Origin of the sequence: Streptomyces sp. NRRL F-6492 (genome assembly GCF_001280125.1) — a bacterium.
GTDB lineage: Bacteria > Actinomycetota > Actinomycetes > Streptomycetales > Streptomycetaceae > Streptomyces.
On sequence record NZ_LGEG01000247.1, the window covers coordinates 1 to 42,363 of the forward strand.

36 protein-coding genes are annotated in these 42,363 nt (G+C 74.2%); 9 read left to right on the top strand and 27 right to left on the bottom strand.

Features of this window, described 5'->3' with window-relative positions:
• Positions 1-50 precede the first annotated feature (50 nt).
• From ADL08_RS27125 to ADL08_RS27135, 3 genes are all read left to right on the top strand, one after another.
• Entirely contained in the window at positions 51-824 is a 774-nt protein-coding gene (locus ADL08_RS27125; RefSeq protein ID WP_053647499.1) for an SDR family NAD(P)-dependent oxidoreductase, read from the top strand.
• A 36-nt stretch (positions 825-860) separates the two neighbouring features.
• Positions 861-1,901 carry an NAD(P)-dependent alcohol dehydrogenase gene (locus tag ADL08_RS27130; RefSeq protein WP_053647501.1) on the top strand — a complete coding sequence of 347 codons (1,041 nt, stop codon included), beginning with the start codon at positions 861-863 and terminating at the stop codon, positions 1,899-1,901.
• 294 nt (positions 1,902-2,195) lie between these two features.
• On the top strand, positions 2,196-2,570 hold the full coding sequence (locus ADL08_RS27135; RefSeq protein WP_053647546.1) for a VOC family protein: 375 nt from the start codon (positions 2,196-2,198) through the stop codon (positions 2,568-2,570).
• A 19-nt stretch (positions 2,571-2,589) separates the two neighbouring features.
• On the opposite strand, the gene ADL08_RS27140 is transcribed toward ADL08_RS27135, so the two are convergent.
• Together ADL08_RS27140 and ADL08_RS27145 are read right to left on the bottom strand one after the other, a co-directional pair.
• Positions 2,590-3,966: an amidohydrolase gene (locus tag ADL08_RS27140; RefSeq protein ID WP_053647503.1), complete on the bottom strand. Its 1,377-nt coding sequence runs from the start codon at positions 3,964-3,966 to the stop codon at positions 2,590-2,592.
• A 158-nt stretch (positions 3,967-4,124) separates the two neighbouring features.
• Positions 4,125-4,796 carry a GntR family transcriptional regulator gene (locus ADL08_RS27145; RefSeq protein WP_053647504.1) on the bottom strand — a complete coding sequence of 224 codons (672 nt, stop codon included), beginning with the start codon at positions 4,794-4,796 and terminating at the stop codon, positions 4,125-4,127.
• Positions 4,797-4,936: 140 nt separating this feature from the next.
• On the opposite strand from ADL08_RS27145, the gene ADL08_RS27150 reads away from it, so the two are divergent.
• Both ADL08_RS27150 and ADL08_RS27155 read left to right on the top strand, forming a co-directional pair.
• Positions 4,937-5,959 (top strand): phosphotransferase, encoded by a 1,023-nt coding sequence (locus ADL08_RS27150; RefSeq protein WP_234352276.1) that lies wholly within the window; start codon positions 4,937-4,939, stop codon positions 5,957-5,959.
• A gap of 202 nt (positions 5,960-6,161) precedes the next feature.
• Positions 6,162-7,823 carry a BCCT family transporter gene (locus tag ADL08_RS27155; RefSeq protein WP_234352277.1) on the top strand — a complete coding sequence of 554 codons (1,662 nt, stop codon included), beginning with the start codon at positions 6,162-6,164 and terminating at the stop codon, positions 7,821-7,823.
• A 108-nt stretch (positions 7,824-7,931) separates the two neighbouring features.
• On the opposite strand, the gene ADL08_RS27160 is transcribed toward ADL08_RS27155, so the two are convergent.
• The 16 genes from ADL08_RS27160 to ADL08_RS27235 form a co-directional block, all read right to left on the bottom strand.
• Positions 7,932-9,221: a sugar ABC transporter permease gene (locus ADL08_RS27160; protein WP_053647506.1), complete on the bottom strand. Its 1,290-nt coding sequence runs from the start codon at positions 9,219-9,221 to the stop codon at positions 7,932-7,934.
• Entirely contained in the window at positions 9,218-9,994 is a 777-nt protein-coding gene (locus tag ADL08_RS27165; protein ID WP_078968469.1) for an ATP-binding cassette domain-containing protein, read from the bottom strand. Before ADL08_RS27165 ends, ADL08_RS27160 begins: the two co-directional genes overlap by 4 nt.
• Positions 9,995-10,051: 57 nt before the next feature.
• On the bottom strand, positions 10,052-11,134 hold the full coding sequence (locus ADL08_RS27170; protein WP_053647510.1) for a substrate-binding domain-containing protein: 1,083 nt from the start codon (positions 11,132-11,134) through the stop codon (positions 10,052-10,054).
• Positions 11,135-11,299: 165 nt separating this feature from the next.
• Positions 11,300-12,094 (bottom strand): hypothetical protein, encoded by a 795-nt coding sequence (locus ADL08_RS27175; RefSeq protein WP_053647552.1) that lies wholly within the window; start codon positions 12,092-12,094, stop codon positions 11,300-11,302.
• Between the two features lie 169 nt (positions 12,095-12,263).
• Entirely contained in the window at positions 12,264-13,508 is a 1,245-nt protein-coding gene (locus tag ADL08_RS27180) for a cytochrome P450 family protein (protein ID WP_053647512.1), read from the bottom strand.
• The gene (locus tag ADL08_RS27185) at positions 13,505-14,746 is read right to left on the bottom strand and encodes a cytochrome P450 (protein ID WP_053647513.1); all 1,242 of its coding nucleotides are present in this window, start codon (positions 14,744-14,746) and stop codon (positions 13,505-13,507) included. The genes ADL08_RS27180 and ADL08_RS27185 overlap by 4 nt, the downstream gene beginning before the upstream one ends.
• Positions 14,743-15,366, bottom strand: coding sequence for a GTP-binding protein (locus ADL08_RS27190; protein WP_053647516.1), 624 nt, complete (start codon positions 15,364-15,366; stop codon positions 14,743-14,745). Before ADL08_RS27190 ends, ADL08_RS27185 begins: the two co-directional genes overlap by 4 nt.
• The gene (locus ADL08_RS27195; RefSeq protein ID WP_053647518.1) at positions 15,347-15,700 is read right to left on the bottom strand and encodes a DUF742 domain-containing protein; all 354 of its coding nucleotides are present in this window, start codon (positions 15,698-15,700) and stop codon (positions 15,347-15,349) included. Before ADL08_RS27195 ends, ADL08_RS27190 begins: the two co-directional genes overlap by 20 nt.
• Entirely contained in the window at positions 15,697-16,098 is a 402-nt protein-coding gene (locus tag ADL08_RS27200; protein WP_030690508.1) for a roadblock/LC7 domain-containing protein, read from the bottom strand. The genes ADL08_RS27195 and ADL08_RS27200 overlap by 4 nt, the downstream gene beginning before the upstream one ends.
• A complete protein-coding gene (locus ADL08_RS27205) occupies positions 16,099-17,748 on the bottom strand; it encodes a sensor histidine kinase (RefSeq protein WP_063885363.1) in 1,650 nt (549 codons plus the stop codon).
• Between the two features lie 230 nt (positions 17,749-17,978).
• Positions 17,979-18,644 (bottom strand): hypothetical protein, encoded by a 666-nt coding sequence (locus tag ADL08_RS27210; protein ID WP_053647521.1) that lies wholly within the window; start codon positions 18,642-18,644, stop codon positions 17,979-17,981.
• A 147-nt stretch (positions 18,645-18,791) separates the two neighbouring features.
• A complete protein-coding gene (locus tag ADL08_RS27215; RefSeq protein WP_234352278.1) occupies positions 18,792-19,988 on the bottom strand; it encodes a nitric oxide synthase oxygenase in 1,197 nt (398 codons plus the stop codon).
• Between the two features lie 106 nt (positions 19,989-20,094).
• Entirely contained in the window at positions 20,095-21,906 is a 1,812-nt protein-coding gene (locus ADL08_RS27220; protein WP_053647523.1) for an ATP-binding SpoIIE family protein phosphatase, read from the bottom strand.
• 200 nt (positions 21,907-22,106) lie between these two features.
• The gene (locus ADL08_RS27225) at positions 22,107-23,669 is read right to left on the bottom strand and encodes a DUF4139 domain-containing protein (RefSeq protein ID WP_053647525.1); all 1,563 of its coding nucleotides are present in this window, start codon (positions 23,667-23,669) and stop codon (positions 22,107-22,109) included.
• 8 nt (positions 23,670-23,677) lie between these two features.
• A complete protein-coding gene (locus ADL08_RS27230; protein WP_053647527.1) occupies positions 23,678-25,786 on the bottom strand; it encodes a DUF4139 domain-containing protein in 2,109 nt (702 codons plus the stop codon).
• An 80-nt stretch (positions 25,787-25,866) separates the two neighbouring features.
• Positions 25,867-28,080 (bottom strand): alpha-N-acetylglucosaminidase, encoded by a 2,214-nt coding sequence (locus ADL08_RS27235; protein WP_234352279.1) that lies wholly within the window; start codon positions 28,078-28,080, stop codon positions 25,867-25,869.
• A 357-nt stretch (positions 28,081-28,437) separates the two neighbouring features.
• Between ADL08_RS27235 and ADL08_RS27240 the strand changes: the two genes are divergently transcribed.
• The gene (locus ADL08_RS27240; RefSeq protein WP_053647531.1) at positions 28,438-29,541 is read left to right on the top strand and encodes a chitinase; all 1,104 of its coding nucleotides are present in this window, start codon (positions 28,438-28,440) and stop codon (positions 29,539-29,541) included.
• A gap of 39 nt (positions 29,542-29,580) precedes the next feature.
• On the opposite strand, the gene crcB is transcribed toward ADL08_RS27240, so the two are convergent.
• The 6 genes from crcB to ADL08_RS27270 form a co-directional block, all read right to left on the bottom strand.
• Positions 29,581-29,958, bottom strand: a complete 378-nt coding sequence (crcB, locus tag ADL08_RS27245; RefSeq protein ID WP_053647554.1) for a fluoride efflux transporter CrcB — start codon at positions 29,956-29,958, stop codon at positions 29,581-29,583.
• 64 nt (positions 29,959-30,022) lie between these two features.
• On the bottom strand, positions 30,023-30,613 hold the full coding sequence (locus tag ADL08_RS27250; RefSeq protein ID WP_420709664.1) for a CrcB family protein: 591 nt from the start codon (positions 30,611-30,613) through the stop codon (positions 30,023-30,025).
• Between the two features lie 257 nt (positions 30,614-30,870).
• The gene (locus ADL08_RS27255; RefSeq protein ID WP_053647532.1) at positions 30,871-32,025 is read right to left on the bottom strand and encodes a S1 family peptidase; all 1,155 of its coding nucleotides are present in this window, start codon (positions 32,023-32,025) and stop codon (positions 30,871-30,873) included.
• A gap of 240 nt (positions 32,026-32,265) precedes the next feature.
• Positions 32,266-33,012, bottom strand: a complete 747-nt coding sequence (locus tag ADL08_RS27260) for an SDR family oxidoreductase (protein ID WP_053647534.1) — start codon at positions 33,010-33,012, stop codon at positions 32,266-32,268.
• Positions 33,013-33,115: 103 nt separating this feature from the next.
• Positions 33,116-34,066, bottom strand: a complete 951-nt coding sequence (locus ADL08_RS27265; RefSeq protein ID WP_234352280.1) for an RNA polymerase sigma-70 factor — start codon at positions 34,064-34,066, stop codon at positions 33,116-33,118.
• Positions 34,067-34,109: 43 nt separating this feature from the next.
• The gene (locus tag ADL08_RS27270) at positions 34,110-34,319 is read right to left on the bottom strand and encodes a CBS domain-containing protein (protein ID WP_324610462.1); all 210 of its coding nucleotides are present in this window, start codon (positions 34,317-34,319) and stop codon (positions 34,110-34,112) included.
• A 74-nt stretch (positions 34,320-34,393) separates the two neighbouring features.
• Here ADL08_RS27270 and ADL08_RS27275 point away from each other — a divergent pair, with 74 nt between their 5' ends.
• The 3 genes from ADL08_RS27275 to ADL08_RS27285 all read left to right on the top strand — a co-directional run bounded on the left by ADL08_RS27275 (position 34,394) and on the right by ADL08_RS27285 (position 38,215).
• Positions 34,394-35,500 carry a DUF4034 domain-containing protein gene (locus ADL08_RS27275; RefSeq protein WP_053647536.1) on the top strand — a complete coding sequence of 369 codons (1,107 nt, stop codon included), beginning with the start codon at positions 34,394-34,396 and terminating at the stop codon, positions 35,498-35,500.
• A gap of 502 nt (positions 35,501-36,002) precedes the next feature.
• Positions 36,003-36,716 carry a polyprenyl diphosphate synthase gene (uppS, locus tag ADL08_RS27280; protein WP_267889590.1) on the top strand — a complete coding sequence of 238 codons (714 nt, stop codon included), beginning with the start codon at positions 36,003-36,005 and terminating at the stop codon, positions 36,714-36,716.
• Between the two features lie 89 nt (positions 36,717-36,805).
• The gene (locus ADL08_RS27285; protein WP_053647558.1) at positions 36,806-38,215 is read left to right on the top strand and encodes an oxygenase MpaB family protein; all 1,410 of its coding nucleotides are present in this window, start codon (positions 36,806-36,808) and stop codon (positions 38,213-38,215) included.
• A gap of 319 nt (positions 38,216-38,534) precedes the next feature.
• On the opposite strand, the gene ADL08_RS27290 is transcribed toward ADL08_RS27285, so the two are convergent.
• From ADL08_RS27290 to ADL08_RS27300, 3 genes are read right to left on the bottom strand one after another with little or no spacing between them, the layout of a single operon-like run.
• Complete coding sequence (locus ADL08_RS27290) at positions 38,535-40,469, bottom strand: TOMM precursor leader peptide-binding protein (protein WP_053647541.1); 1,935 nt, start codon at positions 40,467-40,469, stop codon at positions 38,535-38,537.
• The gene (locus ADL08_RS27295) at positions 40,466-41,221 is read right to left on the bottom strand and encodes an ABC transporter permease (protein WP_053647542.1); all 756 of its coding nucleotides are present in this window, start codon (positions 41,219-41,221) and stop codon (positions 40,466-40,468) included. The genes ADL08_RS27290 and ADL08_RS27295 overlap by 4 nt, the downstream gene beginning before the upstream one ends.
• A complete protein-coding gene (locus ADL08_RS27300; RefSeq protein WP_053647544.1) occupies positions 41,218-42,183 on the bottom strand; it encodes an ABC transporter ATP-binding protein in 966 nt (321 codons plus the stop codon). Before ADL08_RS27300 ends, ADL08_RS27295 begins: the two co-directional genes overlap by 4 nt.
• Between the last annotated feature and the right edge of the window lie 180 nt (positions 42,184-42,363).

Below are 42,363 nucleotides of genomic sequence, written 5' to 3' on the forward strand. Positions count from 1 at the left end.
GTCGAAGGCCGACCCCGACCGGACCACGCACACCCCAGAGGACCCCCCCCATGACCCACCCCTTCACCCCCGACCCCCGGGAGTTCGCCGACCGGACCGCTCTCGTCACCGGCGGCGCCTCCGGCATCGGCCTCGCCGTCGCCCACCGCCTCGCCCGCGGCGGCGCCGCCGTGGCCGTCGCCGACTTCGACGCCGAGAAGGCGGCCGCCGCGGTCGCCGAGCTGACCGGACAGGGCGCCCGCGCCCTCGCCGTACGCATGGACGTCACCGACGACGCCTCCGTCCGCGAGGGCGTCGAGGCCACCGTCGCCGCCTTCGGCGGCCTGCACCTCGCGGTCAACAACGCGGGCGTCGCCGGCGCCCGCGTCCCGATCGGCGAGACCCCCGCCGAGGAGTGGCGGCGCGTCGTCTCCACCAACCTCGACGGCGTCTTCCACTCCCTGCGCCACGAGCTCCCGGCCGTCGTCGCCTCCGGCGGCGGCGCCGTCGTGAACATGTCCTCCATCCTCGGCACCAACGGTTCCGCCGGCAGCGCCGCCTACGTCGCGGCCAAGCACGGCGTCGTCGGCCTCACCAAGACGGCGGCACTCGAATACGCCTCCCGGGGGGTACGTATCAACGCCGTCGGCCCCGGCTACATCGACACACCCCTCCTCGCCGGAATCGGCCGGGAGGCGTACGACGCCCTCGTCGCCCTGCACCCCGCGGGCCGTCTGGGCCGTGCGGAGGAGGTCGCCGAGCTCGTCGCGTTCCTCCTCTCGGAGCGGGCGTCGTTCGTGCACGGCAGCTACCACCTCGTCGACGGCGCCTACGCCGCCCGCTGAGCCACCGGAAAGAGCGAGAGCAGAGGACACACCGTCATGAAGGCACTCCAGTACCGCGCGGTGGGCGCCCCGCCCGAGGTCGTCACCGTCCCCGACCCGGAGCCCGGCCCCGGCCAGGTGCTCCTCAGGGTCACCGCCGCCGGCGTCTGCCACTCCGACATCGCCGTCATGAGCCGGCCCGCCGACCAGTTGCCCTTCCCGCTGCCCCTTACCCTCGGGCACGAGGGCGTCGGCACCGTCGAGGCGCTGGGCGCGGGCGCCGAGGGGTTCGCCGTCGGCGACCAGGTCGCCGTCTACGGCCCCTGGGGCTGCGGCGCCTGCTTCATGTGCGCGCAGGGCAAGGAGAACTACTGCCCGCGGGCCGCGGAGCTGGGTATCAGGCCGCCCGGCCTCGGCGCCCCCGGCGCCATCGCCGAGTACATGGTCGTCGACAGCCCCCGTCACCTCGTCCCGCTCGGCGGCCTCGACCCCGTGCGGGCCGCGCCGCTCACGGACGCGGGCCTCACCCCGTACCACGCCGTCAAGCGGTCCCTGCCGAAGCTCGTGCCCGGCAGCACCGCCGTCGTCATCGGCACGGGCGGGCTCGGCCACGTCGCCATCCAGCTGCTGCGCGCCATGACCGCGGCCCGGGTCGTCGCCCTGGACGTCACCGAGGAGAAGCTGGCCCTCGCCCGCGCCGTCGGCGCGCACGAGGCCGTGCTCTCCGACGCGTCGGCGGCCGCCGCGGTCCGCGAACTGACCGGCGGCCGGGGCGCCGAGGTCGTCCTCGACTTCGTGGGGGCGCAGCCCACGGTGACCTCGGCCGGCGCGATGGCCGCGGTCGAGGGCGACGTCACGATCGTCGGCATCGGCGGCGGCGCCCTGCCCGTCGGCTTCGGCTCCCCGGCGTACGAGGTCTCCGTGGCCTCCCCGTACTGGGGCACCCGGGCCGAGCTCATCGAGGTGCTCGACCTGGCCCGCGCCGGCGCCGTCGACGTCCACGTGGAGACCTACGCCCTGGACGACGCGCCGAAGGCCTACGAGCGGCTGCACGAGGGACGCGTCGACGGACGCGCGGTCATCCTGCCGAACGGCTGACCGCCCCGCCCGCCGGGTTCGGTCCGGACGGCGGAGGACGGGCGCGCGTGCCCAACTCCCCTGAGTGCGCGCCCGATCCCCTCGAACGGCCTTGCCCCGGCCCGTGCCGATCACGTAACGTCCTGCGACGTGAACACCGGACCGGCTATACGCCACACACGGACGGGCGACCCGGTGGACGACTGACGGCTCGGCGGATGCGGACGACGCATCCCCTCCGTTCGACACGAGGACCCCCCGGTGCGCGAGCACCGCGTGTCCCTTCCCCTGTCGAACAAGAGCGAGGTCATCCACATGTCAGTCACGTTCAACCACACCATCGTCGCGGCCAAGGACCGGCACGAGTCGGCGCGTTTCTTCCGGGAGCTCCTCGAACTGCCCGAAGCGCCCTCCTGGGGCCCGTTCGTCAACGTCCAGCTCCCCGACGGCGTACTGATCCAGTTCGCCGAGCCCCCGGTGGAGATCCAGATGCAGCACTACGCGTTCCTCGTCGACGACGAGCTGTTCGAGCGGGCGTACGGGCGCCTGTGCGCGCAGGGCGTCGAGCACTGGGCCGACCCGCAGATGCGGCGGCCGGGCGAGACGAACACCGAACACGGCGGCCGCGGGGTCTACTTCAAGGACCCCGCCGGCCACGCGATGGAACTGATCACCCGCCCGTACCTGTAGGAACCGCGCGCCGCCGGGCTCAGTCGAGGAACTCCCCGTCGCGCGCCACGACCACCCCGCCGTGGACGACCACGTCCCGGCGGGGCATGTCGACGACCACCTGCGGCAGGCACTCGCCCCGCACGAGGACGAAGTCGGCCGGCGCGCCCGGTGCGAGGTCGGCGTGCGCGAGTCCCATGACGTCCGCGCCGCCGTGGGTCGCGACCCGGTAGCACTCCGCCAGTTCGTCGTCGAGCCGCACGTCCGTCACCCAGCCGAGGATGTGCGCGCGGTGCAGCATGTCGGCGTCGCCGAACGGGCTCCAGGAGTCGCGCACGCCGTCCGAGCCGAGGCCGACCCGCACCCCGTGCTCGCGCAGCCGGGCGATCGGCAGCACCAGGGAGTCGGACGGCGCGACCGTGGTGAGGGCGATGTCCTGCTCGCCCAGGTCCGCCGCGACGGAGCCCAGTTCGCGGTCCGACAGGCCGGGCAGGCAGAAGACGTGGCTGACGGTGACCTTGCCGGCGAGGGAGAGGGCGCGGGTGCGGTCGATGATGCCGCGCATGGCCTTCAGGCCCGTCTCCCCGCGGTCGTGGAGGTGGATGTCCACGCCCACGCCGTGCCGGTCCGCGATGCCGAAGACGAGGTCGAGCTGCTCGTCGAGGGCGCGGTCGAAACCGATCGGGTCGATGCCGCCGATCATGTCCACGAGGCCCTCGCGCGCCGCGCGCTCCAGGAGCGCCGCCGTGCCCGGTGTGCGGACGACGCCGTGCTGCGGGAAGGCCACGATCTGGACGTCGAGGGCGTGGCGCAGCCGCTCGCGCGCCTCCGCGACGCCCTCCGCGCCCGCCAGACCGTAGGCCGGGGCCACGTCGGCGTGGGCCCGCATCGCCCGGGTGCCCCGGGCGACGGCGTGGCTCATCAGCCCGTACGCGCGTTCCGCGACGGGACGGCGCTGGGCACGGAACAGCTCCACGTCCTGGGCCACGTAGTCCGCGATGCCGTCCGCCGGCTTGCGCGACACCCAGGAGCCGCCCCAGGTCGTCTTGTCGGGGTGGATGTGCGCGTCCACGAGGGACGGCAGGGCGATGCGGCCGCCGCCCTCGACGACCTTCGCGCCGCGCGGCGCCGGGCCGGCCGAGATCCGGCCGTCGACGACCACCAGGTCCGTGGACCTCGCCGCGCCGAACGGGCGCACGTCGCGGAAGACCACGGCCTTCGCGCGGCGTCCCGCGGTGTGGGGAGCGGCGGCTTCGGCGGCCCCGGCCGCGCCCCCGGCGGCGGTGGTGCCGGCGGTGGCGGCCCGGGCCGGAACGGCCGTCGCGGCCGCCGAGGCCGTGGCCCCGGCCAGAGCGGCGGCCCCGGCCAGCATCGTGCGGCGGGAGAGCGCGCCGGGGGAAGACGGGGACGGCTGCATGGGGGCTCCTTCGGCGGTGGGGCGTCAGCTCCCTTTTTTGTATACCAAGCCGCCGGGAGTGAACAAGGAGGGTGATCGAGAGATCCCGAAAAGCCGGGTTGCAGAAGTGCTGACGCGCAAGAGGTAGGCGCTTCCGGTGGGGCTGGTATACAAATGCTTCAGGCGCCGAAGAGTGAGCGCAGCGCGACGGACCTGCTGTCGCGCACGTGCAGCAGCGTGCTCGCGGCCGCCGCCTCCGGGTCGCCGGCGGCGATGTGCCGGTACATCTCGGCGTGCTGCGCCCGCATGTGCGCGGGCTCCTCGCGCAGCCCGAACAGCAGCCGCAGCTGCCAGCTCAACTGCTCCATCGTGCGGACGAGCAGCGGATTGCCCGACAGCGCCACGACCTCCTCGTGGAACGCCGTGTGCGCCGCCACCTCACGGGCCCCCTCGTCCGCCGCCGCGGCCGACTCGGCCCGGCGCAGGGCCGCCTCCAGAACGGCCAGCCCCCCGACGCCGTCCGCCGCCACGGTCCGCGCCGCGAGCCGCGACGCCTGGACCGCGAGCGGTTCCCACACCTCGTACAGGTGCTCCACGTCGGCGCGCTCCAGCCGGCGCACGCGGACGCCGCTGTGCGGGAGCAGCTCCAGGAGCCCTTCGGCGACCAGGGCGCGCAGCGCCTCGCGCACCGGCACGCGGGACATGCCGAGCTCCTCGGCGACCTCCCGCTCCACCAGACGGGCGCCCTGCTCGTACCGCCGGTCGACGATCCGCCGGAGGACGGCCTCCCGCGCTCGTGCGCTGAGGGAGGCCGCACCGGCCCTGCCCGGGTCCGCCGCCTTGTCCGCCACCCCGTCCGCCCCTTCCGTCCCCGCGGCCCCCCGTCGGGCGCGTCCGGGGCGAGGATACGCCGGACCCCGGACGACCTGGATATTCACGTGCGCGCGGCCCGCCCCGGTGATGGGATCGGCCGATGCGACAGGAGACACCCGTGACGTCCGCGAAGCCGATGACCGTCGACCGGGGGCGGTTCGCGGACGCCGTCACCCCCTGGGAGGAAGAGGACTGGCGCGCGGCCGCCCTCGCGTGGGCGGAGCGGGCGCTCCACCGGCACGGTCTGCGCGAGACCGGGACCCGTGAGGTCAGGGTCCGCCCCTGGTCGATCCTCGTGCGCCTTCGCACCGGGCCCGGCGAGCGCGACGCGGTCTGGTTCAAGGCGGGCGCGCCGGACAACGCCTTCGAGGCCCCCCTCGGCGACGCCCTCGCGCGGTGGGTGCCCGGCCACGTCGTGACCCCGCTGGCGGTCGACGCCGAACGGGCCTGGTCGCTGCTCCCCGACGGCGGGCCCCTCTTCCGGCACGTCCTGGACGCGGGCGACGCGGGACCGGACTCCTGGGCGCGGGCCCTCGCCCAGTACGCGCGCATGCAGCGGGCGCTGACCCCGCACGCGGACCGCATGACCGCGCTCGGCGTGCCTGACGCCCGCACCGCCCGGCTGCCCGCCCTCTTCGACGGCCTCGTCGCGGACAACCCCACCCTGGACCCGGCCGCCCGCCGCGACCTGGCGGCCGGGCGCCCCCGTCTGCTCGACTGGTGCGCGGAGCTCGACGAGTACGGCGTTCCGGACTCGCTCGACCACTGCGACCTGCACGACGGCCAGGTCCTCGCCCCCGCCCCCGGCCGCTTCACCTTCTTCGACTGGGGCGACGCCGCCGTCGGCCATCCCTTCGGCAGCCTCCTCGTCCCCGCCCGCGCCGTCCTCGAACGGTACGGCCCCGGGCCCGTGGCGCGTCTGCGCGACGCCTATCTGGAGCCCTGGACCGACCTGGGGCCGTCCCTCCCGGAGCTGCGCCGGGCCGCAGCGCTCGCCACCCGCCTCGCCGCCCTCGGCCGGGCCGCGTCGTGGTTCCGCCTCTTCCCCAGCACCCCGACCACCGGCTGCGCCGAGGCGAGCGCCCACTGGCTGGGGGAACTCTTCAGCGCGACCACGGTGTTCGAGGACGCGGCGGCCTGAGGGCGCCGACCCGGGAAGGAGGGGGCCCGAGGGCCTGTTGTGTTGGTCCACCGGGTCGAGCCGCGCCTGTGGTACTGCCTTACGGAGACATCGTGATGTTTGTCCCGTAATGCCGTGAAAGGTGCCGCCCGTGTCGCAGGAAGAAGAGAGGCCGGAAGGCCGCCGGAAAGGCGCCGCACGGGCGAGGAGCCGGGGGCTGCCGGTGCTGCCCACCCTCCTCATCCGCTCCGACCGCCGCCACCACGCCCGTACCGACCGGATCGTGTTCGGGGTCACCGCCGTCCTCACCGTGGCCTTCGTCGTCTGGGGAGCCACGGCCACCGAGAGCCTGGAGGACGTCTCCAACTCCCTCCTCGACGGGCTGATCCGCGACGGCGGCTGGGCGTTCATGCTCGCCGCCTCCGGGTTCGTCGTCTTCGCGCTGTGGCTCGCCATCAGCCGCTACGGCCGGATCACCCTCGGCAGGGAGGAGGAGGGCCCCGAGTTCCGGACCGTGTCATGGATCGCCATGATGTTCAGCGCCGGCATGGGCATCGGCCTGATGTTCTACGGCGTGAGCGAACCGCTCGCCCACTACGGCACCCCGCCGCCCGGCACCCACCCCGTCGACTCGGCCGAGCGGATGCAGACCGCCATGGCCACCACGCTCTTCCACTGGACGCTCCACCCGTGGGCGATCTACGCCGTCGTCGGCCTCGCCATCGCCTACTCCAGCTTCCGGCGCGGCCGCCGCCAGACCATCAGCGCCGTCTTCGTCCCGCTGATGGGCGAGAAGCGGGCGTACGGCGGTCCCGGCCGGGTCATCGACATCCTGGCCATCTTCGCCACCCTCTTCGGCTCCGCCGCCTCCCTCGGCCTCGGCGCGCTCCAGATCGGCAGCGGCTTCGAGGAGCTGAACTGGATGGAGAAGACCGGCACCGGGCTGCTCGTCGCCATCATCGCGGTCCTCACCGTGGCCTTCGTCCTCTCCGCCGTCTCCGGCGTGGAGAAGGGCATCCAGTGGCTCTCCAACATCAACATGGTGCTCGCGGCGATCCTCGCCGTCTTCGTCTTCGTGGCGGGCCCCACCATCATCGTGCTCGACCTGCTGCCCACCTCGATCGCCGCCTACATCGGCGACCTGCCGCAGCTGGCCGGCCGCACCGAGGCGACCAGCGGTGACGACATCCACGCGTGGCTCGGCAGCTGGACCGTCTTCTACTGGGCGTGGTGGATCTCCTGGACGCCCTTCGTCGGCATGTTCATCGCCCGCATCAGCCGGGGCCGGACCGTCCGGCAGTTCGTCGGCGGAGTCATCCTGGTCCCCAGCACCGTCAGCCTGATCTGGTTCGCCGTCTTCGGCGGAACGGCGATGAAGCTCAGCGAGCAGGGCGAACTGGCCGCCGAGAGCACTCCCGAGGGACAGCTCTTCGGCGTCCTCCAGGAGTTCCCGATCGCCGGAGCCATGAGCCTCCTCGTGATGGTCCTCGTCGGGATCTTCTTCGTGTCCGGCGCGGACGCCGCCTCCATCGTCATGGGGACGCTCTCGCAGCGCGGCTCCTTCGAGCCCACCCGGCCCGTGGTGGTCTTCTGGGGCGTGGTGACCGGCGCGGTCGCCGCGATCATGCTCCTCATCGGCGATGGTCAGGGCGACGCGCTCGCGGGCCTGCAGAACCTCACCATCCTGGTGGCCGCGCCGTTCGTGCTCGTCATGATCGGGATGTGCGTGGCGCTCATGCGGGACCTGCGCAAGGACCCGCTCATCGTCCGCGGCGAGATGGGGGAGGAGGCCGTCGAACTCGCCGTGATCGCCGGACACGAGAAGTACTCCGGGGACTTCGAGCTGCGGATCGGGCCCGGCGAGCCGGAGCAGGACGGCCGCTGACGGAGGGCGGTCGCCGCCGGAGGACGGGGGGCCGGGAGTCGGGGGCCGGTAGACAGGAGCCGGAAGCCGGAAGCCGGAAGCCGGAAGCCGGAAGCCGGGAGCCGGAGGTCAGGCGCGGCCCGCGGCCTTCTGGCTCCTGCGCGACAGCGAGTCGACGACCACGGCGGCCAGCAGCACCGACCCCGTGATCATGAACTGGACGGCGTTGCTGACTCCCATGATGTTCATGCCCGACTGGATCGACCCGATCACCAGGGCGCCGAGCAGCGCCGACCAGACCGAACCGCGCCCGCCGAACAGGCTCGTGCCGCCGATGACGGCCGCGGCGATCACGTTCATCAGCAGGTTGCCGCCGCCGGAGGTCTGGCTCGCGGACTGGATCTGCCCGGCGAGGAAGAGACCGCCGATCGCCGCCATGGTCCCGGCGATCGAGAACACCGTCATCCGGACGAACGCCACGCCGATGCCCGCCCGGCGCGCGCCCTCGACGTTGCCGCCCACCGCGAAGACCCGCCGGCCGTACGTGGTGCGCCGCAGCACGAAGTCCAGGACCACCAGCAGGACCAGGAAGACCAGGAGCGCCAGCGGCAGCCCCTGGTACCGGTTGAGGACGTACGCGGCGGCGAACGCGAGCGCCGCGAGGAGGAGCGCGCGCAGCGCGATCTCGGCTACCGGCCGGGACGGCACCCCGGCCGTCCGCCGCCGCCGGGCGTCCAGCAGCGAGGCCGCCAGGAAGAGCCCGACCCCGACGGCCGCGGTCGCGTAGGCGGCGACCGGGCTGTGGAAGACGGTCGAGTACAGCTCGGCGACGACGCTCTCGGCCGGGATGTTGACCGTGCCGCTCGTGCCCAGGATCTGGAGCATCAGCCCGTTCCAGGCGAGGTTGCCCGCCAGGGTGACGACGAAGGCCGGCACGCCCACCTTCGCGAAGAAGAACCCGTGGATCAGCCCGACGGCCGCGCCGCCCGCCACGGCGACCAGGAGCGCCAGCCACTCGTTCATGCCGTTCAGGACGTTGAGCACGGCGAAGACCGCGGCGCACAGACCGCTCACCGAGCCGACCGAGAGGTCGATCTCGCCGAGCAGCAGGACGAAGACGATCCCGACCGCGATCATGCCGGTGCCGACGATCTGCTGGCTGAGGTCGGAGAGGTTCTGGGCGGAGAGGAACGTGCTGTCCAGGCTGCCGAACACCGTCCAGATGATGATCACGGCGAGGACGACGGGCAGGGACCCCAGCTCCCCGCCGCGCAGCTTGCGCCGGAACTCCCCGAGGTACCCCCTGACGCCCTCTTCGCGGACCAGGAGGCGGGTGTCCACGGCGGGCACGGCGCCGGAGGCCGGTTCCTGGGAGGCCCTGTCGACGTCTTCGGAGGGGCGGTCCCGGTCCCGTTTCACGACTCCTCCCGCTTGCGGTCCCGGCGCCGGGTGACGGCGCTGTCGGTGGCGCCCGTGATGGCGGAGACGATCTCCTCGGTGGTCGTCGAGCGCCGGTCGAAGAAGCCGTTGTTCCGGCCGAGGCGCATCACGGCGATCCGGTCGGCGACCGCCATCACGTCCACCATGTTGTGGCTGATCAGGATCGTCCCCAGGCCCCGGTCGCGGAGCCGCTCCACCAGGTCGAGGACCTCGGCGGTCTGCTCCACCCCCAGGGCGGCGGTGGGCTCGTCCAGGATCACGACCTTGGGGTCGCCGATCAGCGAACGGGCGATCGCCACCGTCTGGCGTTGCCCGCCGGAGAGGGACGCCACGGGGATGCGGACGCTCGGGATGCGGATCGACAGCGTGTCGAGCAGCTCGCGCGCCCGCCGGTCCATGCGGACCTCGTCCAGGACCCCGAACCTGCGCAGCTCGCGGCCGAGGAACAGGTTGGCGACCACGTCCAGGTTGTCGCACAGGGCGAGGTCCTGGTAGACGGTCGCGATCCCGAGGTCCTGGGCGTCGTGGGGCCGGGTGAGGGAGACCGGCCGCCCCTCCCACGCGATGACGCCCTCGTCGGGCGGGTTCACCCCGGCGATCGCCTTGACGGCGGTGGACTTGCCGGCGCCGTTGTCGCCGACGAGCGCGACGACCTCGCCCGGACGGACCTCCAGGTCGAAGTCCTTCAGGGCCTGGACCGCGCCGAACCGCTTGGAGACCCCCCGCAGGGTGAGCACGGCTGGCTCCGGCAAGGGAACCGCCTCCTCCGTCCGTCCGCCCGCCCGTGTGGGGAGCGGAACGACTCGCGACTACTGGAGACCGGCCTCCTTGCAGGCGGCCGCGTAGGTCGGGGTGCAGATCTCCCGCACCGTGTAGAGGCCGTCCTTGACGACGGTGTCCTTGATGTTGGACTTGTCGACCACGACCGGCGTCAGCAGCGAGGCGGGGACCTTCTGGCCACTGCCGCTGGTGACGGTGGTGGGGGTCAGGTCGGACGGGATCGGCTTGCCCTCGGCCAGGTTGACGGCCATGGTGGCGGCGATGTCCGCCTCCGGCTTGTACGGCTTCTCGACCGTGATGGTCTGCGTGCCGAGCAGGATCCGCTGGATGGCGTCGAGCTGCGCGTCCTGGCCGGTCAGCGGCACGTTCATGCCCGCCGCCTTCAGGGCGGTGGCGATGCCGGCGGCCAGCCCGTCGTTGGCCGAGTAGACGCCGACGATCCTGTCCTTGCCCAGCGCGCTGATGGCACCGGACATCTGCTGGTTGGCGTTGTTCGGGTCCCAGTTCGGCGTGTCGTACTCCTTGCCGATCTTCACCTTGCCGTCCAGGACCGCGTGCGCGCCGGCCTTGAACTCGGCGGCGTTCGGGTCCGTCGGGGACCCGTTGTGCATCACGATCTCGCCGCTGCCCGCCTTGTCGCCGAGCGCGTCCAGGAGCGCCCTGCCCTGGAGCTCGCCCACCTTGCGGTTGTCGTACGAGACGTACGCGTCGACCGGGCCCTGCGCGAGGCGGTCGTACGCCACGACCTTGACGCCCGCGTCGTGGGCCTTCTGCACGGAGGACTGGATCGACTTGGCGTCCACGGCGTCCAGGATCAGCACCTTGTCGCCCTTGGCGAGCGCCGTGTTCACCTGCTGCTGCTGGGTGGTGGCGCTCTCGGCGGCGTTGTAGTAGTCGATCTGCGCGCCGGGCGCCAGCTCCTTGATCTTCGCCTCGATGTAGGGGCGGTCGAACTTCTCGTACCGGGTCGTCTTGCTCTCCGGGAGCAGCAGCCCGATCCTGACCTCGTCCTGCGCCGCGGCCGGCTGTGCCGCTCCAGTCGTCGCCACCGTGCCCAGGGAGAGGGCAGCGGCTCCGGCGAGGGCGATCGCGCCGCGCAATGTACGGCTCATGGAAGGCTCCTTCCGTACGCCCCTCCTCCCGCACCTCGTGAGCGCGGGAACACCGGGGGCACACATGGCCTACATATCGACATTAGCCGCAACCCGGTGACCGGCAAGCGGGTGGGGCGGCGCCCGCGGCGACCCGGCCGCCCGCGAGCACGGTCCGGCGGCCGGTCAGACGGGGGAGCCGCCGGGACCGGAGACGGGACCGGAGGCGGGGCCGGCGGTCAGGTCGGTGGCCCGCAGCAGCCGCAGGAACGCCTTCAGACCGGTGATGATCTCCTCGTTGTCGGTGAGCCGGTTCACCGTCGCCTCGAACTCGCGGGCCAGGGCCGCGACGCCCCGGTCGGTCCGCTCGGCGCGCTCGTGCGCGGAGAGCCCGACCGCGTCCACGGTCCCGCGCAGCTCCGCCAGGGCCCGGTACTGCTCCTCCGCCTTGTCCTGGAGCACCGCGGCACCCGCTTCGAGCGCGGCGACCCGCTCCCGCAGCGCCACCACGTCGTCCCTCGGGTACGTCACCTCCCTGAGCAACGTGCCCAGCCTGCCGCGCAGTTGCCCGAAGTACGCGCCGGCCGGCCGGAAGGCCGTGCTCAGCAGGAAGAACCCGGCGCACCAGTACACCGCCTCCCGGCCGGTCGCGACGGCGACGGCGAGCACGGCGGCCGCCGTCGCCACGTGCCCGGCGACGGCCACCCGCAGCATCACGCGCGCGATCCGCCCCGCCTCCGCGTCCCGCTCCCCGGAGACCACGAGGCCCCTCTCGCGGCTGACCGCGATCTCGGCGAGGACCGCGTGCGCCCGGAAGTACAGGTTCCACGGCGCCGTCAGGAGCAGCAGGAGCCAGAGCAGCCCGAGGACGCCCGCCCCGACGGCGAGCACCGTCCCGGGCGGCGCCCCCACCGCGTACGCCAGCACCAGCGCCCCGACCGCGAGTCCCGCCACCACGAACGCGCCCACGACCTTGCCCATGCCGTCCCCCTCCGGACCGGTGCACGAGAACGGGTGCACGCCCCGCGGCCATGGTTCCGCCGGAGCCGGGCCCCGGCATGAGTACGGCTACTCAGAAACGGGCCCGGTCCTCCGTGCACACCGCCGGAGGACCGGGCCCGTGGTCCGGGAGGCGCGCACGCGCCGGCCGTCAGGCCAGGACGACCGGCAGGTCGAAGAGGTCGTTCTGGGTGACGACCGGCTTGTTGCGCAGCTCCTCGCGCGGCACGGCCAGCCGCAGCTCGGGGAAGCGCGCGTACAGCGCGGGCAGCGCCACCGAGGCCTCCAGGCGGGACAGCGCCGCACCCGGGCAGACGTGCGGACCGTGACCGAAGGAGATGTGCCGGTTCGGCGTGCGGGTCACGTCGAAGTCGCCCGCCGTCGGACCGAACTGCGTCTCGTCCCGGCCGATCGCGCCGAACGACACGATCAGCCCCTCGCCCTTGGGCAGGACCCGGTCGCCGACCTCGATGTCCTCGGCGGCGAACCGGATCAGGACGTGCGAGGTCGGCGTCGACCAGCGCAGGGTCTCCTCGATCACGTTCTCCCACGGCACCTCGCCCTTGAGCACCAGGTCGCGCTGCTCGGGGTGGGTGCTCAGGGCGACCACGGCGTTCACGATCAGGCTGATGGTCGTCTCGTGACCGGCGGCCACCATCAGCTGGAGGGTGTTGGTGATCTCCTCCGTGGTGAGCCGGTCGCCGTCCTCCGACGCCTCGATCAGCGCGCTCGTGAGGTCGTCGCCGGGCGCCTCCTTCTTGCCCGCCACGATCCCCCCGAACAGGGCGCCCAGGTCCGCCATCATCCGCGGCACCTCCTCGGGCGGGGTCTGCGTCGAGAAGAACTTGTCGAACAGCTCCTTCATCCGCGGCTGGTCGGCCTGGTCGACGCCCATCAGCTCGCAGACCACGTTCATCGGCAGCGGGTACGCGAACTCCGCCTTCAGGTCCACCGTCTCGCCCGCGGGGCGCTCGGCCAGCCGGTCCAGCATCTCCGTGGTCAGGGCCTCGATGCCGGCGCGCAGCCGCTCCACCCGGCGCGCGGTCAGCGCCTGCGCGACCAGGCCGCGCAGCCGCCGGTGCTCCTCGCCGTCCACGGTCAGCATCGACTTGCCGGGGTTGGCAAGACCGATCAGCGGCCAGTCCAGCGGTATCTCACCGCGCTGCCAGGCGCCCCAGACGTCGATGTCCTTGACCAGCCGGGGGTCCGTGAGCAGCTTCCGGGCCTCCGCGTGGTGGGTGACGGCGAAGCAGGGCACCCCGCCCGGCAGGACGACCCGGGCGAGCGGTCCCGCGGCGCGCAGCCGGGCGCTCTCGCCGTCGAGGTCGGTGACGAACGGGTCCAGGTCGATGACGCCGGTGCCGGACGCGGCGGTGTGGTCGTACGGGCAGCTCATCCTAGGGCTCCAAGGGCGGGGGTCGGGGTGTAGGTCACGGGAAGCGCGGTCAGGCCGCGCAGCCAGGGGGAGGGGCGGCGGGCGAGGTCCTGCGGGGCCACCGCGAGGTCCACGTCAGGCAACCGGTCGAGCAGCACCTCGATGCCCGTCCGGGCGATGGTCTCGGCGACCTCCTGCGCGGGGAACGGGCAGCGGTGCTCGCCGTGCCCGAAGGACAGGTAGGCGTTGTTGCCGCCGGTGAGCGCGCCGGAGTCGGCCCGCACGTGCGGGTCGGAGTTGGCGGCGGCCAGGCCGAGCAGCAGCAGGTCCCCGCCGCCGATCCGGCGCCCGCCGAGGTGGGTGTCGCGCGAGGCCCACCGCCCGGCGACGTTCTGGGTGGGGGTGTCCTCCCAGAGGACCTCGTTCATCGCCTCGCCGACGCTGTGCCGGCCGCCGGACAGCGAGGCCGCGAACCGGTCGTCGGTGAGCATGAGGCGCAGCGAGTTGCCGATCCAGTCGGCGGTGGGCTGGTGGCCGGCGGCCATCATCACCATGAGGTCCTGGGCGATCTCCTCGACCGTGAAGCCGGCCGTGTTGCCGAGCATCCGCGAGGCGACGTCGTCGCCCGGCGCCTCCGCCTTGGCGGTGAGCAGCCCGAACATCGACTCGCCCAGGTGGCGCTGGCCCTCCAGGGCGCCCTCCTGGCCGTTGATCATGTCGTTCATGGCCTTGACGAGCCCGGGGCCCTGCTCGTCGGCGAAGCCGTAGACGCTGGCGAGGACCCGGACCGGCAGCAGCATCGCGTACTCGGCGATGAGGTCGCAGGAGCCCTTGCCGCACAGCGTGTCGATCAGCTCGTCGGCGAACCGCTCGGCGCGCTGCCTCAGGACGAACGGGTCGATCGCCTCCAGGGCGCCGGAGACGACGTCCGCGCGCTCGCGGTGCCGCTCGCCGACGGTGTAGAGGATGGACGGCTGCTTGCGGCCGATCATGGGCAGCAGGGGCCAGTCCGCCGGGATGTGGTCCCACTGGTTCCACAGGTCGGAGTCGCGCGAGAAGAGCACCGGGTCGCTGGTGACCTGGTGCAGTTCGCGGTAGCCGAGGACCAGCCAGGCGGGCACGTCCCCGTCCAGGACGACCGGGGCGACCGCCCCGTGCTCGCGGCGCATCTGCCGGTACAGCTCGGTGGGGTCGGTCTGGAACCGGGGTCCGCCCAGCGGGACGGGCCGGGGCTCGGAGTGGGGCACGGGGCAGGTCACGGGGCGGGCTCCGGGATGGGCTGCGGTGTCGGGTCCTGGGCGACGACGGACTGCAGGTGCTCGACGAGCGTGATCAGGACCTGCTTGCTGGACTCGCGCGACCGGGCGTCGCAGAAGACCAGCGGGACCCCGTCGGAGAGGTCGAGGGCCTCGCGGATCTGTCCGGCGGTGTGGGCGGGGCCGCCGAAGTCGTTGCAGGCGACGACGAACGGCGTGCCGTGGTGCTCCAGGCGGTCGATCGCGTACCAGGAGTCGGCGAGCCGGCGCGTGTCGACGAGCACGACCGCGCCGAGCGTCCCGGAGAACAGCCGGTCCCAGAGGAACCAGAACCGCTCCTGGCCGGGCGCCCCGAACAGATAGAGGATGTTGTGGGCGTCCAGCGAGATCCTGCCGAAGTCGAAGGCCACGGTGGTGGCCGTCTTCGCGGCGACGCCGACGGTGTCGTCGACGCCCTCGCCCGCCTGCGTCATGGTCTCCTCGGTGTTCAGCGGACGGATCTCGCTGACCGAGCGCACCAGGGTGGTCTTGCCGACGCCGAAACCGCCGACGACGACGATCTTCAGTCCGTTGTCGGCGGTGCTGTGCAGGGTCTGGCGCTGTTCAGAGGTTACGGAGTCCAACGAGCACCTGCTCCAGGATGTCGTGATCGGGAAGGCGGTACGACGCGCGGGGGTGCCGTGCGCTGATCCGGCCGGTGTCGTGGAGGTCGGCCAGCAGGATCCGGGTGATCGACACCGGCAGGCCGAGACCGGCCGCCACCTCCACCACCGCCGTGGGGAAGCGGCACATGCGCAGGATCGCGGCGTGCTCGGACTGCATGCCGGGGGCCGGGTCGCTCTCGGCGACCACGAGGGTCACCAGGTCGAAGGCGTCGGACCCGGCACGGCTGCGGCCGCCGGTCAGGGTGTAGAGCCGGTCGGGGGAATCGTCCCTGCCCGGCCTGGATCGGCTCATCCCCGGGGCCTCGCGACCAGGTACTCGCCCAGTTGCTCGACCAGTTCGGACATGTTGTGGCCGACGAGCCCGGCGTCGGCGTCCTCGTCGGCGACGAGGGCGAGGTGGGCGCCCTCGCCGGCCTCCACGATGAACAGGATGCCGCCGTAGAACTCGGCCATCGCGGAACGGACGCCGCCCGTGCCGTCGCCGAACTCCACGGACGCACCGTGCGACAGGCTCTGGATGCCGGCGGCGATCGCGGCGAGCTGGTCCGCCTGGTCGACGGAGAGCTCGGGGGTACGGCAGAGCTTGAGGCCGTCACGGGAGAGCACCAGGGCGTGTCGGGTGCCCGGGGTGCGTTCCAGCAGGCCCTCCAGGAGCCAGCTGAGCTTCTCGTCGGTGGTGGTGCCGGTCATTTACGGGGTGCCTTCCGGGTGCGGGGAGTTCGAGGACGGCGACGTCCGGGGGGCGGACGTCCGGCCGGCCTGGTCGGACGGGGCGGGCGGGACGGCGGGGGAGCCGTCCTTCGCCGGGGAGGACTCGGTGTCGGCGTCGGGCCGGTCGGCGGCGTCGCGGACCGCCCGGCGGAAGGTGCCGAAGCGGGACGCCGCCCCGGCCGCCGCGCCGCTGCGCGGGGCCGCCGCGCGGGGCTTCGCGGCCTCGTCGGGCCCCTCCGGGTGGGCGGCGGCGAGCGCCCGGCCGCGACGGCGGCGCGGCAGGCCGCTCTCGCCGAACTGCGGGTGCTCGCCGGTGCCCTCACCGGCGTCGTCGTGGGCCGTGTCGGGCTCGTGCACGGTCTCGGGCTCCCGTACTCGTGCGTCGGCGGGGGAGGGCGCCGGGGCCTCGGCCGGTGCCCGGTCGGGCGCGGGCGCGGACAGACCGCGGCCGGACACGGGGGGCAGGACGGCGCCGGGCGCGGCCCGCGTCTCCGCCGGGACGTGGCTGATCAGGTCCTGCGGCAGCATCAGCAGGGCGCCGGTGCCGCCGCGCGCCGAGGGGCGGAACGACACGGTCAGACCGTGCTTGCGGGCCAGCCGGCCGACGACGGCCAGGCCGAGCCGGGTCCCGGACAGACCGGCCAGGTCCTGGTTCTCCGCGCTCACGGCGGCCTCGGCGCGGCGCAGCTGGACGTCGCTCATCACCAGGCCGCTGTCCTCCACCGCGACGATGACGCCGGCGGGGACCTCCTCCACGTAGACGTGGACCTCGGCGGTGGGCGGCGAGAAGTTGGCGGCGTTGTCCATGAGTTCGGCCAGGGCGTGCATGACGCCCTCGGCGGCGTGGCCCGCCACGGCCGCGTCGCTGCTGGAGTGCAGCCGCACCCGCTGGTAGCCGCCGATCCGGCCCATGGCGCCGCGCAGGATCGACTCCATGACGATCGGGCGGGCCCAGCGGCGGCCGGAGCGCGCTCCGGTCAGCACGGCGATGGAGTCGGCGAGCCGGCCCGCCTGGGCGGTGCGGTGGTCGAGGTGGAGGAGGTCGGTCAGCACGTCCTCGTCGGCGTGCCGGTGCTCCATCTCCCGCAGGTCGGCCAGCATGCTGGTGGCGAGCGCCTGCATGCGGCCGGCCGCGTTGGCGGCGGCGGCCATGGCGGCGGACCGGCCGGACTCGGCACGGCGCAGCCTCTCCTCCAGGCGCGCGACGTCGGCGGCCCGGGTCCGGGCCAGCTCCGCCGTCTCGGCCGCGTGGGCGCGGACCAGGTCCTCGGTCCGGGCGGCGCGGGCGGCCTCGGCGGCCGCGGTGTCCGCCGCGTACCGCTCCCTCAGGGCGGCGGTCTCCCGCTCGGCGGAGGCCGCGGCCGCCGAGGCGTACGCCTCGCGGGAGGTGAGTTCGGCGGTGAGGGTCTCGACCCGGCGGCCGCGGGCGCGCGAGGTGCGTCCGTACCAGGTGACGGCGAAGGCCGAGGCGGCGAGCAGCAGGACGCAGCAGACGGCGAACCAGGCGAGCGCGGGACGGACCCCGGCCGGCGCCGCGGCGGTCGCCGCCGCGGCGAGCGCACCACCTGCGGCGGCTGTCAGCAACGAGGCGAGCAGGGCAGGGCGGAAGGGGGTGGACGGCGCCGACATCAACCAGACTCTCGAGAACGGGCACGCGGGAAGGGAGTCGCAACGACGGCACTATAGAGGCGAGATTGATCAGTTAGGAACTCGCCTGATCAGATCAGTACCAAGTAAAGGTTCAACTGTCCCATTTATGCGATCAAGAGTGATCGAATTTACTCAGGGTTCACCGAAGTCCCGGCCCGCGCCCGCTCCCTGTCGGACGCTCAGGCCGTCGGAAGCTCAGGCACCGGCCGTCAACCGTCGAGGTACTCGACGTGCAGGCTGCCGGGCACGTGCCGACGCGTCCGCCCCCGGCCCCACGGCCCCGGAGCGAACTCCACACAGAAGTGTCCCGACTCCGGGTGGCGACGCGCGTGGGAAGGAGCCTGCTCGACGAACCGGCGCAGCGCGGCGCCCTGTTCGCGGAACGCGGTGGAGCTGCCGACGACGAAGAGGGTGTGCGCGGCGATGTCGAAGGCGAGGTGGTCGCGGTACGTCCGGTGGCGCTGCCGCTCGTGGTCGACGGCGTCCCCGTCCGGGAGGTCGTCGTCCGGCAGGGAGACGGTGCCGGGCACGCCCGCACCGAGCCGCGCCCTGACGCCCTTCCACGCCGAGGGCGGGAACTGCAGGCTGTGATGGACCAGCACCAGGTCGAGGGCGACCGGTTCGACCTCGCCGGCGCCGTCGTGGGGCGCCGGATTGCCCCGGAGGGGCAGGTACACCAGCGACCGGGCGGACCGGGCGGCCAGCGCCCACAGGGCGGCGAGCCGCTCGGCGCCGTCCCGGTCGGCGTACATCGACAGCCAGTGCCCGTCGTCGCGCAGCGCCGGCCCCGTCGCGTCCGGCCCGGGGGCCGACCGCACCACCCGGACCTCGCGCCCGTCCAGACCGACCCTGTGCACCCGTACCCGCTGTTCCACGTCTCCCCTTCGGACCGCCGTCGCCGCACCCTACGCGGAGCCGCCGGGCCGGGGCTCCCGATTTACGGCCCGCGCGGTCGGCGCCGGTCCCAGGGGGTGTCTTGTCGATCGGGCGCCGCGAGCCCGGCGTGATCGACAAGACACCCCCTACCGCTCGCGCGCGACGAACGCGGGACGCAGGGAGTCGTCGACCGGATCGTAGTAGCGGTGGAACACCGGGGTGGTCGAGCCGGAGACGGGCGGGACGATCCAGCTCCAGTCGGCGGGGGTCGGCCTGCCGTGGCGGCTCTCCCGGTCGATGTGCCGGAGGAACCGCTCGGACTCCGTGTGGTGGTCCGCCATCGTCACCCCGGCCTCCTCGAAGGAGTGCAGCACCGCCACGTTCAGCTCGACCAACGCCCGGTCCCGCCACAGCGTCCGCTCCGAGGAGCGGTCGAGGCCCAGCCGCTCCGCGACCACCGGCAGCAGGTCGTAGCGGTCGGTGTCGGCCAGGTTCCGGGCGCCGATCTCCACCCCCATGTACCAGCCGTTGAACGGCGCCGCCGGATAGCGCACCCCGCCGATCTCCAGCAGCATGTCGCTGATCGCCGGCACCGCGTACCAGCGCAGGCCCAGCTCCGCGAACCACGGATGGTCCGGATGCCGCAGCGGCACCTCCATGACGCACCCGTCCGGCAGCTCGTACCACTCCGGCCGCGCGTCCGGACGCTCCCGCACCATCAACGGCAGTATCTGGAAGGGGTCGTCGCTCCGCTTCCACCCCAGCTCGCGGGCGCGCGCGGTCGGCTCCGCGCCGCGCGGGTCGCCGGCCCAGCGCCCCCCGGGGGTGCGGTGTCCCGCGTAGCGCACCAGCTGGTCGTTGACGATCCGGGGCCCGGGGCGGCCGGGCCGGTCCGGCGCGAAGACCGAGACCACCGGCCGGATCCGGCCCTCGTTGCCGGCCAGCCGCAGATGCTCGAAGCAGGCGTCGGCGATCCCGTCGGCCGAGGTGACGTGCCGCAGGTCGCGCACCACGAGGCCGCGCCAGTAGAGCCTGCCTATGCAGCGGGCCGCGTTGCGCCACGCGACGCGGGCGCCGAAGGCCAGCTCGTCCGTGGTGTGTTCGTACGTGCCGGTCCGGTCGATCTCGGCGAGGACCTCGCGGACCCGGCGCTCCGCGTCACCCGCCCGCGGCTCCTCCTGGTGGAACTGCCGGACGAAGCTCTCCGCCTCCCGCCGGTCGGTGACGTGCGGCGCCGCTTCCCGCGGTCGTGGGAGCCCCTCCGGGCCGGGGACGGAATCGGACGTGAACGGACAGACGCCGACGGGGGCCGGCTTCCGCCGGCGCAGCAGACTGAAGACCAAGGTGTTCCCTCCTGGCCCCCATGACTACCCCATGTGTTCGCGCGTGTGTGGAGAGTGTGCGTACTTCGTACGGGAACGGTGCCGCGCTGGTATCGTGCCCGGTTCGCTACGGTTCCTGGGCGACCGGCACGTTCTGCTCCGCCCAGACCACCTTGCCGGTGACGGTGCGGCAGGAACCCCAGCGGCGACAGAGCATGTTGATGAGCTGGAGCCCCCGACCGCCCTCGTCGCTGAGGTCCGCGTGCTGGATCTGCGGCAGGTCGGGGCCCGTGTCCGAGACCTCCACGACCAGCCGCTCGCCGCGCCACAGCCGCAGCTCGCCAGGCCCGTTGCCGTACCGCAGCGCATTGCCCACCAGCTCGGAGACCACCAGCTCGCAGACGTCAGCGAGTTCGTCGAGGCCCCACTCGGCGAGCTGACCGGTGACCAGGTTCCGCGCGACCGAGGCGGCCCGTCCGTCCTTCGGCAGCTCCCACACCCTCAGGTCGCCGCGCGGGGACGGGGAGTCCGTCGCGACGAGGAGCACCGCCTCGTCGAACCGCAGGGCCCCGGCCGGGGCGCGCTCCACCAGACCGCCCGCCTCCAGCGCCCCGGGAGTGAGGCCCAGCGCGGCCGACCGCAGCCGCTCCAACTGCTCGTCCAGGTCCTCTGTCCGGGTCTTGATGAGCCCGTCCGTGTACATCACCAGACGGCCGCCGTCGGGGACCTTCAGCCTGATCGGGTCGTACGGGATCACCCCCGCCCCCAGGGGCGCGCCGGCCGGCACGTCCACGAAGTCGGCCGCGCCCCGCCCGTCGAGCAGCAGCGGCGGCAGGTGCCCGGCGCTGGCCAGCGTGTAGCTGGAGTCCGCCGGGTCGTAGACCGCGCACAGACAGGTGGCGACCTGCTCGTCCTCCAGGTCGCGGGTGGCCAGGTCGAGCCGTGCCAGGACCCGCTCCGGGGCCATGTCCAGGGTCATCAGGGTGCGGGCGACGGCCCGCAGCCGTCCCATCGTGGCGGCGGCGGGCAGTCCGTGCCCCATCACGTCCCCCACCACCAGGGCCGTCCGCCCGCCGGGCAGCGCCATCACGTCGTACCAGTCCCCGCCCACCCCGCGGCCGGCCGTCGAGGGCGCGTACTCCGAGTGCAGCCGCAGCCCCGGCGTCACCGGGGTCGCGCGCGGCAGCAGACTGCGCTGCAACGAGACCACGTGCTCGCGCTCGCGCCCGTACAGCCGGGCGTTGTCGATGAAGACGGCGGCCTTCGAGGCGAGCTGCTCCGCCAGGGCCAGGTCCATGGAGGAGAACGGAGGCGTCCCGGGACCGCGCACGAAGTCGGCGCTGCCGAGCAGCAGTCCGCGGGCGATCAGCGGCACGGCCAGATAGCTGTGCACCCCGGCGGCCCGCATCTGCGCCGCCGCGCTCGCCGTCGGCGCCACCCGGGCGAAGTCGTCGTCCCGCAGCCGGCCCAGCAGGACCGGCTTGCCCTGCCGGAGGCAGTACCGGTGCAGCAGCGTCTCGTGCTGCTCCTCGGACTGGACGTAGGTCTCGCCCACCGGGGTGGGCTCCAGGGAGGACAGCTCCTCGATGGCGCACAGCGCCGTGGCCCGCAGCAGGGGGATGCCCTCCCCGGTCCACCGGGCCCCCTCCTCGCCCCGCAGCACGCTCTCCAGGACGTCCACGGCGGCGCCGTCGGCGAACCGGGGCACGGTGAACTCCGCCAGCTCCTGAGCGGTGCGCTCCAGATCCAGGGTCGTACCGATCCGGGACGTGGCGGAATTCAGCCACGCCAGCTGGCTGCGGGTGGTGAACCGGTCGGGCGGCAGCAGCCCCCTGCTCCTGCGGAACCGCGCGCCCGCACCGGCCGGGTGGTGGGCCGACGGATTGCTCCCGGCCGAGGCGCGGCTGGTCAGGCGCCGCCTGTCGCTCCCGCCGTTCACTCTTTCGGCCTCCAGACAGGATGTGACGCCATCTGCTGCACAGTCTGCACCGGAAGAGGCCACAGTGCATCAGGCATGCGGAAGCAACCTGCGCAAGTACGCCCACGGCCACGAGGAGTCACCCGGAGGCCACCGTCCGCGACGCGAAACCGGGGACACGGGGCGCCCGGAGGACGGATCGTCCCCCGGGCGCCCCGCCCTCACATCCCCACGACCTTGGCGGCCGCCGACACCTCGTACACCAGGGTGACCGTCCGGCGCCCGCCCGGAGGCAGGGAGACGTCCCAGCGGACGACGCCGTCCGCGTCCACCGAGGCCGGCGCGGGGGAGCAGGACTCCTCGCGCAGGCGCACCTCCACCGCCGACACCTCGGAGACGGGGATCCGCTCCCGCAGGGCGACCACCCGCTCGCCCTCCTCGCCCGGCGCGGAGAACCGGGACAGGTGCAGCCGGACCGTGTGGGTGACCACGGTCCGCTGCGTGAGCCCCGCGGTGTCGTGGGACTCCTCGGCGTACCGGACGACCCGGAGGTCGTCACGGCTGCCGTAGGCGAGCTCCGCGGGGGCGCCGGGAGCGGTGAAGTCCAGCGTGCCGCGGCCGGCGAAGCCGCTGCCGCGCACCAGGTCCACCGGCCCCGCGAGCAGCGCGTGCCCGGACCGGTTGTCGAACCGCACCACCTGGGTGACCAGCGGGGACAGCTCGGGGGAGCAGGCGTACTCGCCGCCCGCGTCCGCCGTGAAGACGGAGAGCGGCACCCGGTGCGCACGGCCGTCGCCCGGCACGGAGACCGGCACGGGGGCGTTCAGGACGCGCGCCTCGCCGCCGTCGTCGACGCCCGGCAGACCGAGCACCGGCGCCGGCCCGAGGTCCCCGATCAGCTCCTCGCGCACCTCCACGTCGACCGTGCGGCGCTCGGCGGCGGAACGGTCCCTGAGCGTCAGCCGGTCCTCGACCAGGCGCGGCGGCTCGGTGGCCGACGCCGAACGGGCCGTCGACAGCGTCAGCCGCACGTCCGACCAGTCCTCGCCGGTGCGCTGCCAGACCACCGCCTCGGTCTCCAGCGTCAGCGAGCCGCCGTCGAGCACGGCCCGGTAGGCGGGCCGCCACAGCGCGCACGGGGTGAGGTGGCCGAGCCGCAGCCGGGCCGGGCCGGCCTCCGCGGCCTCCACGGTCAGCTCCACGTGGGCGACCAGCTCGGCGGGCTCCTCCTCGGCCTCGTCCGCGGCCCGCAGGGTGACGTCGTACTCGGTCTCGAGGGCCGTCAGCCGGACCCCGACGGCACGGAGCCGTTCGGCGTACGTGTCGCGCTCGGCGTCCACGCGGTCCAGCTCCCGGGCCCAGCGCTCCCCCTCGCTCTCCCCGGAGCCGACGCCCTCGCGGATCTCCCGCAGCAGGTCGGCGGCGAGCCGGCCGAGCAGGTCGAGCCGGGCGAGCAGACGGTCGCGCTCCCGCTCCACGGTGTCCCGCTCCTCGTCGAGGGCGTGCAGGCGCAGCCGGAGGGCGGAGTCGTCGCCGGGGGAGGGGACCGGGCCGCGCGGCGTCCAGGTGCGGACGATCCGCGCGCCGAGCACGGTCGCCGGGCGGTCGGAGGCCAGCTCGGCGTGGAGGGTGCGGTCGACGGCCGCCGCGCCGATCGGGCCGAGGCGCAGGCGCTGGACGCCGGCCGCCAGGTCGAGGCCGGCGGTCCGCTCGACGTGGGCGCGGTCCTCCAGACAGGTGACGGCGGTGACGGGAAGGGCGATCGGACGGGATTCCGTGGTCATGGTGGGGGTCAGCTCCTGCGGTTGCCGTCGACCAGGGCCTTGCCGGCCGGGATGCGGATCTCGTAACCGCCTTCGAGGACGGCGGTGCCCCCGGCGGGGAGTTCGACCCGCCGGACGCGGGTGCCCGGCGCGTGCTCCTCGGGTCCGTCCCCGGGCGCCGCCCAGCCGGCCCGCTCCTCGATCCGCACGTCGGGTTCGGAGGTGACCGGCACCCGCTCGCGGACCTCCACGACGGCGGGCGCCGCGAGGCGGTTCACCAGCTCCACGCGCACCTGGTGGTCGAGCACGGTGACGTTGTTGCGCAGGCCCGCGGTCGACTCCCGCAGCTGGCTGCGGCGGGTCACCCGGACCGCCTCGGCCGGGCCCAGGCCCAGCCTCCTGACGCCGCCGGGGGCGAGCGTGGGGAGCGCGGCCGTCAGCAGGAACCCGTCGTCGACGGTGACCTCCACCGGGCCGGCGAGGAGGGCCTGACCGGTGGCGTTGGAGACCACGAGCGTCGCGTACACGGTCTCCTCCACGGACGGCACGCAGAGGTACTCGGTGCGCAGGCCGACCGGGATCTCGCCGACGGCGACGGTGTGCCAGGTGCCGTCCGACGGGACGTCGGCGCGGCCGGCGGCGTCGAAGCGGTGGTCGAACGAGCCCGCCGACTCGCGGGGCCGCACGGCGTGCGGGGGCAGCGGCAGCGCGGCCACCCCCTCGGCACGGCGGCGGTACTCGGTCGCCACGGCGTCGAAGGAGGAGTCGGGGAACAGCCGGCCCCGGCGCGGCCCCCGGTCGTCGGGGCCGGACAGGACGAGGGAGGCGTAGTCCAGCTCGTCGCCGCTCGGCCGCGGCGGACCGGCCGGCGCGGGCGGCGGCGGCGGGGCGGGCGCGGGCGCGCCGGGAGCCGCGGGCGCCATGGCGCGCCGGGCGCCCCGCGGGGCGGATCCGGGCGCGCCGCCGTAGGCCTTTGGTGCCGGCCCCGGCGCCCCGCCGTAACCCTGCGGCGCGGATCCCGGGGCCCCGCCGTACGCCTCGGGCGCGAAGCCGTGCACGGCGCCGGGCGGCGGGGGCGCTCCGGTGAGCGCCGGCGGCCCGGCGAAGGACGCGGACGCGGGAGCCGGGGGCGGCGACGGGACCGGACCGGCCGCGACCGGCACGGCCGCGGAGCCCGCCGCGGCGCCACCGAGCCGGGAGGAGGCCGGGACGGGCCCGGGCCCGGCCGCCTCGTACCCGGCGAAGAGGTCGTCGAGGCCCGCCGGGGGCTCGCGCCAGCCGGACGGCGCGGGGGCCGCCTGCCGGCGTCCGATCCGTACCGAACGCAGGCGGGGCAGGTCGGTGCGGCGCCGCAGGTCGGCGGTGGCCAGGGCGAGGCGCACCCCGGTCCAGTCCTCGCCGGTGCGCTGGGCGACCGAGGCGCGCAGCACCAGCCGCCCTCCGTCGTCGCCCCGGCGGTGCGAGAGCCGGTAGGCCGGCACCCAGACGGCGCCCGGCACGCCGTACTCCAGCTCCAGCTCCACCTCCCCGCCGGCCGCGCCGTCGAGGGTCAGGAGGGCGGAGACGGTGGTCCCGACGTGCGACGCGGGGGCGTCGGTGGAGGCCCGTTCGAGCCGGTCGGCGGCGACGGAGAGGGCGTGCTCGGCGCGGCGCAGCTCCTCCTCCGCGTCGACGAGGCGCGCGTGCAGACGGGCCAGCCGCTCGTCGACGAAGTCGGCGAGTTCCAGCCAGGCGTCGACCGGGGTGCGGCGGTGCGGGTCCTCGCGCTTGCGGGCCGGAGGGACCGGGTGCACTCCCTTGACCTCCTCGATCAGGGTCAGCTGCCGGTCCCGGCGCCCCTCGGCCGCCGCGCACGCGTCACGCAGCCGTTCGACCTCGCGCCGCAGCTCGTCGGGCGTGTCGCCGTCGAGCGGCTCGGCCGCGACCCGCACCCTGGCCTCGGTGACCCGGACGCCGGCGGGGCCCAGGACCCGGGCCCGCAGCGAGCCCGGATCCAGGGTGCGGGGCAGTCCCGCGACCCGCACCCGGCCGTCCGGGGGCACGGTGCCCCGGGCCAGCCGGCGGCAGACCGCGCCCTGCGCGTACACCACGACCGAATCGAGGGTCGAACCCCACCTCCGGGCCGTCTCCTCCGACATGCGCCTCGCCCCCTGCCGCGTCCGTCGTACCGGTCGAAGCCTACGCGGACGGGCCGTGGTCCGGTGCCGGGCGGCGTCCTTCAGGCCGTGGACGCCGCCGCCAGGACCGCCCGCACCTCCTCCGCGAGCGCGTGGGGGTCGCCGGCCGGCGCGGTCGGGTAGCTCCGGTGGTCCCGGGCCCAGGCGTCGTCCCGCGCGAACCAGTCGACGGCGACGGGCGCCGCACCGGTCGTCAGGGCGGTGTCGAGGCTCGCGAAGTAGGCGGCCCAGCGCGGCGCGTAGACGTCCCGGACGAGCCCGTCCCACTCGCGGTTGGCGTAGTCGCGCAGCCCCGTCTCGCTCGGCCCCCGGCCACCCCAGGTGGTCAGGATCGAGCGGGCGTCGTACTCCAGGCGGTCGCGTTCGGCCGGGTCGGCGCCCCAGGCGCGGGCGTCCTCCAGCCACGGACCGAGCAGGAACCGCCGGTCGGAGCCGACGAGCCGGCCGAGCAGCTCCGTGCCGGCGTTCCACTCGCGCACCAGCGACCGGAACCGCTCCAGGTCCTTCGCCTCGTACGCGGACCTGATCCGCGGCAGCAGCACCCGGCCGCGGTTGGTGAGCGCCTGGCGCGCCACGTCCACGAGGTCGTACCGGTACGCGTCCGTGGCCCGCAGCGCGGGCGCGACCCGCAGCAGCTCCGACAGCGCCCGCTCCACCGTGGCCGCGTCGTAGCGCGAGAAGGCCGGGCTCCAGCGCGCCGCCCTGGTCGCCGTGAGGCTCGGCCGCGCGGTGAAGAGGCTGTCCTGCGGCTCGCTCCACGTCCCCGGCGCCATGCCGTACGGCCCCAGGCGCAGCTCCTCCCAGGCGGCGGCCGCGTGCGGGTCGGCCCCGCCGTAGCGGCGGGCCGCGTACGCGGCGAACCAGGCCCGCTGGTCGACGGGGCCCGGCTCCCAGGCGAGTTCGGTGAACAGGTCGAACCCGGCGGGGTTCCCGCCGGTGGCCTCCGGCAGGTAGGCGATGCCGCGCAGCGCGGAGTCGGGCCTGGTCAGCCACGAGTGGAAACGCCCGCCCCAGACGCCGGTGTTGGCGCCGAGGCTGGTGTGGCCGCCGAAGTTGGCGATCGAGCCGAACGCGTAGGGGGTGCCGCCCCACTCGGTCTCGCGGTCGAGGCCGTCGTAGCGGTCGGAGAGGCCGTCGACGATCAGGACCCGGTCGCGGTCCACCCCGCTCAGGAACGCGGCGGTCGGGTTCTTCTGCCAGCCGAGCATGACCCAGGTGGCGCCGGGGCGCGCGGTCTCCAGGGCCCGCTGGACGGCCCCGGCGGCCGCGGCGACGTCGACCGAGCCGGGGGTGCCGCCCTCGTGCAGCAGGTCCATCTTGAACATGTCGCTGTCGCCGAACCGCTCCCGCTGGACCCGGTAGTAGGCGGCGGCGAGGCGGTCGAAGACCGGTCCGGTCGGGTCCAGCCAGTCGGGCCGGTCGAAGCCCACCCACGTGCCCTGCGGGACGGTGACCGCCCCCGGGTTCCGCGCGGCGAAGCCCGGCGGCACGGTGCCGAAGAAGCCCGGGAGCACGGGGGTCATCCCGAGCGAGCGCAGCTGCCGCGCGATCCGGCCGCCGAGCGCGGCACGGGCCTCGACCAGCTGCTCGGAGACCGGTCCCCCGAAGCCCGACATGTTCTGCAGCAGCCACCAGGCCTGGTGGGCGGGGGCGGGGATCCAGCTCCGCAGCTCGGCGGCGTCGTAGCCGAACTCCTGGAGCGCCCGGTGGTACGGGTACTCGGCCCCCGTCGGCACGAAGACCTCGTTCACGCCGTGCAGCGCCATCAGGTCGATGTCGCGGCGGTAGGCGTCGAAGTCCCGGTAGGCCCCCGAGTAGCCCTCGTCGGTGTCGTTCAGGGCGTAGCGGTGGGGCACGTTCGCCGACCGGGTGAGGGTCCCGGGGACCCCGGGGAGCACGGCGGGCAGCCGGCCGAGGCTGTCGCCCGGCCATCCGATGTCGACCCCGGCGACCCGCTCCAGGTACCAGCCCGCCCCGGCGAGCAGCGTGGCCGGCGAGGTGCCCCGCACCTGGATCCTGCCCGCCCCGCCGGAGACCTCGAAGCGGTCGCCGGACTCCGGCCGCTCGACGGGGACCAGGACGAACTGCCGGGCCCGCGAGGACAGCAGGCGTTCCAGTGCCGCCCGCGCGGGCGCCGTGTCGAAGGCGGGCGCGGTGGCGGAGACGGTTCCCCCTCCGGGGGAGAGCGTGCCGGGCGTGACCGCCATCGCGGCGACGAGCGCCACGAGGAGGAGGACGTGACGGCATCGGAGCATCAGGCGACGGCCCATCTGGTTCCCTTGGTTCCCTGCTCGAAAGAGTCCGGCGGATCGTCCGCCCACCTTCCTACGCCCTCTCGCCCGAAGGACGCAGGTGGAGCGGGGACCTGCGTCGTCTCATCCTTGCGGGCGTACGCGCCGGGGGTACGGGTTCCCCGTGGACGTACGCGGCCGCGGTGCGCGCCGACCGGCCCCGCCCCCTCCGGCGTGAGGTCCTGGTCTGCGCCCGGAACGGCGGAAGCAGTCAACTCCGCTGTCGACGCCGGTGGTTGACGAATGGTCTGGACCAACCTACGGTCTGCTGGAGCGCGCGCCGTCCCCAGGACCCATCCCCCCACGTCCCAAGGAGCACGCATGCCAGGCTCTCGGATCACCCGTGTCCTCGGAGCGGGGCTCGCCGCCCTGCTCGCGGCCGCCGCCCTCGCCGCGCCCGCCGCCGCCGAAGGCGCGCAGCCCGCGCCGACCGCCGCGACCGCCCCCTCCGTCCCCGCCCCCGCCGCCGACACCTGCGCCCTCAAGCCGAGGCCCGCCGGAAAGGTGCTCCAGGGGTACTGGGAGAACTGGGACGGCGCGGCCAACGGCGTCCACCCGCCCTTCGGCTGGGCCCCCATCGACGACCCGCGCTTCGCCGCCCACGGCTACAACGTCATCAACGCCGCCTTCCCCGTGATCCGTTCCGACGGGACGGTGCTGTGGGAGGACGGCATGGACAGCACCGTCCGCGTCGCCACCCCCGCCGAGATGTGTCGCGCCAAGGCGGCCGGGGCGACCGTCCTGATGTCGATCGGCGGGGCCGCGGCGGGGATCGACCCGAACTCCACCGCCGTCGCCGACCGGTTCGTCGCCACCATCGTGCCGATCCTGAAGAAGTACAACTTCGACGGCATCGACATCGACATCGAGACCGGTCTGGTCGGCGGCGGCTCCCCCACCAGCCTCTCCCCCTCCCAGGCCAACCTGATCCGCATCATCGACGGCGTCCTCGCCCGCATGCCCGCCGGCTTCGGCCTGACGATGGCCCCGGAGACCGCGTACGTCACCGGCGGCAGCGTGGTCTACGGCTCGATCTGGGGCGCGTACCTGCCGGTCATCAAGAAGTACGCCGACAACGGGCGCCTGTGGTGGCTCAACATGCAGTACTACAACGGCAGCATGTACGGCTGCGCGGGCGACTCCTACTCCGCCGGGACCGTCGCCGGGTTCGTCGCCCAGACCGACTGCCTGAACAAGGGCCTGGTCATCCAGGGCACCACGATCAAGGTCCCGTACGACAAGCAGGTGCCCGGCCTGCCCGCCCAGCCGGGCGCGGGCGGCGGCCACATGGCCCCGTCGGCCGTGGCCCAGGCGTGGAACCACTACAAGGGCGCCCTCAAGGGCCTGATGACCTGGTCGGCGAACTGGGACGGCTCGAAGGGCTGGACCTTCGGCGACAGCGTCAAGGCGCTCCAGGGCCGCTAGCGGGCGCCCTCTTCCCCTGATCCGGCCGCCGGGACCGGCTCAGGGGAAGAGGACCCGCGCCAGGGCGAGGCCGACGAAGACCGCGCCGAGCCCGGCGACGACGGAGGCGACGACGTTCGCCACGGCGAGGAACCGCGCACCGGACTCGGCCAGCCGCAGCGTCTCGTAGGAGAACGTCGAGTACGTCGTCAGCGCGCCGCACAGTCCGGTTCCCAGGAGCAGCCGCACGGTGTGCCCGGCCGCCCCCGACAGCGCGGCGCCGGTGAGCAGGCCGAGGATCAGGGAGCCCACGACGTTCACGGTGAAGGTGCCCCACGGGAAGACGGTGTCGTGGCGGGCCTGGACGGCGCGGTCGGTCAGATGGCGCAGGGGCGCGCCGACGGCGCCGCCGACGGCCACCAGGAGGAAGTCGTTCACCACGGGCCCTCCCCGGTGTCCTGCACGAGGACGGTCGGACGGACCGCCGGACGCGTACGGAAGGTCATGACGCGCTCCGGTGCGACAGGAGGCGGCGCGTGCCGAACGCGCCGGCGGCCACCGCCGCCAGCGCGGCGGCGACGGTCGCCGCGAGGTAGGCGAGCGCGGTGGCGGCGCGGCCCGCGTCGACGAGGCGTTCGATGTCCACGCAGTACGTGGAGAAGGTGGTGAACCCGCCCAGAAAGCCGGTCCCGAAGAACGGGCGCAGCAGCGGGTGGGCCGTGAGGACCTCGGTGACGGCGACGAGGAGGACGCCGATCGCCAGACAGCCGGCGGCGTTCACCGTCAGGGTCGTCCAGGGGAAGGCGCCGGTGGGTGTGGGCCACAGCAGCGACGCCCCGAAGCGGGCCAGGGCGCCGAGCGAGCCGCCCGCCGCGACCACCGCGAGGACGCCGCGCCGCGCATGCCGGGACTCCCGCCGCCGGCGGACGTCCGCCGGGTCGACGTCGGGGTCGACCGGCTCCGGAACGCCTGAATCCCGGGCGACCGGCTCCGGGTCGACCGGCTCCGGGTCGACCGGACCCGGGGCGACTGGATCCTGGGCGACCGGCTCCGGGTCTACCGACTCCGGGTCGACCGGCTCGGGGTCCGGGATCTGCGGGGATTCGTCGGAACGCATGCCTCTCCCTACGCGTGTTTCCCCGCGCGGACACGAGCGGGGACGGGTCACGAGTAGGGACCGTCGGCGGCAGCGCGTGCCGCGGTTCGGGTGCGGCGGGCCCCACCGCCGCGCGACGGTCCGGGGACGGTCGCGGTTCCAGGATACCGGCGGCCGCGCGAGCGGCGCCGCCCGGACCGGGGCGCGGGAGCGCCGGTGCGCGGCCGCCGGGAACGGCCGCGCACCGGCTCCCGTCAGGCGGTGTGCAGGGTGAGGCCGTAGCGGCCGAGGATCTCGTTGACGGGCTGGAACCACGTCTCGCCGCCGGAGGAGCAGTTGCCCCAGCCGCCGGAGGTGACGCCCTGGGCCTGGTCGCCGCTGATGAACGCGCCGCCGGAGTCGCCGCCCTCCGCGCAGACGCTGGTCTTCGTCATCTGGTGGACGGCGCCCTGGCTGTAGTTGACCGTCTGGTTCTTGCCGAGGACGGTGCCGCAGTGCCACTTCGTGGTGGAGCCGGAGCGGCAGATCGACGCGCCCACGGGCGCCTCGGCGGAGCCGCGCACCAGCCGGTCGGGGGTGACGCCCCAGCCGAGGACGACGGGCACGGTCCACCAGCCGCTGTGGATGCTCACGTACGCGTAGTCGTCGCCGGGGAACGAGGAGCCCTGGAAGGTGCCCATGGCGGAGCCGTCCCAGCCGCGCACCGCCGCCCCGGCCCGGCCGCAGTGGCCTGCGGTCACGAACCCGCCGTGCACGGAGAAGCCGATCGAACAGCGCACGTTGCCGGTGTAGTACGGGTCGCCGCCGACGGTGCCCGCCGCGTACGTACGGGGCGCGGTGGCCGCCTCGGCGACGGTGACGGGCCCGTTCGCCCGCGCCTTCTCGACGAAGGCGCGCACGGAGGGGGCGTCCCGCTCGGCCCGTACGACCGTGACGGCGACGCTGTTCGTCTTCGGGTCGACGTGCCAGCCGGCCACGCCCTTCGGCGCGGAGAGCGCGTCGAGGCGGGCCTTGGCCCGGTCCAGGGCGGCGGCGCTGTGGCGGACCACCCGGGTGTCGGCGCCGAGCGCCCGCACCTCGGCCTCCTCGGCCCGGTCGGTGAGGGCGACGACGAGCCGCCCCGAGGAGGCGTCGAACCACGAGCCTCCGTACGCGCCTCCGGCCGTCTGCCGGGCGGCCTTCTCGACGGCCGTCGCGGCCTTCTCGGCGCGCAGCCGCTCCTCGGCCTGCGCCGGGGTCAGGCCGAGGTCCTGCCGCAGGGCGTCGAGCAGACCGGCCGAGGCCGCCGGTGCGGAGGACGGGGGCTCGGGAAGCGGGGCGGCGTGCGCGGTCCCGGCGTGGGCGGCGCCGAGACCGAGTGTCAGCAACAGGGCCGCTATGGCGGCGCCCAGGGGGGTGGTGCGTTTCACGAAGCCTCCTGGTGTGGGGGAGCGAACGCTTGAGAGCGCTCTCAGAGCGCGTCGGCCGTTACGCTAGCGGCATTGACTTGGCAGGTCCATACCAAAAACAGGACGGTGGGGGATCGGTCTCGCGGCGCCGATCCCGTCCGTCCCCCCGGACGCCGAACGGGCCGCCGGTCGCCCGGCGGCCCGTTCGGCCGAAGTCGTACGACCGGGGCCCGAGGGGTAGGGGCCCGGTCGTGGCGCGCGTCAGGCGCGCGGGGGGAGGCGCTTCGCGAGGAACTCCTCGAACGTCACCTTGCCCACGGCCCGCTCCGGCGCCAGGTGCCCGCCCGCCCGGAACCCCCGGTAGGCCTTTCCGGCCAGGGGCACGTTCAGCAGGCGCCGGTGCTGGCCGATCGCGCGCAGATACGTCCGGGCCAGGTCCGCGATCGGACGCACCTCCGGGCCGCCCATGTCCGGCACCCGGCCCGCGGGCTCCCCGGCCGCGAGTTCGGCGAGGCGGGCGGCGACCTCCGCCACCTCGATGGGCTGGTCCGAGACGCCGGCCGGGAGCGGCACGACCGGCACCCGGGCCGCGTTGCGCAGGAACTCCACCACCAGGTCGTGGAACTGCGTGGTCCGCAGCACGGTCCAGCCGAGCCCGGACCCCTCGATCGTCTTCTCGACGGCGAGCTTCGTCCGGTAGTAGCCGAGCGGTACGCGGTCGACGCCGACGATCGAGATGTGGACCAGGTGCCGGACCCCGGCCCGGCGCGAGGCCTCGACCAGGTGGCGCGCCGCCCGGTCGTCGCCCCCGCGCGGCGTGCTCGCGCAGTGCACCACCGTGTCCACGCCCTCGACGGCCGCGTCCAGGCCCGTGCCCTCGCGCAGGTCCACCGCGTACGGCTGCGCGTGGCGGCTCAGTACCCGCACCTCGGCACCGTCCTCGCGCAGCCGCTCGGCGACGAGCCGTCCGAGCGTTCCCGTACCCCCGGTCACCAGGATCGTGGTCATCGTGCGTCTTCCCTCCGCAGGGTGCGCGCTCCCCGGTGGAACGCGTGTCATCGGCTGAGAACCGGCGGGCCCCCGGAAATGTGACAGCCGGCCCCGGGAATCCTCATTCCAGGAGGCTTCCCCCGGCGAGCTGCCGGCCCGCGAAGGCGAGCTTGTCCGGGTTCATCACGACCCCCGCGCCGCTGATGGCGCCGTCGCGCACCTCGAAGGTGGTGACGGCGAGGAGCGTCCCCTCCCGGTGGCTCACCAGCGCGGGCGCCCCGTTGACCTCGGCGAGCGCGATCTCCGTGCCCTCCTCCGCGCGCCGCGCGACACCCGCGAGGAAGCGCAGCACGGCGTCCCGCCCGACGATCGGGCGCCGGGCGGCCGAGACCCTCCCGCCGCCGTCGCTCGACCAGACGACGTCCTCGGCCAGCAGCCGCTCCAGACCGGCCAGATCGCCCTCGCGCGCGGCGGTGACGAAGGACTCGACGAGCCGGTGCCGCTGCTCCCGCACCGGCGCGAAACGGGCCTCGGGCCTCTCCAGACGCCGGACCGCCCTGCCGTACACCTGGCGGCAGTTGGCCTCGCCCAGGCCGAGGACCCCGGCGATCTCGCGATGGCTGTACGCGAAGGCCTCGCGCAGCACGTAGACGGCGCGCTCCGTCGGGGTGAGCCGTTCGAGGAGGACGAGCAGGGCCGTCGAGACGGCGTCGCGCCGCTCGGCGGACTCCAGCGGACCGAGCGCGCCGTCGCGGGTGAAGACGGGTTCGGGCAGCCACGGCCCCGGGTACTCCTCGCGCTTCGCGCGGGCCGAGGTCAGCCGGTTCAGGCTGAGGCGGGTGACGACCGTGGCCAGCCAGGCCGCCGGGTGGGCGATGGATGCGCGGTCGGCCCCGCTCCAGCGGAGGTAGGCGTCCTGCACCGTGTCCTCCGCCTCCTCGGCGGAGCCGAGCATCCGGTAGGCCAGGCCGAACATCCTGGGCCGGTGGGCGGTGAACTCGGCGGCCGAGGCGTCGGCGGTGTCGCCGTCGCCGTCGTCCGGGGCGAGGTGCTGCGTGGTCTCCGACGTCACGCGGCCAGCCTGCCACAGGGCCCGGAGGCGTGACGTCGCCCGGTCAGTCGGCGGAGACGGCCCCGACCAGGTCGCCGATCCTGCGGTCGGGCAGGGCGCGGGCCACGTCGGCCTGGGTGACGATGCCGACGAGGACGTGGCTGTCGATGACGGGCACGCGCCGGATCCTGTGCTCGCTCATGACGTCGAGGACCTCGTCGGCCTCTGCGTCCGCCCGCACGTAGACGATCTCGTCCCGGACGAGGTCGCCCACCCGGCCCCTGACCTCGCCGTATCGTTGGCCATGGCTATTGCGGAGAGTGACCGAGTGGGGGATCATTCGCAGCCGTGCCGATCTTCCAAACCGTCGTACTCGGTGTCCTCCTCTGCGGGGTCTACCTCCTCGTCATTCCCGACCTGGCCGACCGCTGGGTCCGCAAGCACTTCGTGGCCTCCGACTACGGACTCGCCCCCCGCGAACAGCTCGACCCGAGCCGCCCCGGCCCGCTCCCGCCGCCGCACCGGCGCCAGGAACGGCAGGCTGTGGCCGACGCGGCGTGGAACGGGGACTGGCGGGCCGCCGAGGCCTACGTCCGGGCGGCGGGCGACGACTGGGACGAGCGCTGGTCCCGGACCGAACTCCTCCAGGAGGTCGCCCGCGAGGACGACGCCTGGCTGGACGCGTGGCGCGCGGCCGAGCCCGGGAACTGCGACGCGGCCACCCTCCACGCCCGGATCATGGTCCACCGCGCCTGGGAGATCCGGGGCAGCGGGTACGCCCACGAGGTCCCGGCGGACCGGATGGACAGCTTCCGTGCCATGCTCCCGGCCGCGATCGAGGAAGCCCGGCGGGCCGCGCTGCTCGACCCCGCGAACCCGGGCCCCTGGGTCGTCATGGTCACCGCCGCCCGGGGCGCCCAGTACGGCCGTGCCCGGTTCCGGCCGCTCTGGGACGGCCTCGTCGCCCGGGCGCCGCACCACTACGAGGGGCACTGGCAGGCCCTCCAGTACTGGTGCGCCAAGTGGTACGGCAGCGACAGGCTGATGATGCGCTTCGCCCGGAAGGCGGTCCGGAAGGCTCCGCAGGGCAGCCCGCTCACCGGCATGTACGTGCACGCCCTGGAGGAGCTGACAGGCCGCTCGGCCGCATTGCTCTCCTTCACGCCCGTGGTGCGGGGGCACCTGAAGCGGGTCGCGGCCTCGTTCGCCGAGGTCGACCCCGACGACGAGCGCCTGCCCGCCCTGCGCCACCTCCTCGCCCACTACATGCTCCGGTCGAGGATGTACGGGCCCGCCCTGGAGCAGTTCCGTCTGATCGGCCCGTGGTGCGGTGCCGAGCCCTGGCGCAGGGAAGGAGACCCGAAGACGGTCTTCGAGACCGCCCGGGGCAGGGCGGTGAAGCTGTCCCGGGCCTCCGTCGTGCCGACGGTCAAGTCCCACGGAATAGGCCGCTAGGGAGCGTCGGGAAAGTCGTGGCCCACGGCTTCGGCCCGTGGCTGTCGCCGAGTTCTTCGAAGACGTGCCCCATCGCCGAGGCCGCCCACGCCGAACCACGGCTGGGCGGCCCCTGTCCTTTCCCGACACACGGCACGCCGCCCGTGGATGCCACCGCGCTCGTCGTGAGCGATGCGCCCCCGAGGCGGTGACGCGACCACAGCCACTCGTCGAGCACTGCGACCAGCACCGTCGCCTCGTGGTGAACGCCGACCTCGGACACGAGTGCCAAGGGTGAATCCCACGGGATGTGCGGCCCGCACGGGGCCGAGCGCTGTCAGTCTGCCGTTGGTGATCGTTGCACGGCGGCGGCCCCACGGGGCGGAGTCTCCTCCGTCGTGGGACGGCGCCCGTCATGGACGTTGAAGGGGCGGGCGTGGCAACAGGACAGTCCGTGAACAAGGGGCCTTCTTCTCCTCTCGCCGCTCCCCGGGGCGGAGAACCGCCCGGGGCGCGTGGTCAGGTGCCGCGTCACGTCGCGTGCGTGATGGACGGGAACGGCCGGTGGGCGGCGCAGCGGTCCCTGCCGCGCACGTCAGGTCATCGCGCCGCGGAGACGACGGTCATCGACGTCATAGAGGCGGCACGCGCGGCCGGAGTGGGCTGGTTGAGCCTGTTCGCGTTCTCCACCGAGAACTGGAGCCGCCCGGACACCGAGATCGAGTTCCTGATGCACCTGGTGCGCCGGGTGGTGCGCAAGCACGCCCCGTTGCTGCACGCGCGGGGCATCCGCTGCCGCTTCCTCGGCATGACCGACCCCCGGATCCCTCCCGGACTGGCCGGAGACATCGCCGACTTGACGACGCTGACCGGCCGGAACCGCCGGATGACGCTGACCGTCGCCTTCGACCACGGCGGCCGCAGGGACATCGTCGAGGCCGCACGGTCGCTGATCCGCAGCGGCGTGCCGGCCGGATCCGTGACCGAGGAGAGCTTCGCCGCGCACCTGCCCTTTCCCGACACCCCGGACGTGGACCTGGTCATCCGCACCTCGGGTGAACAGCGCATCTCCAACTTCATGCTCTGGCAGGTCGCCTACGCCGAATGGGTCTTCCCGCCGGTGCTGTGGCCCGACTTCCGCGCACCGGACTTCCTTCGGTGCCTGCACGCCTACCGGCAGCGTGAACGCCGCTTCGGCGCCGTGCCGCCGCCTCAGAACGGAGAACCCGCATCGTGACCACCGCAGACGACCGCAGCTCCGCGACGACCGCCGACGCCGACGCCGGTGGTCACCGCAGCGGAGAAGGCGACACGGGAGGGGAACCCCTGTTCGGGCCCGGCTCGCAGTTCCACGTGCTCTTCAACGACCCGCGCTGGGCCCTGGCCGTGATCCGGGCCACGGTACTGGAAGCCGCGCACCCGCAGATCGGCGCCGCCCTGATCGACAATTCCACCTTCGTCGCCCACCCCTGGCGGCGACTGCGAAACACCTTCACCAGTCTGCAGCGCATGTTCGGGGCCGACGATCACGTCCGGCAAAGGGAGGCGGCGCGCCTCAACCGGCTGCACGCACGGCTGCACGGCACCGACCCGCACGACCGGCCCTACGACGCCATGGACCCCGACGTGCGCGCCTGGGTGGTGGCGACCCTGTTCGAGAGCACCGTCGCCATGTGCCGGTTCGGCGGACAACCACTCGAACAGAGGACCATGGAGCGGCTGTACGCCGAGTTCCAGGCCTTCCAGGCCGCCCTGGGAGACCGGGCCGGCCACCTGCCGCGCACCCTCGACGAGTTCTGGCCCTACTACGACCGGGTGGTCGCCGAGGAGCTGGAGAACACCGAGGCGATGCGGATCATCCTCTACAAGCTCTTCGACCACCTCCCCGCCCCACCGGTGCTGAACGGCTTTCCCGCTCTGTGGGCCACCGGCCGGGCCGTCGCCGGCCCGGTCGTCGGAGCGATCACCGTGGCGTCCCTGCCGGAACCGTTCCGCCGCCGGGCGGGCCTGCCCGAGATCGCGGGAGTGCAGACCCTCATGCAGGGCACCTACCTGGCCGCCGGCCTGACCCGGTTCCTGCCCGAGGGCTGGATCAGGGCCGAGAACGTCCTCGAGTTGCTGGCGCTCTCGCCGGACAGCGACGATCCCCGCGCCAGGACGGTCGGCGCCCTGCGCGATCGGATGAAGCGGGCCGCCGCCCTCGTCCGGCTCATCACCCCGCTCCCTCCGGAACCCGCACCCACCTCGGGAAACGAGGCGCGGCGCAGCGCGCGGGAGTTCTTCGCCGAGGTTCTCGACCAGACCGGGGACGGGTACCTGGACTGGCCCGACCTCGCCGCCATGGCGCGCGAACTCTCCGGCCGCCTCGACCTGGACGAGCCCGAGGAGAGCAGGCTCTACACCGCCTACGCGGACTGGTGGCGCGAACTCCAAAGCGCCCTCGACGCCGACGGCGACGGCCGCGTCAGCGCCCACGAGTACGCCGCCGCAGCGCCCTCCCTGGCCGGCCCCGCGCTGATCAGGGTCGCCGAAGTCCTCTTCGACGTCACCGACAAGGACGGCAACCACACCATCGACGCGGACGAGTACCGGGCCCTGTTCCGGACCGCTTTCCAGCGCGACGCCGCCGACGCGTGCGGAACCTACGGCCGCAGCGCATTCGTCAACGACTTCCTGTCCTTCATGTCCGGGCGCCGGCGCACCACCCCCTACGACCCCCTCCTCTCCGACGCGTAACCGTCCGGACACCGGTGGCGTTCGCGGCGGTGTCGCATGCCGGCCCGCCGTGGGTCGCTCGGGGCGGCGATCGCCGTCCGCCGCGAGGCGACCGCGCTGATCGCAGCTCTCGACGAACGGCTTTCACGAGAGGCAGGGCCTTCGTGTCCTCGTTCACCAGTCCCGGCCGACCGCGTGATCGGCGTGCCGTTTCCCCGTCTCCGTGAAGAGCAGACGTGTCGAGCATGCGCAGCGCCACGGACGACGATGCCGCCCGCGTACGTCGCACCACGTGACCGGGACTTTCACCACGACCCCCAGGGCCTGTCGGACAGCCGGGTCAGGGGAACGGGTGCGGAGCCCGCAGGAGCTCCGCGTCCGTGAGGTCACGGGACCGGTGGCCGCCCCGGTGGAGCGCCGTGCGCAGCCGGGGCATCAGCAGGGCCCGCTGCCGGTTCCAGCCGAAGTCGATCGGCAGCAGCCCCGGCACCACCGTGGCCACCGTCCGCAGCCCCGCCCGCTCCTGCTCGGGCGTGGTCTGGTCGACCACCACGACGTCGTGACCCGCCCGGACCAGCTCGTCCACGACCACGCCCACGTCGTCCCGCAGGTCCCCGGTGCGGGGCCGCCCGCCGCTCTCCCACCCCGCGTACACCTCCTCGAACGGACGGGCCTCCGAAGGCTCCAGGTACGCGCGCGCGTACGCGGCCATCCGGGGCAGCCCGTAGAGCTGCGGATGGTCCTTGAGGTGCCGTACGAGGGAGAAGTCGTCGGCCATCGCCTCCAGTTCGGTCCGGCGCTCGGCCGTCTGGCGCGCCAGGTGCGGAATGTAGCTCAGCACCTCCGACAGGGCGCCCTCGACGGCCGACCGGGGGTCCAGCGAGGCGGCCGCCGCGAAGGACAGCGTGCCCGGCCCCCCGCCCCGGCGCACGCCGACCACCGTGACCGCCGGGATCGCGAGGTCGATCCGGTTGTCGAAGGCGTGCACGTCGTAGCCCTGGAGCGCGGCCCGCTCCACCATGGCGGCGACCGTGGGGCCGCCGACCGTCGCCAGGTCGATCCGGGGCAGCCGGGCCGCCCCGTACCAGCCGTTCAGGAAGGAGTCCCGCTCGACGAGTTCGAGCAGACCGCCCAGGACGGCCTCCTCCAGGCAGCCGCCGATGGCACAGCCGTTGGAGCACTCGAAGACGAAGTCGTCGTCGGCCGTCGGGATGCTGTAGTAGACCAGCCGCGACGGCACCAGGACGGGCCGCCCGTCCCGCAGCGACCGGCCCCGCTCCCAGGGGATGGGCCGGGCGGGGTCGAAGGGCCTGACCATGGGGTCGTCCCGGTACGTCTCCGGGGCGTACAGACCGCACACCGCCGGATCGACCGCCTCGTCCCCCAGCTCGTCGTACGCGGCGACGACCGGCGCCCGGCCGGTGCGCCGGCGGGTGCCCGCGTACCGTTCGAGGCCCTCCAGGAACGCCAGCCGGCGGCTGGTGGCGAAGGAGTTCTCCTGCCCGCTCCAGGTCACGTCGTGGAGCCCCGCGTACCCCCGGACGAACACGCTCCCGGCCACCGGCGCGGTCGTGGACGAGGTGACGTCCGTCCAGGTCCCGGCCCCGAGCGCGCCGCAGACCGGGTTGGCCAGGGCGTCGACCGGGAGCGGGTACGAGAAGGCCGACCGCAGCCGGTAGCCGTCCGGATCCGGCTTGGGGCGCGCGACGAGGCCGAGCGGCGGGGCGCCGTCGCCCCCTCCCGGCCCGCAGTCCGGGCAGAGCGGGTCCGCGAGCAGCGGATACGTCCTGAGCAGCAGGTTCGCCAGGTCGATCCGGGTCACCTGCGGCAGGGCGCGGTCCGCCGGGTGCGCGGCGGGCGGCACCGGGCGCGGTCCGTGCAGCAGTGCCTCGCACAGCGCGGCCACCGTGTCGTGGACGTGCCCGGTGAGCGGCGGCCAGGCGGCGGCCGGGCGGGGCCCGTCGGGGCCGCCGGTCTCCAGGGCGTCGCGCTCGCTCCGGCTGCGCAGCCGCTGCCACCGCAGGGCCAGGCAGCGGCCGCAGGCGGGCGCGCTCCCGTCGCCGCCCCAGGGGCCGAGCAGGACCGCCGAGGCGCTGAGGTGGACGAGCGCCGCAGGCCGGTCGGCGGCCCACGGGTCCGGGGCCCGGCCGCCCCCGGCGCCGACGGCCCCCACCGGCACCACCCGGGGCGCGTCCGCGCCGAACCGGCAGTCCAGGAAGGCCTGGAGGACGTCGCGGGCCTCCGCCAGCGGGCGCGGGAGCGCGACGGTGGTCATGAGGTCTTCGTCCAGCGGAAGAAGCGCACCGCGACGGCCCCGAAGAGCACGCCGAACACGACGAGCCCCGCACACCCCACCCCGATGTCGGAGAGGTCGCCGCGTCCGGTCAGGGCGGCCGACACCGCGTCGTTGAGGTAGCGCAGCGGCAGGACCCGCGAGACGTTCTGCAGCCACTCCGGCATGGAGTCCAGCGGGAAGAACGACCCGGAGAGGAACGCCATCGGCAGGATCAGGAAGTTGGCGATGCCGGCGACCGACTCCGGGGTGTCGGCGACGCTGCCGATGATCACCCCGAGCAGCAGGAAGGTCGTGATGCCCAGGATCAGGACCGGGACCAGCAGCGGCCACCGGGAGGCGGGCACGAGCCCGAACCCGGGCAGCATCGCCACCCCGACGAACAGCACCGACTGCACGAGCCCCACGCCGAGCGCGAGGACGTAGCGGGACCCGATGACGGAGGACAGCGGCGCGGGCGACATCCGGATCATCCGCAGGATGTCGTCCGCGCGCCACTGCATCAGGGTGAACGCGATGCCGAACACGGCGGCGTTCGCGACGCCCCAGGACAGCACCCCGGAAGCGGTGTACGAGAGGTACGAGAACCCGCTCTCCTCGACGGCCTTCCCCCGGAAGACGAGCCCGAAGACGACGAGGAAGAGCAGCGGGAAGGCGAAGGTGAAGAAGACCGTCGTCCTGTCCCGGATTTGGGCGCGGTAGCCCGCCGCGGTCAGCGCGGAGTAGGCGCTCATGCCTGCTGCTCCTGGGTGTTCGGGGCGAGGGGGTCCCGCCGGGCGGTGAGGTCGAGGTAGACGTCCTCGAGACTGGGCGTACGGGTCTGCACCCCGTCGAGACCGGTCACGGCGTCGAGGGCGGAGAGCACCTTGCCGGTGGAACGGGTCTCCAGGACGAGGTGCCCGCCCCGCACGGTCACGCCGTCCACGCCCGGCAGGGCCCGGGCCCGCTCCTCGTCGATCCGGCCGAGCGGGACGAGCAGCCGGCTGCTCGCGCCGAAGGTGCCGATCAGGTGCTGCGGCGCGTCGGTGACGACGAGCCGGCCGGCCACCAGGATGCCGACGCGGTCGCAGAGCGCCTCCGCCTCGTCCAGGTGGTGCGTGGTGTACACGATGGTCCGGCCCGCCGCCTTCAGGCCCCGCAGGACCTCCCACAGATCGCGCCGGCCCTCCGGGTCGAGCGCGGCCGTCGGCTCGTCCAGGAAGATCAGCTCGGGGCCGTGGACCAGCGCCGAGGCGATGGCGAGCCGCTGCCGCTGCCCGCCGGACAGGTCGTCCACCCGGACGCCGTGCCGCCCGCCGAGCCCCACGGACTCCAGGGTGGCGTCGACGGCCGCGCGGTCCGCCCCGAACAGCGCGGCGACGGTCCGCAGGTGCTCGTGGACGGTCTGCCGCACGAAGAACGCCGAGGACTGGGTCTGCACGCCCATGCGCGGCAGCAGGGCGGTGTTGCGCGGCCAGGGCGACTCGCCGAACACCGAGACGGTGCCGGAGTCGGCCCTGCGCAGCCCTTCCATGATCTCCACCAGGGTGGACTTGCCCGCCCCGTTGGGCCCGAGCAGTCCGAAGAACTCGCCGCGCCGGATGCTCAGGGACACCCCGTCGACTGCCTTCCGGCCGTCGTAGCCCTTGGACACGTCGGTGACCTCGACGGCCGGGGGCGACCCGGCGGGGTCGGTGGTGGGGGAGGGGGAGCTCATCCAAGTACCTCATTCGTGGATCGCGTGGTCTTCCGCGGGGGCGGGGGCGGGGGCGTGGTGGGCGAGGGCGGGCGGGTCATCGGAGCAGCAGCAGGACGACGGCCGCGCAGCTGCCGCCGGCGGCGAGCAGCACCAGGGCGACCGACGCGACCGCGTAGGACGTGTGGATGCGGCGGGCGC

Excerpts from the sequence above, each read along its gene's own strand:
- ADL08_RS27200 (WP_030690508.1), bottom strand. The coding sequence starts at position 16,098 with ATGACCGGCACCACCACCGACGAGAAGCTCAGCTGGCTCCTGGAGGGC.
- ADL08_RS27260 (WP_053647534.1), bottom strand. The coding sequence starts at position 33,012 with ATGACCACGATCCTGGTGACCGGGGGTACGGGAACGCTCGGACGGCTC.
- ADL08_RS27205 (WP_063885363.1), bottom strand. The coding sequence starts at position 17,748 with ATGTCGGCGCCGTCCACCCCCTTCCGCCCTGCCCTGCTCGCCTCGTTG.
- ADL08_RS27230 (WP_053647527.1), bottom strand. The coding sequence starts at position 25,786 with ATGTCGGAGGAGACGGCCCGGAGGTGGGGTTCGACCCTCGATTCGGTC.
- ADL08_RS27235 (WP_234352279.1), bottom strand. The coding sequence starts at position 28,080 with ATGCTCCGATGCCGTCACGTCCTCCTCCTCGTGGCGCTCGTCGCCGCG.
- ADL08_RS27140 (WP_053647503.1), bottom strand. The coding sequence starts at position 3,966 with ATGCAGCCGTCCCCGTCTTCCCCCGGCGCGCTCTCCCGCCGCACGATG.
- ADL08_RS27170 (WP_053647510.1), bottom strand. The coding sequence starts at position 11,134 with ATGAGCCGTACATTGCGCGGCGCGATCGCCCTCGCCGGAGCCGCTGCC.
- ADL08_RS27295 (WP_053647542.1), bottom strand. The coding sequence starts at position 41,221 with ATGAGCGCCTACTCCGCGCTGACCGCGGCGGGCTACCGCGCCCAAATC.
- ADL08_RS27225 (WP_053647525.1), bottom strand. The coding sequence starts at position 23,669 with ATGACCACGGAATCCCGTCCGATCGCCCTTCCCGTCACCGCCGTCACC.
- ADL08_RS27290 (WP_053647541.1), bottom strand. The coding sequence starts at position 40,469 with ATGACCACCGTCGCGCTCCCGCGCCCGCTGGCGGAGGCCCGCGACGTC.
- ADL08_RS27240 (WP_053647531.1), top strand. The coding sequence starts at position 28,438 with ATGCCAGGCTCTCGGATCACCCGTGTCCTCGGAGCGGGGCTCGCCGCC.
- ADL08_RS27125 (WP_053647499.1), top strand. The coding sequence starts at position 51 with ATGACCCACCCCTTCACCCCCGACCCCCGGGAGTTCGCCGACCGGACC.
- ADL08_RS27175 (WP_053647552.1), bottom strand. The coding sequence starts at position 12,094 with ATGGGCAAGGTCGTGGGCGCGTTCGTGGTGGCGGGACTCGCGGTCGGG.
- ADL08_RS27130 (WP_053647501.1), top strand. The coding sequence starts at position 861 with ATGAAGGCACTCCAGTACCGCGCGGTGGGCGCCCCGCCCGAGGTCGTC.
- ADL08_RS27300 (WP_053647544.1), bottom strand. The coding sequence starts at position 42,183 with ATGAGCTCCCCCTCCCCCACCACCGACCCCGCCGGGTCGCCCCCGGCC.
- ADL08_RS27180 (WP_053647512.1), bottom strand. The coding sequence starts at position 13,508 with ATGAGCTGCCCGTACGACCACACCGCCGCGTCCGGCACCGGCGTCATC.
- ADL08_RS27135 (WP_053647546.1), top strand. The coding sequence starts at position 2,196 with ATGTCAGTCACGTTCAACCACACCATCGTCGCGGCCAAGGACCGGCAC.
- ADL08_RS27195 (WP_053647518.1), bottom strand. The coding sequence starts at position 15,700 with ATGAGCCGATCCAGGCCGGGCAGGGACGATTCCCCCGACCGGCTCTAC.